The organism is Nocardioides candidus, assembly GCF_041321175.1.
In the GTDB taxonomy this organism is placed as follows: Bacteria; Actinomycetota; Actinomycetes; order Propionibacteriales; family Nocardioidaceae; genus Nocardioides.
This window is the reverse complement of the sequence record NZ_JBGGWC010000003.1, coordinates 526,828-581,936: the sequence shown is the minus strand read 5'-3', so window position 1 is coordinate 581,936 and position 55,109 is coordinate 526,828. Positions and strand designations below refer to the sequence as shown.

58 protein-coding genes, 1 tRNA gene, 1 pseudogene and 2 riboswitches (1 of these 62 running past the window's edge) are annotated in these 55,109 nt (G+C 72.2%); of the genes and pseudogenes, 27 read left to right on the top strand and 33 right to left on the bottom strand.

Features of this window, described 5'->3' with window-relative positions; genetic code table 11:
* The 3 genes from ACAX67_RS17115 to ACAX67_RS17105 all read right to left on the bottom strand — a co-directional run.
* Positions 1–190 carry the start of a beta-ketoacyl-ACP synthase III gene (locus tag ACAX67_RS17115; protein ID WP_370705077.1) on the bottom strand. 812 nt of this gene lie to the left of the window's left edge, so 190 of the gene's 1,002 nt are visible here — the first part of the coding sequence; its start codon is at positions 188–190; the stop codon falls past the left edge of the window.
* Positions 187–1,386, bottom strand: a complete 1,200-nt coding sequence (locus tag ACAX67_RS17110; RefSeq protein ID WP_370705076.1) for an acyltransferase domain-containing protein — start codon at positions 1,384–1,386, stop codon at positions 187–189. Before ACAX67_RS17110 ends, ACAX67_RS17115 begins: the two co-directional genes overlap by 4 nt.
* A gap of 89 nt (positions 1,387–1,475) precedes the next feature.
* Positions 1,476–2,642, bottom strand: a complete 1,167-nt coding sequence (locus ACAX67_RS17105) for a PucR family transcriptional regulator (RefSeq protein WP_370705075.1) — start codon at positions 2,640–2,642, stop codon at positions 1,476–1,478.
* A 122-nt stretch (positions 2,643–2,764) separates the two neighbouring features.
* Between ACAX67_RS17105 and ACAX67_RS17100 the strand changes: the two genes are divergently transcribed.
* Complete coding sequence (locus tag ACAX67_RS17100) at positions 2,765–3,724, top strand: alpha/beta fold hydrolase (RefSeq protein WP_370705074.1); 960 nt, start codon at positions 2,765–2,767, stop codon at positions 3,722–3,724.
* Positions 3,725–3,736: 12 nt separating this feature from the next.
* On the opposite strand, the gene aceE is transcribed toward ACAX67_RS17100, so the two are convergent.
* On the bottom strand, positions 3,737–6,475 hold the full coding sequence (gene aceE, locus ACAX67_RS17095; protein WP_527891041.1) for a pyruvate dehydrogenase (acetyl-transferring), homodimeric type: 2,739 nt from the start codon (positions 6,473–6,475) through the stop codon (positions 3,737–3,739).
* Between the two features lie 236 nt (positions 6,476–6,711).
* Here aceE and ACAX67_RS17090 point away from each other — a divergent pair, with 236 nt between their 5' ends.
* The 7 genes from ACAX67_RS17090 to ACAX67_RS17060 all read left to right on the top strand — a co-directional run bounded on the left by ACAX67_RS17090 (position 6,712) and on the right by ACAX67_RS17060 (position 10,868).
* A complete protein-coding gene (locus ACAX67_RS17090; RefSeq protein WP_370705072.1) occupies positions 6,712–7,140 on the top strand; it encodes a DUF3052 domain-containing protein in 429 nt (142 codons plus the stop codon).
* 34 nt (positions 7,141–7,174) lie between these two features.
* Positions 7,175–8,788 (top strand): AMP-binding protein, encoded by a 1,614-nt coding sequence (locus ACAX67_RS17085; protein ID WP_370705071.1) that lies wholly within the window; start codon positions 7,175–7,177, stop codon positions 8,786–8,788.
* Entirely contained in the window at positions 8,785–9,258 is a 474-nt protein-coding gene (locus ACAX67_RS17080; RefSeq protein ID WP_370705070.1) for a peroxiredoxin, read from the top strand. Before ACAX67_RS17085 ends, ACAX67_RS17080 begins: the two co-directional genes overlap by 4 nt.
* 260 nt (positions 9,259–9,518) lie before the next feature.
* Positions 9,519–9,590: transfer RNA gene (locus ACAX67_RS17075), tRNA-Val, on the top strand.
* Between the two features lie 112 nt (positions 9,591–9,702).
* A complete protein-coding gene (locus tag ACAX67_RS17070) occupies positions 9,703–10,020 on the top strand; it encodes a hypothetical protein (RefSeq protein WP_370705069.1) in 318 nt (105 codons plus the stop codon).
* Positions 10,017–10,379, top strand: a complete 363-nt coding sequence (locus ACAX67_RS17065; protein ID WP_370705068.1) for a hypothetical protein — start codon at positions 10,017–10,019, stop codon at positions 10,377–10,379. Before ACAX67_RS17070 ends, ACAX67_RS17065 begins: the two co-directional genes overlap by 4 nt.
* 30 nt (positions 10,380–10,409) lie before the next feature.
* Positions 10,410–10,868: a DUF6907 domain-containing protein gene (locus tag ACAX67_RS17060; protein WP_370705096.1), complete on the top strand. Its 459-nt coding sequence runs from the start codon at positions 10,410–10,412 to the stop codon at positions 10,866–10,868.
* Here the strand turns inward: ACAX67_RS17060 and ACAX67_RS17055 are convergent.
* Both ACAX67_RS17055 and ACAX67_RS17050 read right to left on the bottom strand, forming a co-directional pair.
* Positions 10,824–11,366, bottom strand: coding sequence for a hypothetical protein (locus tag ACAX67_RS17055; protein ID WP_370705067.1), 543 nt, complete (start codon positions 11,364–11,366; stop codon positions 10,824–10,826). The two genes, ACAX67_RS17060 and ACAX67_RS17055, sit on opposite strands and share 45 nt — an antisense overlap.
* Positions 11,367–11,615: 249 nt before the next feature.
* A complete protein-coding gene (locus tag ACAX67_RS17050) occupies positions 11,616–12,116 on the bottom strand; it encodes a hypothetical protein (RefSeq protein WP_370705066.1) in 501 nt (166 codons plus the stop codon).
* Positions 12,117–12,390: 274 nt separating this feature from the next.
* On the opposite strand from ACAX67_RS17050, the gene ACAX67_RS17045 reads away from it, so the two are divergent.
* The gene (locus tag ACAX67_RS17045) at positions 12,391–12,678 is read left to right on the top strand and encodes a PLDc N-terminal domain-containing protein (protein WP_370705065.1); all 288 of its coding nucleotides are present in this window, start codon (positions 12,391–12,393) and stop codon (positions 12,676–12,678) included.
* Positions 12,679–12,819: 141 nt separating this feature from the next.
* Here the strand turns inward: ACAX67_RS17045 and ACAX67_RS17040 are convergent, their stop codons facing one another.
* Positions 12,820–13,056 carry a hypothetical protein gene (locus ACAX67_RS17040; protein WP_370705064.1) on the bottom strand — a complete coding sequence of 79 codons (237 nt, stop codon included), beginning with the start codon at positions 13,054–13,056 and terminating at the stop codon, positions 12,820–12,822.
* Between the two features lie 381 nt (positions 13,057–13,437).
* Between ACAX67_RS17040 and ACAX67_RS17035 the strand changes: the two genes are divergently transcribed.
* Entirely contained in the window at positions 13,438–13,935 is a 498-nt protein-coding gene (locus ACAX67_RS17035; RefSeq protein WP_370705063.1) for a hypothetical protein, read from the top strand.
* A 159-nt stretch (positions 13,936–14,094) separates the two neighbouring features.
* The gene (locus ACAX67_RS17030; protein WP_370705062.1) at positions 14,095–14,661 is read left to right on the top strand and encodes a hypothetical protein; all 567 of its coding nucleotides are present in this window, start codon (positions 14,095–14,097) and stop codon (positions 14,659–14,661) included.
* A 721-nt stretch (positions 14,662–15,382) separates the two neighbouring features.
* Here ACAX67_RS17030 and ACAX67_RS17025 read toward each other — a convergent pair.
* The gene (locus ACAX67_RS17025; protein WP_370705061.1) at positions 15,383–15,856 is read right to left on the bottom strand and encodes a GNAT family N-acetyltransferase; all 474 of its coding nucleotides are present in this window, start codon (positions 15,854–15,856) and stop codon (positions 15,383–15,385) included.
* A gap of 128 nt (positions 15,857–15,984) precedes the next feature.
* Here ACAX67_RS17025 and ACAX67_RS17020 point away from each other — a divergent pair, with 128 nt between their 5' ends.
* On the top strand, positions 15,985–16,512 hold the full coding sequence (locus tag ACAX67_RS17020; RefSeq protein WP_370705060.1) for a hypothetical protein: 528 nt from the start codon (positions 15,985–15,987) through the stop codon (positions 16,510–16,512).
* A 314-nt stretch (positions 16,513–16,826) separates the two neighbouring features.
* Here ACAX67_RS17020 and ACAX67_RS17015 read toward each other — a convergent pair whose 3' ends face one another.
* The gene (locus tag ACAX67_RS17015; RefSeq protein WP_370705059.1) at positions 16,827–17,102 is read right to left on the bottom strand and encodes a superinfection immunity protein; all 276 of its coding nucleotides are present in this window, start codon (positions 17,100–17,102) and stop codon (positions 16,827–16,829) included.
* A gap of 175 nt (positions 17,103–17,277) precedes the next feature.
* Between ACAX67_RS17015 and ACAX67_RS17010 the strand changes: the two genes are divergently transcribed.
* The gene (locus tag ACAX67_RS17010; RefSeq protein WP_370705058.1) at positions 17,278–18,831 is read left to right on the top strand and encodes an AMP-binding protein; all 1,554 of its coding nucleotides are present in this window, start codon (positions 17,278–17,280) and stop codon (positions 18,829–18,831) included.
* Here ACAX67_RS17010 and ACAX67_RS17005 read toward each other — a convergent pair.
* On the bottom strand, positions 18,824–19,201 hold the full coding sequence (locus ACAX67_RS17005) for a hypothetical protein (protein WP_370705057.1): 378 nt from the start codon (positions 19,199–19,201) through the stop codon (positions 18,824–18,826). The two genes, ACAX67_RS17010 and ACAX67_RS17005, sit on opposite strands and share 8 nt — an antisense overlap.
* 18 nt (positions 19,202–19,219) lie before the next feature.
* Positions 19,220–19,333: riboswitch (cobalamin riboswitch) on the top strand.
* Between the two features lie 32 nt (positions 19,334–19,365).
* Here ACAX67_RS17005 and cobN point away from each other — a divergent pair.
* The 4 genes from cobN to ACAX67_RS16985 are packed head-to-tail and all read left to right on the top strand — an operon-like array spanning position 19,366 to position 25,932.
* Positions 19,366–22,995, top strand: coding sequence for a cobaltochelatase subunit CobN (gene cobN / locus ACAX67_RS17000; protein WP_370705056.1), 3,630 nt, complete (start codon positions 19,366–19,368; stop codon positions 22,993–22,995).
* Positions 22,992–23,762: a precorrin-6A synthase (deacetylating) gene (gene cobF, locus ACAX67_RS16995; protein WP_370705055.1), complete on the top strand. Its 771-nt coding sequence runs from the start codon at positions 22,992–22,994 to the stop codon at positions 23,760–23,762. Before cobN ends, cobF begins: the two co-directional genes overlap by 4 nt.
* A 53-nt stretch (positions 23,763–23,815) precedes the next feature.
* Positions 23,816–25,195, top strand: coding sequence for a cobyric acid synthase (locus tag ACAX67_RS16990; protein ID WP_370705054.1), 1,380 nt, complete (start codon positions 23,816–23,818; stop codon positions 25,193–25,195).
* Positions 25,192–25,932: a cobalt-precorrin-6A reductase gene (locus ACAX67_RS16985; RefSeq protein WP_370705053.1), complete on the top strand. Its 741-nt coding sequence runs from the start codon at positions 25,192–25,194 to the stop codon at positions 25,930–25,932. The genes ACAX67_RS16990 and ACAX67_RS16985 overlap by 4 nt, the downstream gene beginning before the upstream one ends.
* Before the next feature lie 34 nt (positions 25,933–25,966).
* On the opposite strand, the gene ACAX67_RS16980 is transcribed toward ACAX67_RS16985, so the two are convergent.
* Positions 25,967–28,702: an alpha/beta hydrolase gene (locus ACAX67_RS16980; protein WP_370705052.1), complete on the bottom strand. Its 2,736-nt coding sequence runs from the start codon at positions 28,700–28,702 to the stop codon at positions 25,967–25,969.
* Positions 28,703–28,790: 88 nt separating this feature from the next.
* Positions 28,791–28,943, bottom strand: a complete 153-nt coding sequence (locus ACAX67_RS16975) for a hypothetical protein (protein ID WP_370705051.1) — start codon at positions 28,941–28,943, stop codon at positions 28,791–28,793.
* A 113-nt stretch (positions 28,944–29,056) separates the two neighbouring features.
* On the opposite strand from ACAX67_RS16975, the gene ACAX67_RS16970 reads away from it, so the two are divergent.
* A complete protein-coding gene (locus tag ACAX67_RS16970; protein WP_370705050.1) occupies positions 29,057–29,542 on the top strand; it encodes a hypothetical protein in 486 nt (161 codons plus the stop codon).
* A gap of 9 nt (positions 29,543–29,551) precedes the next feature.
* Here the strand turns inward: ACAX67_RS16970 and ACAX67_RS16965 are convergent, their stop codons facing one another.
* Positions 29,552–29,716: a hypothetical protein gene (locus tag ACAX67_RS16965; RefSeq protein ID WP_370705049.1), complete on the bottom strand. Its 165-nt coding sequence runs from the start codon at positions 29,714–29,716 to the stop codon at positions 29,552–29,554.
* A 79-nt stretch (positions 29,717–29,795) separates the two neighbouring features.
* Here ACAX67_RS16965 and ACAX67_RS16960 point away from each other — a divergent pair.
* A pseudogene (locus ACAX67_RS16960) lies at positions 29,796–29,978 on the top strand (DUF3099 domain-containing protein); the annotation flags it as partial.
* A gap of 26 nt (positions 29,979–30,004) precedes the next feature.
* Positions 30,005–30,361, top strand: coding sequence for a hypothetical protein (locus ACAX67_RS16955; protein ID WP_370705048.1), 357 nt, complete (start codon positions 30,005–30,007; stop codon positions 30,359–30,361).
* Here the strand turns inward: ACAX67_RS16955 and ACAX67_RS16950 are convergent.
* The 14 genes from ACAX67_RS16950 to ACAX67_RS16885 all read right to left on the bottom strand — a co-directional run bounded on the left by ACAX67_RS16950 (position 30,316) and on the right by ACAX67_RS16885 (position 43,763).
* Positions 30,316–31,269, bottom strand: coding sequence for a cobalamin biosynthesis protein (locus tag ACAX67_RS16950; protein ID WP_370705047.1), 954 nt, complete (start codon positions 31,267–31,269; stop codon positions 30,316–30,318). The genes ACAX67_RS16955 and ACAX67_RS16950 overlap by 46 nt on opposite strands.
* A gap of 5 nt (positions 31,270–31,274) precedes the next feature.
* The gene (locus ACAX67_RS16945; RefSeq protein WP_370705046.1) at positions 31,275–32,090 is read right to left on the bottom strand and encodes a CbtA family protein; all 816 of its coding nucleotides are present in this window, start codon (positions 32,088–32,090) and stop codon (positions 31,275–31,277) included.
* 11 nt (positions 32,091–32,101) lie between these two features.
* Positions 32,102–32,320 carry a CbtB domain-containing protein gene (locus tag ACAX67_RS16940; protein WP_370705045.1) on the bottom strand — a complete coding sequence of 73 codons (219 nt, stop codon included), beginning with the start codon at positions 32,318–32,320 and terminating at the stop codon, positions 32,102–32,104.
* Between the two features lie 146 nt (positions 32,321–32,466).
* Positions 32,467–33,318 (bottom strand): NAD(P)-dependent oxidoreductase, encoded by an 852-nt coding sequence (locus ACAX67_RS16935; protein WP_370705044.1) that lies wholly within the window; start codon positions 33,316–33,318, stop codon positions 32,467–32,469.
* Entirely contained in the window at positions 33,311–34,318 is a 1,008-nt protein-coding gene (gene cobC, locus ACAX67_RS16930) for an Rv2231c family histidinol phosphate aminotransferase CobC (RefSeq protein WP_370705043.1), read from the bottom strand. The genes ACAX67_RS16935 and cobC overlap by 8 nt, the downstream gene beginning before the upstream one ends.
* The gene (locus ACAX67_RS16925; protein WP_370705042.1) at positions 34,311–35,657 is read right to left on the bottom strand and encodes a cobyrinic acid a,c-diamide synthase CobB; all 1,347 of its coding nucleotides are present in this window, start codon (positions 35,655–35,657) and stop codon (positions 34,311–34,313) included. The genes cobC and ACAX67_RS16925 overlap by 8 nt, the downstream gene beginning before the upstream one ends.
* The gene (cobO, locus tag ACAX67_RS16920; RefSeq protein ID WP_370705041.1) at positions 35,651–36,247 is read right to left on the bottom strand and encodes a cob(I)yrinic acid a,c-diamide adenosyltransferase; all 597 of its coding nucleotides are present in this window, start codon (positions 36,245–36,247) and stop codon (positions 35,651–35,653) included. The genes ACAX67_RS16925 and cobO overlap by 7 nt, the downstream gene beginning before the upstream one ends.
* Complete coding sequence (gene bluB / locus ACAX67_RS16915; RefSeq protein ID WP_370705040.1) at positions 36,247–36,918, bottom strand: 5,6-dimethylbenzimidazole synthase; 672 nt, start codon at positions 36,916–36,918, stop codon at positions 36,247–36,249. The genes cobO and bluB overlap by 1 nt, the downstream gene beginning before the upstream one ends.
* Positions 36,911–38,821: a VWA domain-containing protein gene (locus tag ACAX67_RS16910; protein WP_370705039.1), complete on the bottom strand. Its 1,911-nt coding sequence runs from the start codon at positions 38,819–38,821 to the stop codon at positions 36,911–36,913. Before ACAX67_RS16910 ends, bluB begins: the two co-directional genes overlap by 8 nt.
* Entirely contained in the window at positions 38,818–39,564 is a 747-nt protein-coding gene (locus ACAX67_RS16905; RefSeq protein WP_370705038.1) for a cobalt-precorrin-4/precorrin-4 C(11)-methyltransferase, read from the bottom strand. The genes ACAX67_RS16910 and ACAX67_RS16905 overlap by 4 nt, the downstream gene beginning before the upstream one ends.
* Positions 39,561–40,775, bottom strand: a complete 1,215-nt coding sequence (gene cbiE / locus ACAX67_RS16900) for a precorrin-6y C5,15-methyltransferase (decarboxylating) subunit CbiE (RefSeq protein ID WP_370705037.1) — start codon at positions 40,773–40,775, stop codon at positions 39,561–39,563. The genes ACAX67_RS16905 and cbiE overlap by 4 nt, the downstream gene beginning before the upstream one ends.
* A complete protein-coding gene (gene cobJ, locus ACAX67_RS16895) occupies positions 40,751–42,292 on the bottom strand; it encodes a precorrin-3B C(17)-methyltransferase (protein WP_370705036.1) in 1,542 nt (513 codons plus the stop codon). The genes cbiE and cobJ overlap by 25 nt, the downstream gene beginning before the upstream one ends.
* A complete protein-coding gene (locus ACAX67_RS16890; protein ID WP_370705035.1) occupies positions 42,289–42,945 on the bottom strand; it encodes a precorrin-8X methylmutase in 657 nt (218 codons plus the stop codon). The genes cobJ and ACAX67_RS16890 overlap by 4 nt, the downstream gene beginning before the upstream one ends.
* A 5-nt stretch (positions 42,946–42,950) precedes the next feature.
* On the bottom strand, positions 42,951–43,763 hold the full coding sequence (locus ACAX67_RS16885; protein ID WP_370705034.1) for a ferredoxin-like domain-containing protein: 813 nt from the start codon (positions 43,761–43,763) through the stop codon (positions 42,951–42,953).
* 54 nt (positions 43,764–43,817) lie between these two features.
* Positions 43,818–44,017, bottom strand: a riboswitch (cobalamin riboswitch).
* Between the two features lie 41 nt (positions 44,018–44,058).
* Between ACAX67_RS16885 and ACAX67_RS16880 the strand changes: the two genes are divergently transcribed.
* The 3 genes from ACAX67_RS16880 to ACAX67_RS16870 are packed head-to-tail and all read left to right on the top strand — an operon-like array spanning position 44,059 to position 47,174.
* Positions 44,059–45,177 (top strand): Nif3-like dinuclear metal center hexameric protein, encoded by a 1,119-nt coding sequence (locus ACAX67_RS16880; protein ID WP_370705033.1) that lies wholly within the window; start codon positions 44,059–44,061, stop codon positions 45,175–45,177.
* Between the two features lie 13 nt (positions 45,178–45,190).
* A complete protein-coding gene (locus tag ACAX67_RS16875) occupies positions 45,191–45,934 on the top strand; it encodes a zinc ribbon domain-containing protein (protein WP_370705032.1) in 744 nt (247 codons plus the stop codon).
* Between the two features lies 1 nt (position 45,935).
* Entirely contained in the window at positions 45,936–47,174 is a 1,239-nt protein-coding gene (locus tag ACAX67_RS16870) for a bifunctional RNase H/acid phosphatase (protein WP_370705031.1), read from the top strand.
* A gap of 4 nt (positions 47,175–47,178) precedes the next feature.
* On the opposite strand, the gene yaaA is transcribed toward ACAX67_RS16870, so the two are convergent.
* Positions 47,179–47,958: a peroxide stress protein YaaA gene (yaaA, locus tag ACAX67_RS16865; protein ID WP_370705030.1), complete on the bottom strand. Its 780-nt coding sequence runs from the start codon at positions 47,956–47,958 to the stop codon at positions 47,179–47,181.
* Between the two features lie 92 nt (positions 47,959–48,050).
* On the opposite strand from yaaA, the gene ACAX67_RS16860 reads away from it, so the two are divergent.
* Together ACAX67_RS16860 and cobU are read left to right on the top strand one after the other, a co-directional pair.
* Positions 48,051–49,487: an RNB domain-containing ribonuclease gene (locus ACAX67_RS16860; protein WP_370705029.1), complete on the top strand. Its 1,437-nt coding sequence runs from the start codon at positions 48,051–48,053 to the stop codon at positions 49,485–49,487.
* A complete protein-coding gene (cobU, locus tag ACAX67_RS16855; RefSeq protein ID WP_370705028.1) occupies positions 49,480–50,013 on the top strand; it encodes a bifunctional adenosylcobinamide kinase/adenosylcobinamide-phosphate guanylyltransferase in 534 nt (177 codons plus the stop codon). Before ACAX67_RS16860 ends, cobU begins: the two co-directional genes overlap by 8 nt.
* Positions 50,014–50,044: 31 nt before the next feature.
* On the opposite strand, the gene ACAX67_RS16850 is transcribed toward cobU, so the two are convergent.
* Both ACAX67_RS16850 and cobT read right to left on the bottom strand, forming a co-directional pair.
* Positions 50,045–50,812, bottom strand: coding sequence for an adenosylcobinamide-GDP ribazoletransferase (locus tag ACAX67_RS16850; protein ID WP_370705027.1), 768 nt, complete (start codon positions 50,810–50,812; stop codon positions 50,045–50,047).
* Between the two features lie 7 nt (positions 50,813–50,819).
* The gene (gene cobT, locus ACAX67_RS16845) at positions 50,820–51,869 is read right to left on the bottom strand and encodes a nicotinate-nucleotide--dimethylbenzimidazole phosphoribosyltransferase (RefSeq protein ID WP_370705026.1); all 1,050 of its coding nucleotides are present in this window, start codon (positions 51,867–51,869) and stop codon (positions 50,820–50,822) included.
* Positions 51,870–51,911: 42 nt separating this feature from the next.
* Here cobT and ACAX67_RS16840 point away from each other — a divergent pair, with 42 nt between their 5' ends.
* Positions 51,912–52,445 (top strand): 2'-5' RNA ligase family protein, encoded by a 534-nt coding sequence (locus ACAX67_RS16840; protein WP_370705025.1) that lies wholly within the window; start codon positions 51,912–51,914, stop codon positions 52,443–52,445.
* A gap of 6 nt (positions 52,446–52,451) precedes the next feature.
* Here the strand turns inward: ACAX67_RS16840 and ACAX67_RS16835 are convergent, their stop codons facing one another.
* Together ACAX67_RS16835 and ACAX67_RS16830 are read right to left on the bottom strand one after the other, a co-directional pair.
* A complete protein-coding gene (locus ACAX67_RS16835; protein ID WP_370705024.1) occupies positions 52,452–52,730 on the bottom strand; it encodes a hypothetical protein in 279 nt (92 codons plus the stop codon).
* 104 nt (positions 52,731–52,834) lie between these two features.
* Positions 52,835–54,079 (bottom strand): HNH endonuclease signature motif containing protein, encoded by a 1,245-nt coding sequence (locus tag ACAX67_RS16830; RefSeq protein WP_370705023.1) that lies wholly within the window; start codon positions 54,077–54,079, stop codon positions 52,835–52,837.
* Positions 54,080–54,185: 106 nt separating this feature from the next.
* Here ACAX67_RS16830 and ACAX67_RS16825 point away from each other — a divergent pair, with 106 nt between their 5' ends.
* Complete coding sequence (locus ACAX67_RS16825; protein WP_370705022.1) at positions 54,186–54,704, top strand: GNAT family N-acetyltransferase; 519 nt, start codon at positions 54,186–54,188, stop codon at positions 54,702–54,704.
* Positions 54,705–54,891: 187 nt separating this feature from the next.
* Here ACAX67_RS16825 and ACAX67_RS16820 read toward each other — a convergent pair.
* A partial coding sequence (locus tag ACAX67_RS16820) for a hypothetical protein (protein ID WP_370705021.1) occupies positions 54,892–55,109 on the bottom strand: 218 nt, incomplete at its 5' end.

The following is a 55,109-nucleotide window of genomic DNA, read 5'->3' as shown; positions in this document are numbered from 1 at the left end:
TCTTCACGACCGTCTCGGAGTCGTCGGCGAACCGGCGGGTCTTGATGCCCGAGCGCTGCTGGATCCACTCGTCGCTGGAGTCGATGGCGTCGACGATGTCGGCGTTGGGCACCAGGATCGAGGGTCGGTAGGCGCCGACCCCCAGGATGCCGGCGTACGACGTCCCCGACTCGACGTTCAAGGTGCTCATGCTGCGCCGCCCTGGGGGTGGAGGCGGAGGAGAGGCTGCCCGGGGGCGACGAGGTCGCCGTCCTCGACCAGCCACTCGACGACCTGGCCGCCGTGGGCCGACGTGACGGCGATCCGGTCGCGGAGGCTGGCGACATCGCCGATGGTGACGCCCGGGGCCAGCGAGTCGGCGTCGCCCGCCTGCTCGTCGCGGTGGAAGACGCCCTTGACGGGGGAGACGACCATCCGCCACGTCGGGGACGTCTCGATCGGCGACGCCTCGCCGTGCTTCTCGCAGAACGAGCCGGCGTCGTCGAGCTGGTCGGGGTGGTCGAGCGCGAAGGTCTCCACGCTCATGCCGCGGTCGCGGAAGTAGCGCTTCGCGATGCCGGTCAGGGTGCCGGCCGGCGGCATCTCCAGGATGCCGGTCACGCCGAGGTCGGCCATCGTCTCCAGGCACAGGTCCCAGCGGACGGGGCGGGCGATCTGGCCGACGATCCGACTCAGCACGTCGGCGCCGTCGTGGACGACACTGCCGTCGCGGTTGGAGATGAAGCGGGTGCGTGGGTCGTGCACGGACACCGAGCGCGCGAGGCCGGCGACGTGGTCGACGGCAGGAGCCATGTGGGCGGTGTGGAACGCGCCCGCCACCGACAGGGGCCGCAGCTTGGCCTTGGTGGGCGGGTCAGCAGCGAACGCGGCCAGCTGCTCGAGCGTGCCGGCGGCGACGATCTGGCCGGGGCCGTTGTCGTTGGCGGCGACCAGGCCGTGGCGCTCGATCGTGGCCAGTACGTCGTCGCGGTCGCCGCCGAGCACGGCGGTCATCCCGGTCGGGGTCACCGCGGCGGCGTCGGCCATCGCCCGGCCGCGCTCGCGGACGAGCACCATGGCCTGCTCGGCGCTGATGACGCGAGCGCCCGTGGCCGCAGCGATCTCGCCGACGCTGTGGCCGGCGACCGCGCCCAGCTTCGTGTAGGCGTCGGCCGGGTGCGGGAAGAGCTCGAGGGCCGTCACCAGGGTGGAGGCGACGAGCAGGGGCTGGGCGATCCGGGTGTCGCGGATCTCGTCACCGTCCGCGTCGGTGCCGTAGTGGGCCAGGTCGAGGCCCGCCACGGTCGAGAGCCACTGCAGACGGGCCTCGAAGGTCGGCACCTCCAGCCAGGGGCGGAGGAAGCCGGGGGACTGGGCGCCCTGGCCGGGCGCAACGATGACGAGCACATGTCCAGCGTGCCTCGCGGACGGCCACGATCGCGCCTCCGGCGCTCACGAACTCGCCCGGGCGCCTTTGTGGGGACCCTACAAACGCGTCACAGGCGGCCGAGCGCGAGCGCGAGCTGCAGGGCGAGCGCGTCGCGGGGTTGCGACGGCGTCAGGCCGGTCAGCTCGGCGACCTGGGTCAGGCGGTATCGCACGGTGTTGGGATGCACGAACAGGTCACGGGCGGTCGGTTCGATCGAGCAGCCGCGCGCGAAGTACGCCGAGAGCGTCTCCACGAGCGTGCCGCGCGCCTCGGCGAGCGGTTGGTAGATCCCCTCGATCGCCTCGATGCGCGCCCACTCGTCGCCGGCGAGGATGCGCTCGGGCAACAGGCTCTCGCTCTGCACGGGACGGGGCGCCTCCGGCCAGGCCGGCGCGGCGCGGAGGCCGGCCGCGGCCGCCTGGGCGGAGAGGTAGGCATGGCCGAGGTCGGCTGCCACGGGGCCGACGACCACGGGCCCCTCGCCGAAGTGCTTCGCGACCCGGCTCGCCGCCTTTCCCGGGTCGCTCACGCCGCCGAGGATCACCACCAGCCGGTGCCCCTGCACCGCGCCCAGGGCGTCCATCCCCGCGGCCCGCGCCGCGTCCCGTACGGCGTCGATGACTCCCGCCTCGGTGCGGTCCTCCGGCACCGCGCCCAGCACCACGGCGACGTCGCCGCGCGCGCCCCAGCCGACGGCGCTCGCGCGGGACAGCACGTCGTCGTCGGTCTCGTCGCGGAGGACGGCGTCGACGACGAGCGCCTCCAGGCGCGCGTCCCACGCGCCGCGCACCTCGGCCGCCCGGGCATAGACCTCGGCGGTCGCGAAGGCTGCCTCGCGCCCGTAGCGCAGCACGCCCTCCTGCACGTCGGCCAGGTCGTCGGGATCGACGATCTCGTCGAGGTTCTGCTCGACCACCTCGAAGCTGAGGCGGATCAGGTCCACCGTCTGGTGCAGGGTGATCGTGCCGGCCAAGGCACGCGGGGACGCGTCGAAGAGCGCCGCCTCCCGCACCTGGCCGAAGGACAGGGTCATGTTGTCGAGCTTGTACCAGTCGATGAAGTCGCCGATGCCGGCCTGCACGATGAGCCCGATCCAGGAACGCTCCTCCGCGCTCAGCTCGGCGTACCACGGCAGGTCGGTCTCCATCCGCCGCGCTGCGGCCGTGCTGAGCCTTCCGGCGGCGCTGCGCAGTGCCTTGGCGGCGCGTGCGCGCGGGTTCGGAGGACGGGACACGCCTGAAGCCTAGGGATGTGACGTGGGATTTACACCAGGCCCCTCCCGGGGCCGTCGGGCACCGTGATTGAATCCACGACCAGCGCTGCGAGAGCGTCGTCGAACCGGGGAGGGGCAGGACGATGACCAACGCACCGACCGCGCAGGTCGAGTACGTCACGATCCACGGCAAGCGGCGTGCCTACCTGCGGACCGGCTCGGGTCCCGCGCTCCTGCTGCTGCACGGGCTGGCCTGCGACCGGACGACCTGGGACCGGGTCGTCCCGCTGCTCGCGGAGAAGTACACCGTGATCGTGCCCGACCTCCTCGGTCACGGGCTCTCGGACAAGCCGCGCGCCGACTACACGCTCGGCGGCTACGCCAATGGCATGCGCGACCTGATGACGGTGCTCGGCATCGACAAGGTCACCGTGGTCGGCCACAGCTTCGGCGGTGGGGTGGCGATGCAGTTCGCCTACCAGTTCCCCGAGCGCACCCAGCGGGTGATGCTCGTCGCGACCGGGGGCATGGGTCCCGAGGTCTCGCCCTTCATCAAGCTCGTCCAGGCGCCCGGCTGGGAGCAGGTCATGCGCGTCCTCACCCTGCCCGGCCTGCGGCACGTGGAGACGGCCGGGCTGCGGGCCCTGGCGTCGTACGGCGGCGGGCCCCTGCGCCGCTACACGCGCGACCTCGACGAGGTGGCCGCGATCGTGGAGTCCTGGAAGGACCGCGGCTCCCGTTTCGCCATCCGGCACCTGGTGCGCGCCGTCATCGACTGGCGCGGTCAGATCGTCACGATGTCGGACCGCGCCTACCTCACCGACAGCATGCCGATGGCCGTCGTGTGGGGCCGCGACGACCAGGTCATCCCGGTCCGTCACGCCAGCAACGCGGCGGCGCTCGCTCCCGAGGCGATGGTCACCGTGCTGCCCGACAGCGGGCACTTCCCGCACCGCGACCATCCCGAGGAGTTCGTGCGGCTGCTCGACGAGTTCGTCAGCGGCACCGAGCCCGCTGTCTACAACCGCGCGAAGTTCCGCCGCCTGCTGCGCAACGGGTCCGCCGCACCCACGGCGCCGCTGGTGAGCGTCACCTCGGCCTAGGCCCGCCCGGTCTCAGGCGTCGCCGCCCTCCTGCATCACGCCGGAGACCGCCGTGGGGTCGTCGATGCGGTACTGGTTGAAGGCCTTCTCCACGAGCGCCGGGTCGATCTCGCCGGCGTCGGCGAGCGCCTGGAGGGCCTGCACGACCACGGACTGCGCGTCGATGTGGAAGAACCGCCGCGCTGCCGGGCGGGTGTCGGCGAAGCCGAACCCGTCGGCGCCGAGCACCCGGTAGTCCTCGGGCACCCATCGGGCGATCTGCAACGGCACGGCGCGCATGTAGTCGGACACCGCGATGACGGGTCCGGTCGACCCGGTCAGCTTCTCGGTGACGAACGGGGTGCGGGCGGTCTCGGCGGGGTGGAGCAGGCTCCACTCCTCGGCCGCGACGGCGTCGCGCGCCAGCTCGTTCCACGAGGTGACCGACCAGCGGTCGGCCGCCACGCCCCACTCCTCGCGGAGCAGCCGGGCGGCCTCCTCGATCCACGGCAGGGCGACACCCGAGGCCAGGAGCCGCACGCGGGGCCCGTCGCCCTCGGCGGTGCTGATCTGGTGGATGCCCTTGAGGATGCCCTCGACGTCGACGTCGTCGGGCTCGGCGGGCTGGCTGACCGGCTCGTTGTAGACGGTCAGGTAGAAGATGACGTTCTCGCCGTGGCCCTCGGGTCCGCCGGTGCCGTACATCCGCTCCAGGCCGCTCTGCATGATGTGCGCGATCTCGAAGGCGTAGCCCGGGTCGTAGTGCACGACGGCCGGGTTGGTGGCCGCGATCAGTGGCGAGTGCCCGTCGGCGTGCTGCAGTCCCTCGCCGGTCAGCGTCGTGCGGCCCGCTGTGGCACCGATCAGGAAGCCGCGGGCGAGCTGGTCGGCCATGGCCCAGATCGAGTCACCCGTGCGCTGGAAGCCGAACATCGAGTAGAAGATGTAGAACGGGATCATGTGCTCGCCGTGGGTCGAGTACGCCGACCCGGCGGCGGTCGCCGACGCCATGGCGCCGGCCTCGGAGATGCCCTCGTGCAGCATCTGGCCCTGCGGCGACATCTTGTAGGCGAGCAGCAGCTTGCGGTCGACCGACTCGTAGGTCTGGCCGGCAGGGTCGTAGACCTTGGCCGAGGGGAACATCGAGTCCATGCCGAACGTGCGGTACTCGTCGGGCGCGATCGGCACGAACCGCTTGCCGATGTTGGGGTCCTTCATCCAGTCCTTGAGCTGGCGCACCACCGCCATCGTCGAGGCAATCTTGTGGGTGCCGGAGCCCTGCTTGAGGTCGTCGTAGATCGTGGCGGGCGGCAGCTCCAGCGGCGTGGCCCGGATCTCGCGCTTGGGCAGCGAACCACCCAACGCGCGCCGGCGCTCCATCATGTACTCGATCTCGGGAGACTCCGCGCCGGGGTGGAAGAAGGGCGCGGTGCCGGTGTCCTCGTAGGTCGACTCGAGGTCGCGGTCGGAGATCGGCAGGTAGAGCCGGTCGCGGAACTTCTTCAGGTCCGCCATCGTGAGCTTCTTCATCTGGTGCGTGGCGTTCTTGCCCTCGAGGGCGTCGATCGTCCAGCCCTTGATGGTGTGCGCCAGGATCACCGTCGGCTGACCGGTGTGCTTGGTGGCCGCGTCGAAGGCGGCGTAGACCTTGCGGTAGTCGTGGCCGCCGCGCGGCAGCTTCTCGATCTGCCGGTCGCTCATGTGCTCGACCATCTTGCGCAGCCGCGGGTCGGGCCCGAAGAAGTGCTCGCGGTTGTAGGCGCCGTCCTCGACGGAGAACGTCTGGAACGCGCCGTCGGGGGTGGTGTTCATCTGGTTGACCAGCACGCCGTCGACGTCGCGGGCGAGCAGCTCGTCCCACTCGCGGCCCCAGATGACCTTGATGACGTTCCAGCCGGCGCCGCGGAAGTTGGCCTCCAGCTCCTGGATGACCTTGCCGTTGCCGGTCACCGGACCGTCGAGCTGCTGCAGGTTGCAGTTGATGACCCACACCAGGTTGTCGAGCTCCTCGCGCGCCGCGATCCTGATGGCGCCCAGCGACTCGGGCTCACCCATCTCACCGTCGCCGAGGAAGGCCCACACGTTCTGCTGGGACGTGTCCTTGATGCCGCGGTTGCCGAGGTAGCGGTTGAACCGCGCCTGGTAGATCGAGTTGATGGCCGTCAGCCCCATCGACACCGTCGGGAACTCCCAGAAGTCCGGCATCAGCCGGGGGTGGGGGTACGACGGGAGGCCGGCCCGCACGCCGTGCTGGACCTCCTGGCGGAACCGCGACAGCTGCTGCTCGGTGAGCCGGCCCTCGAGGTAGGCGCGGGCGTAGATGCCGGGGGAGCCGTGCCCCTGGATGAAGATCTGGTCGCCGCCGCCGGGGTGGTCCTTGCCGCGGAAGAAGTGGTTGAAGCCGACCTCGTAGAGGCTGGCCGACGACTGGTAGGTGGCGATGTGACCGCCGACCTCGAGACCCTTGCGGTTGGCGCTGGACACCATGACGGCGGCGTTCCAGCGGATGAAGGCCCGGATCCGGCGCTCGATCTCCTCGTCGCCGGGGAACCACGGCTCGCGCTCGGGCGGGATCGTGTTGATGTAGTCGGTGCTGCGCAGGGCGGGCACGCCGACCTGGGCCTCGCGGGCCCGTTCGAGCAGCCGGAGCATCACGTAGCGCGCGCGCTCGCGACCACGCTCGTCGAGCAGGGCGTCGAACGAGTCGATCCAGTCCTGGGTCTCGTCGGGATCGATGTCGGGGAGCTGCGTGGGCAGGCCTTCGTGGATCACGACGGGGGCCGGTGCGGTGCGGGCGCTCGGGTCGGCGCCGTTGCTGTCGGGGGTCGCTTCGGGGTCTCCGGTCACCCCGCCATCGTGGCACCGATCCGGTCACGGGAAAATCTACCGAGCGGTAGCCTGAGCGACCCGCGCATGGACAGCGCTTGCGTCCCTGCCTGAACTCCGCTGGACTACTCCCCACACGTCGGGGCCTCGAGCCCCGGACCCCCTACGGACTGGAGGAACCCGTGAGCGCGACCGCGGATGGCGGTACGGCCGAGACCGGACCTGCCCACCGCCTCGGTTTCAAGGCAGGCATGGTCGTCCAAGAGCTCGGGTGGGACCAGGACACCGACGACGACCTGAGGGTCGCGGTGGAGGACGCTATCGACGGCGACCTCGTCGACGGCGACTACGGCAACGTGGTCGAGGCGGTCCTCCTCTGGTGGCGCGACGACGACGGCGACCTCGTCGACGGGCTCTTCGACTCGATCACCGACCTCGTGGGCGGCGGTGTCATCTGGCTGCTCACGCCCAAGGTCGGGCGGCCCAACGCCGTCGACCCTGCCGACATCGCCGAGGCGGCCCCGATCGCGGGCCTGGCGCTGACCACCACCGCTGCGGTGAGCAGCGACTGGGTCGCGACCAAGCTGATCGCCCCGAAGACGGTCGGCTGAAGCGCCGGCGACTACCAGGCGGTAACGTCGCCCCATGGGTTCGATGTCCTTGCGGGCGCGCGACGCCGTCTTCAGCCTGACCACCCTCACGAGGTCCGGGATCGTGCGACCTTACGGTCCGCGCACGCTCGTCGGGATCGCGACCGCGCTCCGCAAGTGGGGCACCACCCCCGCCGGCGGGTTCAAGGCGCTCGCCGTGCGCAACCCCGACGGTGTCGCGATCATCGACGAACGCGGCGAGGTGACCTTCGGTGAGCTGCACCGCCGTACCAACGCGTTGGCGCACGCGCTGAAGGAGCGCGGGGTCAAGGAGGGTGACGGCGTCGCCGTCATGTGCCGCAACCACCGCGGCTTCGTCGAGGCATCGATCGCCATCAACAAGCTCGGCGCGGACGTGCTCTACCTCAACACCGCCTTCGCGGGCCCGCAGCTGAAGGACGTCGTGGCTCGCGAGGAGCCGCGGGTGGTCGTCTACGACGAGGAGTTCGCCGAGCTCCTCGACGACGTCGACATCGAGGACCGGGTCATCGGCTGGACCGACGGCGACCCCGGTCCCGACACGCTGGAGGAGCTGATCCGGTCGGCGGGTACGACGGCCGAGCTCACCCCGCCGACCCGCACCCCGCGCACGATCATCCTCACCTCCGGCACGACGGGCACCCCGAAGGGCGCCCCGCGTCCCCAGGCCGGCATCCCCGCCGCGGTCTCCCTCCTCTCGCGGATGCCGCTGAAGTCCGGCTGGACCTGCCACATCGCCGCACCGCTCTTCCACACGTGGGGCTTCGCGCACTACCAGGCCGCGATGCTGCTCGGCACGACCATGGTGCTGACCCGGAAGTTCGAGCCGGAGAACGCGCTGAAGCTGCTCGCCGACCACGACTGCGAGTCCTTCGTGGTGATCCCGGTGATGTTGCAGCGGATCATGGCGCTGGACGAGGAGACCCTGGACAAGTACCGCCTGTCGAACCTCAAGGCCGTCGCGTCGTCGGGCTCGGCGCTGCCGGGGGACCTGCCGACCCAGTGGATGGATCGCTTCGGCGACAACCTCTACTCGATCTACGGATCCACCGAGGTGGCCTGGGCGACCATCGCCACGCCGCAGGACCTCCGCGAGGCTCCCGGCACTGCCGGCGGCATCCCGCACGCCACGATCGTGAAGATCCTCGACCCCGACGGCAAGGAGCTGCCCGCGGGGGAGTCCGGCCGGATCTTCGTCGGCAACGACCTGCAGTTCGAGGGCTACACCGGGGGCGGCCACAAGGAGATCGTCGACGGGCTGATGTCCACCGGCGACGTCGGGCGCTTCGGCGACGACGGGCGGCTCTACGTCGAGGGCCGCGACGACGAGATGATCGTCTCCGGCGGCGAGAACGTCTTCCCCAAGGAGGTCGAGGACTGCATCTCCACCCTCGACGGGGTGGCCGAGGTGGCCGCGCTGGGCGTCGACGACGACGACTACGGCAAGCGGCTGCGTGCGTTCGTGGTCCGCGCCGACGGCAAGGACCTCTCCGAGGACGACGTCAAGGCGCACGTGAAGTCCAACCTGGCGCGCTACAAGGTGCCGCGCGAGGTGGTCTTCCTCGACGAGCTGCCGCGCAACGCCACCGGCAAGGTGCTCAAGCGCGAGCTCGCGGAGCACGACTCGTGACCGGAGCCGGCCTGGCGCTGGGCGGTCCCGCCCCCGACTTCACCCTGCGGGACCAGTTCGGTCAGGACACCAGCCTGTCGTCGTACCGGGGGACGAAGGCGGTGCTGCTGCTCTTCTACCCCTACGCGTTCAGCAACGTGTGCACCGGCGAGATGAACGAGGTGCGTTCGCGGCTGGCGGAGTTCCTCACCTTCGACACCGAGGTGCTCGCCCTCTCCTGCGACCCGGTCTACACGCTTCGGGCGTGGGCCGACGCCGACGGGCTCAACTTCCCGCTGCTCAGCGACTTCTGGCCGCACGGGGCGGTGGCGACGTCGTACGGCGTCTTCGACGAGTCGACCGGCACGCCGATGCGGTCGTCCTACGTCATCGACCGCGAGGGCAACATCGCATGGGCCGTGCACAACGCGCGGAGCGAGAGCCGGGACCTCGACGAGCACCTCAAGCAGCTGCGCGCGGCCGTCGCCTGAGACCGACGGCGTACGGCGGGAAAAAAGGCTGAACCGCTGGCGTCTCGGGTCACCAGCGGTTCAACGTCACGAACTTTAGCGAGTCGGTGGCGCTCATCCAAGAAGAAGTTGCAAAACGGGCCGAAATTCACCCGAACGGACTAGACCATCCACCTGATCGACCCACGGATGTGCTAGCGGCGCGGCCCGCAGGCGGGCTGGTTCGGCCCTGGGACCGCGGCTGAAGTAGCCTGACGCCGCCGTTCGACTCGAGTGGCCCGGGGCGCATAGCTCAGCGGTAGAGCGCCTGCCTTACAAGCAGGTGGTCACAGGTTCGATCCCTGTTGCGCCCACAACGTCGAAACCGCCTCCCACGTGCTGCGACAGCAGAGGGGAGGCGGTTCCAGTTCCAGTGCATCGGCTACGCATCGGATCGCCTCTCGAAATCTCCACCGAGCAACGCGCATGACCACCACCGTCCACACCACCGCCGTGCTTGACTGCCCGATCTGGTGCACGTCCCGCGACAACGGCATCCACCGAGCCGGCGAGGACGACCTGACCATCCGTCGCGACGGCCGCGTGATCTTCCGCCACCACAGCCCCACGTTCGGCGAGTACTTCGCGACCGGCGCCGACGTCGACATCCTCACCGGCGAGATGAGCGCGTGGGTCTTCCCGCGGGACGATCTCGGTGACCGCGAGGTCGACGACGACGAGAAGCTCCGCCAGCTCGCGATGGACGCGACCACGGCGCACAAGTGGCTCGAGGCCCACCAGTGAGCACCGCCACCGAGCTGCGGAGCGACATCTGCCGCCGTGGTGCGGAGGCGACCACAAGGCCTTCCGTGACGGCCCGGAGGCCGAGTATCCGACCCACCCCGAGGACGCTGGAGTGTGGCACCACGGGCCGGGCGTCGACCGCTGGCAAGCCCGAGGGAGGCAACGAGATCGTCGTCCGTGTCGAGGGTTGTCGCCACGACAACAACAACGACGACTGGTCGAACACGATCTGCGCGACCAACACGTCGCCCGGAAGCCTCGGCGAGGTCGAGCTCAAGGTTGCGGACGCCCGACGGCTTGCTCATGCGTTGCTTCTGGCCTGCGACCTGACAGAGGCCCGGTCGTGGGCGGCGTGCTGATCGGCCGCGGCGACAAGTTTCCCCGTCGAGATTCCGATTCGCGGCTGTACGCCGTGGTGCACTGAGAGCCCCGAGGCGCACGCCAAGCAGCATCCCGAGGACCGCTCCCGCTGGCCGACGTTCCGCATCGTCCCGCAGTCGGAACACCGGCCGTCGCAGTACGCCGATGGCACTTGGCGCATGGCTTACCTGAACGTGTACCTGCGCCGGCTGCCCGACCGCGATGACGCGCTCGTATACATCCACTCCGAGGAGACCGATGCGGAGCTGCGCCTCACGCTCGGCGAGGCGCGCGACCTGATCGACTACCTCGTGACGCTGGTCGACACCGCAGAGGGCCGACCCGGACAGGCTTGCAACCATGAACTGCACGACCTCCGCCCGCTCCTAGGGTCGGGGTCGTGGGGTCCTGCGCCGAAGCAACCAAACCCAGGGCGCAACGGATCAGCGCGTCACCTTCTCAATCTCCGCCCGAGTCTCGGACAATAGCTGTTTCGTCTCCTTCTTTGCGGCTCCACTTACGAACGTCACCATGTGCATCGCTAGATGCTCAATATTGTTAAGCGGTCGGCGCTGCGGAGACCAGTGATAGGACCATTGGAATAGGTTGATGAGCTGCAGGTAGGACGCACGCCGATCGAAGATCCGGTTCGGAGTCTGGGCCATACACTGCTCGCCTGCCGCATTGAGTTCAGCGCCACACCGTTCGCGAAGGGCCGGCCGCTGATCTTCGCTGGTCAAGTCAATGGCCGAACTGAAACAGTGGATCATTTCGCCTGCTAGCGGATCGATAATGCTCGAGAGGCCGCGCACCGCCCGAGCACGACATAACCATGCGTCGACATTTTTGTGCTCGATCTCAAGTGCTCGCTTTGCGTAGTCGACAGCCTCGCGACAGTTTCCGCTCGCAAGTGCCCGCTCGGCGAGGGCGATGTAGTTCGCGACGTCGCTGCTTCGGTCGATGCTGACCGTTCCCTCGACCAGCATCTTTCGAGCCTGCTCCGCCGTGTACTTCGTCCGACAGTAATCGCAGACGAACAGACCGTCGTCGTCCTTCGAGAACGCGTTGCTGCTACACAGTTCGCACGTAAGCCTGTTCACCGGCGCACCCGACGGACGTCCTCGCTTGACTTGCTTGCCATGGCCGCACCGTAGCTCTGCCCGACGCGAGTGCGCAGCAACTCTGCAGAGACGCCCTAGCGGCTTGCTAGCGCCGTGAGAGCTCGCGTGCGCTTCTCAGCAGCGGGTGTGCCGCGGCAGGTCCAAGCGGACCCGAATGTTTGCCGCAAGGTGACCCCACGGGAGATCGTTGATCCGTCCGTTGAGGTTGAGCCACCGCCTCGCCGAGCCGGCGTCTTCCTGGGCGTACAGGAGGTCGGACAATCGAAGGTTCACGTTGGCGAGCCGGTGCACCAACCGCGCGACATTGGACGGCCAGTCAGCAGGCGGGTTGTAGAGGGCTCGGGACCAGTTGTAAGCCGCGTCGGCGTAGACACCAGAAAGCCGTCGCAGCTCAGGCAGGCGCCGCGCCACCTCGCGCTTCCCGATCCGATCACGGCCGCGCCAGATTTCCCGATAGAACCTGTCCTGCGCCCTGCTGATCGGACAGGCGTGATGCGTGTAGTAAGCCCCGGCGCGGTACTGCGTCATCTCCACATCGCCTCGAGCAGCGGCCGGGCCAGCCACCAAGACCGCTCCAACCAGCGCGAGGACAACAGAAAGAGCCAGGGATCGCATAGCCACGAGTTTGCGACGATGTCTCTCGCGCGTCTTCGACTTGGCAAAACGCGCGCAGATACTTCGCCCGCCGTTGCTGCGCGCGCCGCGTACCTCAAGTGCTGTCGCCTCAGCAACTTCGTCGCGTCGGACTCACTCGAGCCCGTCGCTGCCACCAGGCTGGCAGCGACATCGAGGCGGACGACGATCGGCGACGGTGCGCTAGGTCGTAGCACTTTGACGGACGTATTCGAAAGCTAGAACCCGTGAGTGGCCGCCGGACTAACCTCCGACCGTGACACTCCAACTCATCTCTGCGTCTCGCGACACTGCCGACTCGTCTGCGAGCGCGATTGGCTTCCTGATCCTTCTCGCCGTCGTGCTCGTGATCCTTGCCGCTGCGGGCTTTTGGCTCTGGTCCTTGATCGACGTTCTCCGTCGATCCGATGCGGAATGGACCGCCGCTGGTCAGTCGAAGGTCACCTGGGTCGTAGTCGTTGTGATCTTGGGCTGGCTGGGCGCGGTGCTGTACTTCTTTATCGCCAGGCCAGCGCTTAGGACCAGTCGCGCCCCTGCTCTATAGCGGGCGCGGGTCCGCGCTCTGAAGTTCCGAGGTGACTCTCGGCTGAGCCTTCAGTTCGACGCGCCTGACAGAGACGCCACCGACCGCGCCATTGAAGCGAAATCACGTCGGCTCAGCGGTATCGCGCGAACTGGTGCCGCATCAGTCCTGCTCCCTATAGCCACCGAGCGACGAAGCGAAGTGCAGGACGGTGCTGTGCTCCGGGTCTTCGAGAGAGGCTGCCTCGACCATCATCGCCAGATCGACATGGAGGTGGTTTTCTGGGTTAACAGGCCGAGCGGACGTAGGAACGGACTGGAGATCGTCAGCCTCGACCACGACCACCGGTTCATGACCTTCAGACTGCGGGGAGGAAGCGGTCAGCGTGAACGTTGCCATACCCGACGAGTCTATCGTCGGTTCACGATGATGATCGATTAGAACGCACGAGCGTCTCGCGCTGCGTCGCCATGCAGGCGTCCATACCAACGAGCTGCGGTCGAGCACACACCGAGGGACGCGCGTGCTCGCTCGTTAGTTGCTCCGGTTCGCCGATCTCTTGAGGACCTGGACTTAGCCAGAACCGTGCGCATTTCACAATGACAAGCACGACCCCGGTCCTCGGAGCGAGTTGGTGTCGTGCTGACTGGCTGCCCGGGTCTCTCCGTGAGCGCACGTTTGAAACTGCTCGAACCGCTGCGCGCTTCGGACTGACGCGGCTACGTTCTTCATGGCGACAGTGGCGCCGCCGTCGCGCCGATCTCAGCGAGGGATAACGACGTGTTGTTGGAACAAGCCTTGCAGCGCCTCGCCGATGGCCTGAATCGCTCGCTCGACTACAGCGACGACGAAATCGTGACGCGCGGCTCGGCTTTCGCGCTACGGCATGTCGGACCGCAGATAGCGCCCCTGCTTGATCCTGACGAGGACGTCGAGTGGGTGATCGCCGGCAAAGTGCGGTCGTCTGGCCGAGAGTTTGACACTGGTTTGATTGTAATAACGACCGGCAAAGTGCTCGTGTCAGGGTTCACTGCCAAACTCTTTGGTAAGAATCCAACCATCACCTTCAAATTCAGTCGTCAGGGCGCGGCAGCAAGAGCTCAGGATGCGGTCGTGCTCACTCGCCCGTCGAAGCTCGTATCGATCGGCCACGGGAACGACCACGTGGATTTTGCACTTATCCCGCCGATGGATAGCAACACCGCAGAAGTAGTTGCAACGCTGACTGAGGGCTTCATCAACGGCTCGGTCAGATACGGAGAACCTGGGGCGCAGTAGGGGTGCGCTCGCGAGTGGTCGGGGCGGTGCGTCAAGGGCGCGCGCCAACGCCCTGCGCGGATCTGACGATCCACCCTCCACGGTCCCGCTCGATCCCTACTCTGCGTTCATGCACCCCCGGATCCCCGACGTCGCCATCGCGAACACGGACGCAGCGCCGTGGACTCAGTAGAGGTCGACTTCGCCGAGCGAGAGCTGGCCCTGCGCGAGCGAGAGCTCGAACAGCGCAGGATCGAAGCAAGAGATACGCGGGCCTCGAGTTGGCGCAGCATCATCTGGGCTGGGGCCGCACTGGTTGTCACCCAGGTCGTTGTGCTGGTCGGGATCTTCGTACAGTCCAACCGCGACGATGAGAGCTACCTCCTCACCCAGCGCCGGGTCGCCTACTCAAAACTTCACGATGCCGCGACGGCGGAATTCAGGCGTGCGATCGGTGCCAGGAGGGCGCTCGATCGTGGTGCCGCAGAGGTCATCACGCCGCAGGACTTCGAGGCGTACTTCGAGGTGTGCTCGCAGGCAGCGACCGACGTCCGATTGCTCGGCCCTTCCGAGATCGCCGACCTCGCAGAGACGTTGGGCGGCAGCTGCAGGGCCGTTCAGCACACCACGAAGCATTCGCTTCGCAAGGGCTCCGTGGTTAACCGCAAAGACATGCTTGCCGCTCGGCGCGTCCTGAGGGCTGACATCAACGTGTTCATCTCGCAGGCGGAGTCCACCCTCAACTAATGGCCCCGCTCGTCACGCCGACCGGCTCTCGCGCTGGCCGGACCACGCCTCCTCCTCCGTCGACCAGTTAGACGTGGAGGGGATGTTGCGACCCGTGCCCAATGCGCGCACTTGGGACCGTAGCCGGTAGTCAGACGCACGCTGTCCGCGACAGCATGGCTGCCATGTCTCGGACCGTGCTCCCGGATGCAATCGCTTACAACCTCGCCGACGCAGCCGACGGTGGCGGACTCTCGAAGGACTCCCCCTATCTGGCGGTCAAGTCCAGCGAGCTACCCGCCAAGAGATCGTCACGGCAAGGATGGCGCACCGCCTGCGGGGAAGATCCTCTCCTGAAGTGTTAGAAGCGCGGGCCCTCGAGAACCTTCGTGCATCGTGCGCACCGGTACTGAGTCATGGTCCCGCCTCGAGCCATGCCGACGAACTTCGAGTTCGTCGTGATCGCCACTATGTCCTTGCACCTCGGGCACCACTTGAACAGACCGGCGCGCTGCGGGCAGCGGTGTGACCCCTGAGCAAACATCGATCGGCAACTCGGTCACCCAGTCCGCAATCGCCTCGTCGATCTCTCGGCGAGAGTCTTGTTGTGTTCATCTGCGCGACGCGCCACAGTCCCGTTAAACAGCATATGAAGGACCGAATCGGCAGGTGAAAGCTTGTTGCGTAGATGGACGGTCGGACAGGTTCAATCATTGTTGCGCCCACCGGTGGTCCCCGGCGATCACAACCGGCGCTTGAAGCCTTCGTGGCTGGCCTCGTAGCCCGCCTTCTCGTAGAAGCGATGTGCATCCGTCCGGCTCTTGTCCGACGTCAGCTGGGCGAGGGTGGCGCCGTGGGTCCGGCCGTAGTCGTGAGCCCACTCGAGGAGCGCCTGGCCGAGCCCGGCCCCTCTGGTGCCGGCTGCGAGTCGGACCGCCTCGATCTGGAGCCGCTTCGCGCCGGCGCGGGCGAGCCCGGGGATCAGGGAGAGCTGCAGGGTGCCGACCACGTCGTCGTCTTCGTCCCGGACCGCGATCAGCAGCTGGTTCGGATCCTCGTCCAGCTCGCGGAAGGCCTGGAGGTAGGGCTGCAGGTCGCGCGACTCGCGAGCGGTGCCGAGCGGGTCGTCGGACAGGAGGGCGACCAGCGCTGGCAGGTCGTCCTCCACCGCCCGGCCTACGGCGAATCGGTGGCCGTCCAGGAGAAGTGCGTCCATGGCCCCGAGGATCGCACCCGGAGGCAAGCGGGATGCGCACGGGTTGACGCACCCCCACGAGCATTGCAACCTCTACGCCACGAACCGCGTCTGTTGTTCCAACAGCCCCCGAACGACGAGGACATCGCATGAGACGAGTCGCCCTGGCCCTGGTGGCCGCACTGATGGTGATCGCGGCACCGACGGCGGCGTCGGCCGACACCGGCCACGCCTCCGACCCGAGCGGCGACGCGGCCGCGCGATTCGACATCACCCACTTCAAGGTGACCAACGGCGACCGCCGGGTGCGCTTCGAGGTCGAGGTCCGCGACCTGCGCAAGCACGGTGAGTTCAGCTTCCACTACTGGGGTGGCACCCACGGCACCCCGCCGGCGCGCAGCGCCATCGTGGTCGTCCGCTACAACGGCGGCGACGTCAAGGCCCGGCTCTTCACCTGTGACACCGAGGAGTGCCCGAAGGCGCCGTGCCAGGGCTTGCGCGCGGAGTGGAAGCGGGTGGCGGACAAGGTCATCGCCTCGCTCCCGCAGCGCTGCTACCCGCGGCCCGCCGGCCACCCCCACGCCGCGGCGCCCTCGGTCGCGCGGTTCTTCGCCTACGGCTCGCTCAACGATGCCTACGACGAGCTCGACGGCGTGGTGACTGTCCACCGAGGCTGACGGCCGGGCGTCTCGATAGGCGCTGCGGTCCCCACGGCGGTGGGGACGGTGGGTGGGCACGTCACCGGGTCTCGTGACGGTCGCTGCGCGACCTCCTCGACCAGCGGGAGTGCGCGACCTCCTCGACCGGCGGTGGGGACGGTGGGTGGGCACGTCACCGGGTCTCGTGACGGTCGCTGCGCGACCTCCTCGACCAGCGGAGTGCGCGACCTCCTCGACCGGCGGCGGGCACGTCACCGGGTCTCGTGACGGTCGCTGCGCGACCTCCTCGACCAGCGGAGTGTGCGACCTCCTCGACGAGCGTTTGGCCGGGGTCAGGGGGCGAGGAGGTCCCGCGGGTCGGGGGAGGACCACACCCTCAGGCCGGCGACGCGGTGGCGGCCGACGGCCATGGTGAGGGCCACGAACCACCCGATCACGGTCCAGCCGGCGAAGAAGTTGATCGCGCCGACGACCTCGGCGTTGGACTTGCCGCGGGTGGTCGCGATCGCCCACGGGAGCAGGTAGCCGCAGGTCATGAAGGTGGCGGCCCAGGACATCAGGGCGACACGCGCGTAGTCCTTCTTGTCCGTCACGATCTCCAGGTACATGCGCGCACCCTAGCCGCAAGCGCACCGGCGCGGAGCCCTCTCGCGCCTCACCCGCATCGACGGGCGCCGGCGGCCGCTCCGCGATCGAGGGCTGCGACCACGAGGGCCCGCCCGCGCACTTCGAAGGGCGCAATACAGTGGCTGTCGTCACATCTCTTTCGCCCCCGGAGGACCGATGTTCGTACCTTTCAGCGTCCGTGACTTCCTCGACCGGGCCGTCGCGGTGTACGGCGACCGGGTCGGTGTCGTCGACGAGCCGATGCAGCCCGCGCCCGGCCAGGGCGAGCTGACCTACCGCGAGATCGGCGACCTCGCCCGGCGCCAGGCCGCCCGGCTGGACGACCTGGGCATCGCCGCGGGGGAGCGGGTCGCGATCGTCAGCCACAACAGCAGCCGGCTGCTGACGTCGTTCTTCGGCGTGTCCGGTTGGGGCCGGATCCTGGTGCCGGTGAACTTCCGCCTGCGCCCCGACGAGGTGCAGTACATCGTCGAGCAGTCCGGGTCGCGGGTGCTCTACGTGGACCCCGAGCTCGAGGAGTCGCTCAAGGACGTCGACGCGGAGCACAAGTTCGTGCTCGGCACCGACTCCGACCTCTACGCCGAGGCGGGTGCGGAGCCGCGTCCGTGGGAGGCCGACGAGGCGGCCACGGCCACGATCAACTACACCTCCGGCACGACCGCGCGGCCCAAGGGCGTGCAGATCACGCACCGCAACATCTGGACCAACGCGGTCACCTTCGGCCTCCACACGACGATCAGCGACCGCGACGTCTACCTGCACACGCTGCCGCAGTTCCACGCCAACGGCTGGGGGATGCCCTTCGCGATGACCGGCGTCGGCGCCCAGCACATCATCCTGCGCAAGGTCGACGGGGCCGAGATCCTGCGCCGGGTCCGCGACCACGGCGTCACGATGATGTGCGCGGCCCCGGCGGTCGCGGCCGCCGTACTCGACGCCCTGCCGGACTGGGAGGGCGAGGTCCCCGGCCGCGACAAGGTGCGGATCGTGATGGCCGGAGCGCCGCCGCCCACCAAGACGGTCGCGCGGGTGGAGGAGGAGCTCGGCTGGGAGTTCATCCAGATCTACGGCCTCACGGAGACCTCGCCGGTGCTGACCGTCAACCGCCGGCGCGCCGAGTGGGACGACCTCGAGCCCGAGGAGCGCGCGCAGAAGCTGACCCGCGCCGGCTCGCCCGCCCTGGGCGTGACGCTGAAGATCGACGAGTCCGAGGAGGGCTCGGGCGAGGTCCTCGCCCGGTCCAACGTGGTGCTCGAGGGCTACTGGGAGAAGCCGGAGGAGACCGACGCCGCGCTGCGCGACGGCTGGTTCCACACCGGCGACGGTGGCTACCTCGGCGACGACGGCTACCTGACCATCGCCGACCGCAAGAAGGACGTCATCATCACCGGCGGCGAGAACGTCTCCTCGATCGAGGTCGAGGACGCTCTGTTCTCCCACCCGGCGGTCGCCGAGGTCGCCGTGATCGGTGTGCCGAGCGAGAAGTGGGGCGAGACGATCAAGGCGCTGGTCGTGCTGACGCCCGGGACGGACGCGGGCGACGGCATGGAGGCCGACCTGATCGCTTGGTGCAAGGAGCGGCTCGCGGGCTACAAGGCGCCGACGTCCGTGGAGTTCCGCGACGAGCTGGCCCGCACCGCGACCGGAAAGCTGCAGAAGTTCAAGCTGCGCGCGCCCTACTGGGAAGGCCGTGACCGCCAGGTCAACTGACGGGCCAGCCGGCTGCCCGCAGCGCGGCGGAGGTGTGCGCGGTCCAGGCGAGTGACGCCTCGTCGTGGCCGGGCACGAGGGTGATCTCCGTCGTGACGGCCTCCGGCCGTGGGAGTACGACGACAGGCCGGCCGCTCACCGGGTCGACCCCGTCCCGGGCGTCGAGGCAGGCGACGTGGGCGATGGCGAGGCCGAGGCGTCGCTGGTGCATCGCGAGGCTGAGCACGGCGATGCCCGACGTGCCGTGGCCCTCCAGGTCGAGGGGCTCGCCGGACTCGCGGGCGTCGCCGACGGCGGCGAGCAGCTGCTCGCGGGTCAGCCCGTCGACGAGCACGAGCGGTCGGGTGCCGGGCTGCGCGTCGTGCTCCACGGGCACCACCGTAGGGTCATCCTCAACACGTCTCGTGGTGCAGGAACCCGGTGCGACTCCGGGGCGGTTCCGCCACTGTGATCCCGGCCGGCGGCCGGGCAGCCAGACACTGGCCGCGCGACGACCGATCCGATGAGGGGCGAGAACCCCGAGGAGGCCGCGTCATGGTGCGCATCGCGCTCTTGTCCACGTCCGACACCGACCTGCTGTCGGCCCGCGCGAGCGGCGCCGACTACGCGTGGGCCAACCCCTCGCGTGCGGACCTGCCGGCGCTCGTCGAAGCGGCCGAGGGGGCCCGCCTCGTCGTCGTACGGCTGCTCGGTTCGCCGCAGCAGTACGCCGCCGAGCTGACGGCGCTCCGCGCCGCCGGCCGTCCTCTGGTCGTCCTCGGGGGCGAGCTCACGCCCAGCGCCGAGCTGATGGAGGCCTCCACCGTGCCGGTGGGACTCGCCGCGGAGGCGCACCGCTACCTGGCCGAGGGCGGCCCGGCGAACCTCGCCCAGCTGCACGCCTTCCTCTCCGACACGGTGCTGCTCACCGGCGAGGGTTTCGAGCCGCCGGAGGTGGTCCCGGCGTGGGGGCTGCTGGAGCGCTCACCGGCCGAAATCGGGGTAGTCCCCCACGAAGGGCACCTGAATTCGGCGAATTCAGGTGCCCTTCGGGGGGGACTACCCCGGGTGGGGGTGCTCTTCTACCGAGCCCACCACGCGAGCGGCAACACCGACTTCGTGCACGCGCTGTGCGACGCGATCGACGCGACCGGGGAGGCGGTCGGCGTACCGATCTTCGCGGGTTCGCTGCGGTCGGCGCCCGACGAGCTGTTCGAGGCGCTCGGCGACCTCGACGCCCTCGTGGTGACCGTGCTCGCAGCGGGCGGCAGCACGCCGGCGGCGGTGAGCGCCGGCGGCGACGACGAGACCTGGGACGTGGCGCGGATCGCGGCGCTCGACATCCCCGTCCTGCAGGGGCTGTGCCTGACCAGCAGCCGCGAGGAGTGGCTGGCCTCCGACGACGGCGTGACGCCGCTCGACTACGCCAACCAGGTCGCGATCCCGGAGTTCGACGGGCGGATCAGCACCGCGCCGTTCTCGTTCAAGGAGATCGACCCGGCCGGCCTGCCGTCGTACGTCGCCGATCCCGAGCGCTGCGCCCGCGTCGCCGGTCTTGCGGTCGGCTACGCCCGGCTGCGTCGCGTCCCGAACGCCGACAAGCGCGTCGCGCTGATGCTCAGCGCCTACCCGACGAAGCACGCGCGCATCGGCAACGCGGTCGGCCTCGACACCCCGGTCTCCGCGGTCCGGCTGCTGCGCCGCCTGCGCGACGCGGGCTACGACGTCGGCGACGGGTTCGGCGTGCTCGACCTCGCCGACGACACGGTCGCGGGCGACCGGCTCATCCACGCACTCATCGAGGCCGGCGGACAGGACGAGGAGTGGCTGACCACGGTCCAGCTCACCGACGCCCACGTCCGCGTGACCAAGGCCGAGTACGACGCCTGGACCGCCGACGTGCCCGACGACCTGCGCGACGCGATGGTCGAGGCGTGGGGCGCCTCGCCCGGCTCGCTCTTCGTCAACGACGCGGGTGAGATCGTGCTCGCGACGCTGCGGGCGGGCAACGTGGTGCTGATGATCCAGCCGCCGCGGGGGTTCGGTGAGAACCCGGTGGCGATCTACCACGATCCCGATCTCGCGCCGAGCCACCACTACCTGGCGGCGTACCGCTGGGTGGAGCACTCCTTCGGCGCGCACGCCGTCGTGCACCTGGGCAAGCACGGCTCGATGGAGTGGCTGCCGGGCAAGAACGCCGCCCTGTCGGCCTCCTGCGGCACCGACGCGGCGATCGGCAACCTGCCGCTGATCTACCCCTTCCTCGTCAACGACCCCGGCGAGGGCGCGCAGGCCAAGCGGCGGGCGCACGCGACGATCGTGGACCACCTGGTGCCGCCGATGGCGCGCGCGGAGTCGTACGGCGACATCGCGCGCCTCGAGGGGCTGCTGGAGGACTACGACAAGATCTCCGCGATGGACCCGGGCAAGCTCGCGGCCATCCGGGGCGAGATCTGGCAGCTCATGCACGCCGCCGAGCTGCACCGCGACCTCGGCCTCGACGAGAAGCCCGAGGACGACGACTTCGACGACTTCCTGCTGCACGTCGACGGCTGGCTGTGCGAGATCAAGGACGTCCAGATCCGCGACGGCCTGCACGTGCTCGGCCAGGCGCCCGAGGCCGAGGCCCGGGTCAACCTGGTGCTCGCGATCCTGCGCGCCGCCCAGGTCTGGGGCGGCCAGTCGCACGCCGTGCCGGGGCTCCGGGCCGCGCTCGGGCTCGCCCCCGACGCCCCCACCACCGAGGTGGACCGCGTCGAGGCGGAGGCCCGCGAGCTGGTCGAGGCGATGGAGAAGTCCGGCTGGGACCCCGCCCGGGTCGAGGACCTCCACGACGACCCGCAGGTGCGGCAGGTGCTCACCTTCGCGGCGACCGAGGTGGTGCCGCGGCTCGCCCGGACGACCGACGAGCTCGACCACACGCTGCACGCACTGGCCGGCGGGTTCGTGCCGTCCGGCCCGTCGGGCTCGCCGTTGCGCGGGCTGGTCAACGTGCTGCCCACGGGTCGCAACTTCTACACGGTCGACCCGCGGGCGGTCCCGTCGCGGCTGGCCTGGGAGACCGGGCAGGCGATGGCGGCGTCGCTGGTGCAGCGCTACCTGGACGAGGAGGGCTCCTACCCGGAGTCGGTCGGCCTGTCGGTGTGGGGCACGTCGGCCATGCGCACCTCCGGCGACGACATCGCGGAGGTGCTGGCCCTCCTCGGCGTGCGGCCGGAGTGGGACGAGGCGTCCAAGCGCGTGCGCGAGCTGACCGTCGTGCCGCTCGAGGAGCTGGGGCGGCCGAGGATCGACGTCACGGTGCGGATCTCCGGCTTCTTCCGCGATGCCTTCCCGCACGTCGTGGCGATGCTCGACGACGCCGTGCGGATGGTGGCCGACCTCGACGAGCCGCTCGACCGCAACTTCGTGCGCGCCCACACCCGCGCCGACCTCGCCACCCACGGCGACGAGCGGCGCGCGACGACCAGGATCTTCGGCTCGAAGCCGGGGTCCTACGGCGCCGGCATCCTCCAGGTCGTGGAGTCCGGCACCTGGCGCGACGACGCCGACCTGGCCGAGGTCTACACGACATGGGGAGGGTTCGCCTACGGGCGCGACCTCGACGGGATGCCGGCCGCCGACGACATGCGCACCAACTACCGGCGGATCAAGGTCGCGGCCAAGAACATCGACACCCGCGAGCACGACATCGCCGACAGCGACGACTACTTCCAGTACCACGGTGGCATGGTCGCCACCATCCGCGCGCTGACGGGGTCCGACCCCAAGGCGTACGTCGGCGACTCGACGAGCCCGGACGCCGTACGCACCCGGACGCTGCAGGAGGAGACCAACCGGGTGTTCCGCGCGCGGGTGGTCAACCCGCGCTGGATCGGCGCGATGCAGCGGCACGGCTACAAGGGGGCCTTCGAGCAGGCCGCGACCATCGACTACCTCTTCGGCTTCGACGCCACCGCGGGCGTGGTGCACGACTGGATGTACGCGGCGCTGGCACGGGAGTACGTGCTCGACGAGACCAACCAGGAGTTCCTCCGCCGCTCGAACCCGTGGGCGCTGCGTGGGATGGTGGAGCGCCTCCACGAGGCCGCCTCGCGCGGGATGTGGGCCGAGCCGGACGCGGAGGTGATGGCCGCGTTGCAGGCGGTCTATCTCGAGGTCGAGGGCGAGCTGGAGGACAAGTGACGCGGAGGATCCGGATCATCGGGGTCGGACCGGGCGACCCCGAGATGGTCACGCTCGAGGCCGTCGCCGCCATGCGCTCGGTCGACTTCTTCCTCGTCACCGACAAGTCCGGCACCGTCAAGCAGGGCATGCCCGACCCGCTCGTCCACGCCCGCGAGCGGCTCCTCGACCGGCACCTCGACCGCCCCGCCGTGGTCGTGAGGATCGAGGACGCGCCGCGCGAGCGCAGGGCGGAGTTCACCGGCAGCGACGAGGACTACCGGGCCGCCGTACGGGCCTGGCACGACGCGCGCGTGGAGAAGTACGTCGACGCGCTGGCCCAGCACGAGGGCGACGCGGGCTTCCTGGTCTGGGGCGACCCCGGCTTCTACGACTCCACCATCCGGGTCGTCGACTCGCTCGCGGAGCGGCTGGACCTCGAGGTCGACGTGGTGCCGGGCATCTCGTCGGTGCAGCTGCTCGCGGCCCGCCACCGCGTGGTCCTCCACGACGTCGCGCGGCCGCTGCACGTCACCACCGCCCGCGCCGTGATGGAGGCGGTCGAGTCGGGCCAGGACAACCTGGTCGTGATGCTCAACCGCGTCGTCGACCTCCCCGGGCTCGACGACTGGCGGATCTGGTGGGGCGGCAACCTCGGGACCGCCCACGAGGAGCTCGTCGCCGGCCGCGTCGGGGACGTGCTCGGCGAGATCGACGCCGCGCGCGACCGACTGCGCGCGGCCGCGGGTTGGGTCATGGACATCTACCTGCTGCGCCGGGTCTCGTGACGGTCGCTGCGCGACCGCCTCGACCCACGGGGGAGGCACTGCTGGTCGCCGGCATGACCTCGGACGCCGGGAAGAGCGTCCTCGTGACCGGGCTGTGCCGGGCTGCCGCCCGCCGGGGGATCAAGGTCGCGCCCTTCAAGGCACAGAACATGTCGAACAACTCGATGGTCGTGAGGTCTCGTGACGGTCGCTGCGCGACCTCCTCGACCAGCGATTACGGCGAGATCGGGCGCGCCCAGTGGGTGCAGGCGCTCGCCGCCGGCGCGACGCCGGAGGTCGCGATGAACCCGGTGCTGCTCAAGCCCGGCAGCGACCGGCGCAGCCACGTGGTGCTGATGGGCCGGCCCGACGGGGAGGTGTCGGCGCGCGACTGGCACGACGGCCGCGCCCGGCTGGCCTCGGCCGCGTTCGCAGCCTTCGACGACCTGCGCTCGCGCTACGAGCTGGTGATCGCCGAGGGCGCGGGCAGCCCGGCCGAGATCAACCTCCGCGCGACCGACTACGTCAACATGGGACTGGCCCGGCACGGGGACGTGTCGACGATCGTCGTCGGCGACATCGACCGCGGCGGTTGGTTCGCTGCTGCCTACGGCACGCTGATGCTGCTCGACGAGGCCGACCGCGCGCTGGTCAAGGGGTACGTCGTCAACAAGTTCCGCGGCGACGTCGACCTGCTGCGGCCGGGCCTCGCGGACCTCGAGGCGCGGACGGGCCGATCGACCTTCGGCGTGCTGCCGTGGCACCCCGACCTCTGGCTCGACTCCGAGGACGCCCTCGACCTCGACGGCCGGCGCTCGACCGACGGCGCCCGCAAGGTGGCGGTGGTGCGCTTCCCGAGGATCAGCAATTTCACCGACGTCGACGCGCTCGGGCTCGAGCCCGGTCTCGACGTCGTCTTCGTCTCCGACCCCGCGCGCCTCGCCGAGGCCGACCTCGTCGTGCTCCCGGGCACCCGCGCGACGATCGCCGACCTGGAGTGGCTGCGCTCCCGAGGGCTGGACCGCGCGGTGCTGGCGCACGCCGCCGCCGGTCGTCCGGTGCTCGGCATCTGTGGCGGGTGCCAGGTGCTGGGCCGCACCATCGCGGACCCCCACGGCGTCGAGGGCCCCGCCGGCAGCGAGGTCGCCGGGCTCGGCCTCCTCGACGCGGTCACCACCTTCGCGCCCGAGAAGACGCTGCGCGTGCACGAGCCGGCCGGCTACGAGATCCACCACGGCCGGGTGACCGGGGAGACCCGCGCCGGCGCCGTGACCGGCACGATGGTGCACGGCTCCCTCGAGGACGACGGGATCCGGTCGTCGTACCTCCGTGAGGCGCTCGGCGTGGCGTCGGCCGTCTCCTTCCCGGCGGCCCGCGAGCGACGGCTCGACCTGCTCGGCGACCTCGTCGAGGAGCACCTCGACGTCGACGCGCTGCTGGAGCTGGCGGGATGAGGCTGCTCGTGCTCGGCGGCACGTCGGAGGCGCGCGAGCTCGCCGCCCTGCTGGTCGGCGGCGGTCTCGACGTCACGACGTCCTTGGCCGGGCGGGTGGCGCGGCCCCGGCTGCCCGTCGGCGAGGTGCGGGTCGGCGGGTTCGGGGGCGTGGCGGGCCTGCGCTCCGCGCTCCGTGCGTACGACGCCGTGGTCGATGCCACGCACCCGTTCGCCCACGGCATCAGCGCCAACGCGGCGGCGGCCTGTGCGGCCGAGGGCACGCCCCTGCTCCGCCTCGAACGACCCGGCTGGGGTGATCGGTCGTTGCCGTCGTGGACCTGGGTCGGCTCCCACGAGGAGGCGGCCGCTGCGGCGGCCGGCCTGGGGGAGCGCCCGTTCCTGACCGTCGGGCGCCAGGAGCTCGCGCGCTTCGTGCCCGTCCTCGGTGACCGTGCCGCGCTCGCCCGCGTGGTCGACCCGCCCGAGCTCGACCTCCCTCCGTCCTGGACCGTGCTGCTGTCGCGCGGCCCCTACCTCCTCGACGGTGAGCTGGCCCTGATGCGCGAGCACCGCGCCGACGTGCTCGTCACCAAGGACTCCGGCGGCGACCACACCTGGCCCAAGCTGCAGGCCGCCGCCGAGCTGGACGTCCCTGTGGTGGTCGTCCGCCGCCGCCCGGCGTCGCCCGGCGTCGTGACGGTCGCCAGTCCCGGGGAAGCCGTCGCCTGGGTGCACGAGCTGGTGGGGTGGGAGTGACCCGTCGGTCACTCCCACCCCACCGACTCCGGCGTCAGTCGTTGTCGACGACCTTGATCCGGTAGCGGTGGCGCACCCCGTCGCCGAGGTCGATCCTCAGGGCGAGGTACTCGGTGCCCTCGACCGCCTTGTCGTCGAGTGTCGGGAACTCGATCGTGGCCGTGGTGCGGCCCGCGCGGATCTGGTCGCTGACCCCGGCGTAGAGACGCCAGAGCGGCCAGCCCGGGTGCGACGGATCGCCGTGCCGGTCGAGCCACTTCGCGGGCACGTCGGCGCCGCGCAGGTTCTCGCCGCGCGTGCGGACGGTGCGCGCGTAGAGGTCGGTGTCGACCGAGCTCTTGCCGCTCATCGTCACGTCGATCCGGACGGTGCCGCCCTCGCGCACGCTGCGGGGCACCTCCACGGCGACCGTCGGGCGGGGGTCGTCATCGGTGACGAAGAGCTGGCCGAGGTAGTCGTCGGTGGCGACGCCCTGCATGGGCCAGAGCGACACCTGGGTCTGCTGGTCGTAGCCCCAGAGGCGGTCGGCGTCGTACTCGACCGGGATCCAGCCGGACTTCTGACCCGGGGCCACGTCGACCACCAGGCGCTGGGTCTGACGGCGCTGCTGACCAGCGGTGAACACCGAGAACTGGGCCGGTCGGGTCACCTTGCCGACGATCTTGAAGGGGATCCGGGCGATCTTCGTCCCACCGCTGCCCTCGGAGACGCGGATGGTCCGGACCCGCACCTGCGGCAGCCGCTGCGACTGCTGCGCCGGCAGGGTGGCAGGGGCGGCGGCGACGTCGGCGACCCACACGTGCCCCTCCGCCGAGTCCGCGACCAGGTCGACGGCGGTGATGTCGGTCAGGTCGACGCCGGTCGCGCCCGTCGCGTCGACGGCCACCGTGGTCGCCCACAGCTTCGTCGCGCCTGGTACCTCCGGCAGCGCGCGCGGCTGGGTGCCCGGCGCCGGGTCGAGCAGCGCGGAGCTGCCGGAGGAGTCGGTGATCCGCACCCGGACCTGCGGCGAGGCGAGCGACGGGTCGGCGATGGTGCGCAGCTCCAACCGGTCGGTCGACAGGTCCAGCGGTTCGTCGAGGGCGAGCCCGCCGGTCGCGCCCGCGGCGTGCCACGAGAGCTCGAGGAACTTGCGGGTCGGCACCTTCTCGCCCTCCATGGGCCAGTGCGGCGTGACGTCCTCGTTGCGGCGGCCGCAGATCGCGAACGAGCTGCTCGACCACGAGGCGATGCCGTTGCACAGCCGGGACTCGGCGTCGCCCGTCGTCAGCGTCGGCCGCGCGTCGACACCCGGCTTCCGCTCGTCGCGGCCGCCGTTCACCGCGGCGCTGAGCACCTGCGCGTCGCCGATCGATCCGACGGTGACGGGCGAGCCGTCGTACATCGGGAGGTAGTCGTTGCCCGCGGCACCGCCGGTGAAGAGGTGCACCGCGCCGGCGACGTACGCCGTCCCGACCGATCGCTGCTCCTTGGGCGAGAGCCGGTCGGGGTGCTTGCGCCCACAGGTCGCGTCCTTGTCGCCGCCCCAGTCGTCCCACGACGGCGCGGCGGCGGTGCTCGGGGTCCACTCGGAGTTGAAGAAGTTGTGGTTGGCGCCCATCACCAGCACCGAGCTCTTCAGCGATGTGTCGTCGGCGGCGATGTCGCGGCCGACGTCGGTGAAGCGCTGGCCCTGGAGGTCGTAGACGTCGCCGTCGCAGTAGGGCAGGACGGTCACGGTCGGCACGTAGGGCGCCGTGTGCCAGGCGAAGTCGGTCGGCGCGAGCAGGACCTGGCCGGCGATCCGGTACGGCGCGTCGGCCGGGATCTGGATCGAGGCCCGGTCGACGCCCTCGCCGCCGCGGCTGTGCCCGACGAGGACGACCTGGTCCATGTCGACCTGGTGGTCCGCGGCGATGGCGGCCCAGCGGTCGAGGTGGGCCTGCACGATCGTGGCGCGCGCGTCGGCGCCGCCGTCGGGCAGCCGCCAGTCCTGTGCGTTGATGCCGTTGACCCGGATCGAGACGGTGGCGTAGCCCTGCGAGGCGAGCACCTGCTGGATGTAGTCGTAGCCGAGGTGGCTCGGGATCTCGGCGAACGGCGCCTGGCACGGCCAGGAGTCGTCCCCGAAGTCGTTCGGGTCGTCGGGGTTGTAGCAGACGCTGTGACGTCCGTGGAGGAAGAGCACCAACGGCCGCGGGCCGGTGGCGGCGTCGCTGGCCGGCTCGACGACGTGGCCGACCATCTCGATCGGCTCCTTCATGCCGGCGACCTTCACCGGGTCCCACGTGTAGTCGCTCGTGACGGTGGCGAAGTCGCCGGGCTTGCCGGGGTCCTCCGAGAGCTCGGAGGTGACCCGGTGGCCCAGGGAGTCGTCGGGCGCGCCGACGGTCGCGTCGTCGCCCGCCTCGTCGAGCCGGTCACCGGAGAGCACCACGTCGAGGTCGCTCGGCGACGGTGCGCGGTCGGCGCTCACCACCGCCGTGACCGTGCGTCCGTCCTCGCCGAGCGTCGGCGCGCCGAAGGCGAGACCGTCGCCCACGATCGTGGGCCGGTCGGAGGTGAGCGGAAGGGCCCGGGGCGAGGTCCAGGACACGGCGAAGCTGCCGTTGCCGAGGCTCTGGACCCGCCAGCCCGCATCGCTGTGGTCGGTCCGTGCCGCGACCGTGACCGGCGCGGCCTGCGCGGCCTGCGCGGTCGGTGGGGCGCCGGCGAGGGTCAGCGCCGTGGCGGCGGTGGCGGTGACTGCGAGCAGGGGCCGGACGAACCGTCGAGGGTGCACACCGTTCATGACGCGAGTCTGGTGGGTTTGGTTGCCGAGCGAGGTGAACTTTCGCGGAAACCTCTCCTCCGTGGCGACCGGAGGACCCCGGTGCCGCTCAGGCGGCGAGGGGGAGACCGCCGGGCAGCGCGGTCACCGCGCACGAGCAGGTCTCGCTGCACGGCAGGTAGGTGTGCACCGCGTGACCGCACCCGGAGCAGGGCAGGTCGTGGGTGAGGTGCTGCTCGCTGGTCGGGACGATGTTCCCCATGGTCGGCCTCCTTGCTCGTGGTGGGTGGTGCCTCACTCTCACCACGAAGCAGGACGCGCGACTTCGACACCGTGCCCCGGATTTCCCTCCGATCGATCTGGGATGCTCGGAGCATGAGCGAGCCGAGCGCCGACCCGCACGTCCTCGAGCCGGGCCATGCGCCCACACCCTTCACCGCCGACGAGATCCGCGACGCCACCGTCGCGGGCAAGGAGATGTGGCGGCACGTGGACGAGGACGAGGAGGAGCCCTACCTGCGCGTCAGCCGCTACCTCGACTGCGACCCCGAGGGCGCCACGATGGAGCGCGCGATGCACGCACTGGACGGGACGATGATCGGGGAGACCGAGTCGGCACGGGTCGGCTGGCTCGACCTGCAGCGGCACGCCTCGTTCCCGGCCGACGACACCACGATCGACGACGACATCGTCACGACCGCGCTCGGTGAGCACGAGTGCCTGCGCTACACCGTCGTCGTCGGCGAGGCGATCTACGTGTTCTGGTTCGCCAAGGACCTGCCGGGCATGCCGGTGCGCCAGGAGGTCCGCCAGGGCGGCAAGGTCGTCGCGACCGTGACCGCGGTGGACGGACCGGCCTGAGCAGGCCGCTCAGTCCTGCTCGGCCTCGTCGGGCTCGTCCGCACCGACGACCTCGTCGCGGTCCGGCACGCCCCGCTCCTCCTCGACCTGCTGGGAGTCCTGCACCGGACCGTCGGTGACGAGACTCCTCGCGTCCTGCTCGTCGCGGTCGGGATGGGTGAAGGACGTGCTCATGGGGCCTCCTCGGCGGCGGGACTGGTCGCAGGTCCGGTACCCGCTCGCGCGCCGCTGACCCGGCCACAGGTCGCGCTACGGTCGGAGGATGGACCGGAGGACGGCGTACTTCTGGATGATGGGCACCTGCGTGGTGCTCATCGTGCTGGCCTGGTTCGTGGTGCGGTTCTTCTCCACGCCGATCGCCGTCGGCATGAGCGTCGTCGCCGCCCTCATCCCGCCGGTCGCGGCGATCACGGCCAACTGGCGCGAGGACCACTAGGCGGTCGTCGGGGCTACGGTGGCGAGATGGCGCGCTACGAGGTCAACGAGGCGGCGGTGACGAGGGCGAGGGAGCTGATCGCCGGACGGCAGTACGTCCTCGACAGCGACTGGGGCGACGTCCAGCCCGACGCGGAGGCCGGCAACGCCTACCTCGAGCGGCACTCGTGGGAGGAGTACGCCGCGTGGCACCTCGGGCTGACCGTCGGCGCCAACGACGGGACCAAGGCCCGCTACGCGTTCGTGTACGGCGACCTCCGCCGGGTCCACCGCAGCGGACTGATCGCCTGCGTCTACCGGGCGGCGGAGTGGCGGCACAAGGCGGTGGAGCTGGCGGCTCACGACCTGTTGCAGGAGCTGGACCGCGCCGCGGGGATCGAGTAGCCGAGCCCCGCGGCGACGGCGACGGCGACGACCCCGACCCTGCGCGCGAGACGACGGGCCCGGACCAGGTCCGCCCGCACCGGGGCGCGACCGTCGCCCAGGACCGCGCGGTGCTCGACCCAGCGGTCGGCGCCGTCGCCGTAGGTGTTGGTCCCGCCGAGGCGGATGCCGAGCGCACCCGCGAACGCCGCCTCGACCGGGCCGGCGTTGGGGCTGGGGTGGCCGGCCGCGTCGCGCCGCCAGGCCCGTACGGCGCCGCGGCGATCGTCGCCGAGCACGACGGCGAGGACGGCCGTGAGCCGCGCACCCGGCAGGTTGAGGGCGTCGTCGAGGCGCGCGGCCGCCCACCCGAACCGCTCGAAGCGCGGGGAGTGGTGCCCCACCATCGCGTCGAGGGTGTTGGCCGCCCGGTAGCCGAGCAGCCCCGGTACCCCCGCAACGGCGCCCCAGAGGAGCGGCGCGACGACCGCGTCGGAGGCGTTCTCGGCGAGCGACTCGACCGTCGCTCGGACCACCTCGGACTCCGACAAGCGCGACGTGTCGCGGCCCACCAGGTGGGTCAGCTGCACCCGCGCCTCGGCGAGCAGGCCGGCGTCGAGCTGGCCCTGGATGGTCCGGCCCTCGCGGTCGAGGGACGTGGCGCCGAGGACCGCCCAGGTCGCGACCGCTGTCGCCAGGGTGCGGGGGAGTCGTCGCTCGGCGACGACCCCGACCACGATCGCGCCGCCGACGAGCACAGCGGTGTGGCGCACCCCCGCGGACCGCGAGTCGCGCCACCACCGTGCCTCGAGCCCGCCGGCCAGCCGACCGAAGCCCGCGACCGGGTGGCCGCGTCGCGGGTCGGCGAGCACCCGGTCCGCGAGGTAGCCGAGCAGCAGGCCCGCCGCCCGGCCGCGCGCCGCGCGCACCGTCGTCAGAGGCTCGCGGCCAGGGCGCGCCGCTCGGCCTCGGCGGTGGCGTCGTCGTACAGCCTGCCGACCAGGACCGTCAGCAGCACCGCGATCGTGGCCCAGATCGAGGCGAGGGTGAGGATCGAGGCGCGGCGGAAGTACCAGAGGGTGTCGGCCGGGAAGGCGCCGAGCTCGTCGACCGTCGGCAGCAGCAGGCCGGCGACCGTGACGACGGCGACGTAGCCGCCGGCGACCACCAGCGCGGCCGTCACCCCGTCGAGCCGGCCCAGCAGCCGACGCGCGACCACCACCGCCGCGATCGCGGCGAGCACCGAGACGAGCAGCAGGGCGAAGTACTCGCTCGTGCGGTGCCCGATCGTGTCGGGATCGCCTACGGCGGGCGGGGTCGCGGGGTACTTCAGGAACGGCACCAGCGCAACGGCCACGAAGCCGACGCCCGTCACGAGCAGCGTGGCGCCGCGCGCCGAGAGCCGGCCGAGCCGGCCGACCACGGAGGCGGTGGCGAGGGCGACCAGGCCACCCAGCGCCGTGCCGACGGCGGCGGTGCCGGTCAGCAGCCCCCAGCTCCTCTGGTCGTCGCGGGAGATCTCGATCATGCCCGGCTTCGCCGCCTCGGTCGCCTCGGCCTGGTGCTCGGCGTGGGTCTGGTGCGCGGCGGCGGCATCCTCGAGCCCGATCGCCTCGTCCACCTGCGGCTCACCGAACGCGAAGGCGACGGCGAAGCCGACGAGGCCGGCGACCAGGCCGGCGATGAGACCGCGGACCAGGAAGGCACCCGGTGTGAGGGCAGGCTCGCGCCCCGGGTCGTGCTTCGTCACGTCGGCCCGGCTCAGTGGCAGGGGTAGCCGAGCAGGTGGCGCGCGTCGTGCACCCACTCGTGGACGGCGTTGCCCGCCGGGAGCGACAGCGCGCCCTGGTCGGCGCTCACGAAGAAGATCGCGAGCATCGCGAGCAGGCCGTAGAAGACGACCCAGGTGCCGATCTGGAGCAGCGGCACGGCCGGGAGCTCGACGGTGGGCGAGAGGGGAGCAGCAGACGACTGCGACATGTTTCCTCCTCAGGGATTCTGCGTCCCTGTCGTTGGGGTGGAGTTGTGCGGACGCTCGGGTCTGACTCGTCCACTCCCAGGAGTGGCATCTCAGTAGCGCGACTGTGCCGGGTTCGCACCGGCTTCCTCGTGCCCGCAGGAGAACCCTAGTGGGTCAGGTAGGTGGCCGCCATGTCGAGGTCACCGTGACCGGCCTCGACCCCGCGGGCGAGGTGCGTGCTGATCACGGCGAGCAGGTCGGCGTCGAAGCCGGCGCTCCGCGCGGCCTCGAGGATGAGCTCGCTGTCCTTGTGCGCGCCGCCCAGCGCGAAGGCCGGGTCGAGCGCGCCGTCGAGCATGGCGCGGCCCTTGAGCTGGACGTACGGCGCGTCGAGGGCGCCGCCCTTCACCGCCTCGAGGAAGAGCGACGGGTCGAGGTCGAGGTGACGGGCGAGCGCGAGGGACTCGGCAACGCCCTCGAGGACCGTGAACACCCAGTGGTTGGCCACGAGCTTGAGGCGGGTGCCCGCGCCGGCAGGCCCCACCCACATCGTCCGGCTGCCGATGGCGTCGAGGACGGGAGCGACCTTCGGCCGCACCTCGTCGGGCCCCGATGCCAGGACGACGAGGGCACCGTCCATCGCCGGTTGCTTGGTGCCGAGGACCGGCGCGTCGACCAGCACCACGCCGAGCTCGTCGGCCAGCCGCGCGGCCTGCGCCGTGCCGTCCACGCCGATGGTGCTCTGCTGCAGCCAGACGGCACCGGGCCGCAGCGCGTCGCGGACCTCGCCCATCACGTCGAGCACGCTGGCCGCGTCGTAGAGCATCGTGATGACGACGTCGGCGCCGTCGACCGCCGCGGCTGCGGAGCCCGCGACGGTCGCGACGTCGGCGAGGGGCTCGGCGCGGTCGCGGTGGCGGTTCCAGACCCGGAGGTCGAGCCCGGCTGCGGCGATGTTGCGCGCCATGCCGATGCCCATAGTCCCGGTCCCGAGCAGAGCGACGATCGGTTCAGTCATGCCGTCCATCGTTGCGCAGCGCCGCAAGGAGCCGGGCGGTCGTCTCCGGAGGACGTACGGCGACGCGCACCCACGAGCCGTCGAGCCCCGGGAACGTGTCCGCGCGCCGTACGGCGACGCCCCGCTCCCGCAGCCGGGAGTGGACGCCGTGGCCGACCTGCGCCAGGACGAAGGACGCCTGCGACTCCAGGTGGTGGACGCCGAGCTCGTCGAGCCCCGCCTCGAGCACCTTGCGCCAGCCGGCGATCTCCTCGGCCCGCCTCCGCGCCTCCTCGGCCGCCTGGGGCGACGTGCAGGCCACGACCGCGGCTGCGGCGGGCGCGGAGACCGACCACGGCACCTGTCCGCGCGCGAGCCCTGCGGTGGTCGCGGGGGAGCCGAGCAGGTAGCCGGCGCGGATCCCCGGGATGCTCCAGTGCTTGGTCAGCGAGCGGACGACGACCAGCCCCTCGTGGCGTAGACCGGCCAGCGACTCGGGCTCGCCGGGCACGCAGTCCATGAACGCCTCGTCGACGAGCACCAGCCGCCCCGGTCGCAGCAGTGCGCGGATCGTGCCGGCGGGGTGCAGCACCCCCGTCGGGTTGGTGGGGTTGCCGACGACGACGAGGTCGGCGTCGTCGGGCACGGCCGCGGGATCGAGGACGAAGGGCGCCTGGAGCACGACCTCGCTCACCCGGTGTCCGACCTGCTCGAGCGCCGCGTGCGGCTCGGTGAACTGCGGGTGCACGACCACCGGCCGGCGCCAGGGCCGCAGCCGCGCGACCAGGGTGAACGCCTCCGCCGCGCCCGCGGTGACGAGCACGTCCTCGACCGGGCGGGCGTGGTGGTGCGCGACGGCCGCCGCCGCCTGCTCGGTCGACGGGTAGTCCCCGACCCCTGCCAGGGACGCGTGGAGGGCGTCGTCGAGCCACGGTGGTCGAGGGCCGTCGTACACGTTGACGGCGAGGTCCAGCAGGTCGCCGACCTCGACGTCGCCGTGGTGGCGCAGCGGGTCATCCATGGCGGTGGACCGCGTCGGCGAAGCGCCCGGCGAGCTGCGGGTGGCCGGCCCAGTGGGTGTGGAGGTAGGAGGCGTGCAGGCTCGCCGTCGCGAAGCCGAAGTCCTCCCCGTCGATCGTCCAGGCCGGCGTGCGGCCGGCGTGCGGGGTGACGTGGGTGCGGTGGAACTCGTGCCCGGTGACGACCTCCCCGGCCCGGGTGAGCAGCGAGTCGACGGCGGCCGTGGCCTCCGGGTAGCGCAGCGTGAGCCGCTCCGTCATCGCGGCGTCGGCGTCGACGACGCCCGCCATCGGGGCGCCGTCGAGCGTGCGGCAGAGGTAGAGCAGGCCCGCGCACTCGGCGACCGTCGGCAGCCCGTCGAGGACCGCTTCGCGGATCTGGGCGCGGAGGGCGGCGTTGTCCGAGAGCGCCGTCGCGTGCACCTCGGGGAACCCGCCGCCGAGGTAGAGCCCGCGCGTCCCTGGTGGGAGCCCGGTGTCGGTGGCCGGGTCGAAGGACACGACGGCGCAGCCCGCGGCCTCCAGGAGCTCGGCCGTCTCCGCGTAGCGGAAGGTGAAGGCACGCCCCCCGGCGACGGCGACGGTCGGTGGGGTCTCAGGACGGCCGCCAGGACGACCTCGACCAGCGATGGGCACCCAGGGGTCGGCGTCGAGGTCGGGGGCGCTCCGCGCCAGCGTGAGTACGGCGGCGAGGTCGACCGTGTCCGCGATCCGCTCGGCCAGGCGCTCCACCACAGCGGCGGCCTCGGCGCGCTCGGCGGCGGGGACGAGCCCGAGGTGGCGCGAGGGCGTGGCGAGATCGGGGTCGCGCGGCACGACGCCGAGCACGGGGAGGCCGATCGACTCCCGGACCTCGGCCGCGTGACGAGGAGAACCGGCCTGGTTGAGGATCACGCCCGCGACCTCGATCGTCGGGTCCCAGGTCGCCATGCCGTGCACGACGGCGCCGATCGACCGGGACGACCGCGAGATGTCGACGACCAGGACGACCGGGGTGCGGGTCAGCGCGGCGACGTGGGCCGTCGAGGAGAACCCCTGGGAGCCGACGCGGCCGTCGTACAGGCCCATCACGCCCTCGACGACGGCGACGTCGGCGCCGCGCGCGCCGTGGAGCAGCAGCGGCGCCACGAGCCCCTCGCCGACGAGGTGCGGGTCGAGGTTGCGGCCGGGGCGGCCGCAGGCGAGCGCGTGGTAGCCGGGGTCGATGTAGTCGGGCCCCACCTTGTGCCCGCTGACCTCGTGGCCCGCCCGGCGCAGCGCGGCCATCAGGCCGGTGGCGACGGTCGTCTTGCCCTGGCCGGTGGCGGGGGCGGCGACCACGACGCGGGGGAGGGCTACCACTCGATGCCCTTCTGGCCCTTCTGACCGGCGTCCATCGGGTGCTTCACCTTCGTCATCTCGGTGACCAGGTCGGCGGCCTCGACCAACCGTGGGTCCGCGCGCCGCCCGGTGATGACGACGTGCTGGTGCCCGGGTCGGTGCGCGAGCGTCTCGACGACGTCGTCGACGTCGATCCAGCCCCAGCTGACCGGGTAGGTGAACTCGTCGAGCAGGTAGAGGTCGTGCTGCTCCGCGGCGATCCGGCGCTTGATCTCGGCCCAGCCCTCCGCTGCGGCCTGCGCGTGGTCGTCCTCCGACCCGGCCTTGCGCGACCAGGACCACCCCGAGCCCATCTTGTGCCACTCGATCGACCCGCGGCCGGGCGGGAGCTCCTCGAACGCCGTCTGCTCCCCGAGCCGCCACTTCGCCGACTTCACGAACTGGAAGACCCCGATGCTCCAGCCCTGGTTCCAGCCGCGCAGCGCCAGGCCGAACGCCGCGGTCGACTTCCCCTTGCCGTCGCCGGTGTGCACCATCACCAACGGCCGGTTGCGCCGCTGTCGCGTGGTGAGCCCGTCCGCGGGCACGGTCGTCGGCTGTCCCTGCGGCATCAGGCCCTCCAGGTGTCGTGGTGGATCGCGTCGGCGAGCGGCCGGCGCGAGCGCCAGCCGTGCCGCTCGAGGTCGGGCACGGCCTCGAGGTGGGAGACGGTGCCGAGGCAGAGCCACGCGATCGGCCGCACGCCGTCGGGGATGCCGAGCAGGTCGGCCAGGAAGTCCTCGCGGTAGAACGACACCCATCCCAGGCCGAGCCCCTCGGCGGTGGCGGCGAGCCAGAGGTTCTGGATCGCGAGCACGGTGGAGAACAGGCCCGCGTCGGCGATCGCGTGGCGGCCGAGCACGTGCGGACCGCCGCGCGCCTGGTCGTGGGTCACCACGATCCCCATCGACGCCTCGCAGATGCCCTCGACCTTGATCCTGGCGAAGGTGCCGCGCCGCTCCTCGGGAAGCGTGGCCGCGAACGTGTCGCGCTCGGCGGCGACGTGGTCGCGGAAGGTACGACGGACGCCCGGGTCGCGGACGACGACGAAGTCCCACGGCTGGCTCATGCCCACGCTCGGCGCCCGGTGGGCGGCGTCGAGGACGCGCAGCAGCTGGTCGTCGGGCACCGGCTCCCCGGTGAACTCCGCCCGCACGTCGCGGCGCCGGGCGATGACGTCGTAGAGCGCCTGCGTCTCGGGGGTCGTGTGCCTCAGCACGGTCTCCAGGGCGGTCTCAGGCACACAACCCTCCTCGGGCGACGGAGGTGAGCGCCTCGGCGCTGACCTCGGCGACCGGCACGTGCTCGGCGCCGAGGTGGTCGGCGAGCACCCGGGCCAGCCCCATCCGCATCGGTCCGCTCTCGCAGTCGACGACGATCGCGGCGACCCCGGACGCGCCGAGATGCGCCGCGACCGTCCGGGACCGTCCGAGGGCGTCCTGCCCCGCGGTGGCCCGCCCGTCGGTCACGACCACGAGCAGCGCGCGCCGCCGCGGGTCGCGGACCCGCTCCCGCTCGAGCGCCCTGGTCGCCTCGAGGAGCCCCTCGGCCAGCGGGGTGCGTCCGCCCGCGGGCAGGTCCTCGAGCCGGGCGGCGGCGATGTCGACCGAGCTCGTCGGCGGGAGCGCCAGGTCGGCGCGATCGCCGCGGAACGTCACCAGCCCGACCTTGTCGCGCCGCTGGTAGGCGTCGAGCAGCAGGCTCAGCACCGCGGTCTTGACCTGCTCCATCCGCTTCCTGGCCGCCATCGAGCCGGAGGCGTCGACGCAGAAGAGGACCAGGTTGGCCTCGCGCCCCTCGCGGACCGCCACCCGCAGGTCCTCCGGGCGGAGCACCAGCGGGCCTTCGCTGCGACCTCGCGCGACCTGGTGCGGCACAGCCGCGCGGATCGTCTCGACGAGGTGCAGCGCGCCCGTGCCGGCCTCGGGACGCCGGGCACCGACCCGCCGCCCGGTCTCCGTGATCGCGCGGCTGCGACGGCCCGCCGTACCGCTGCCGACGCCGCGGACCGCGAACCGCTTCGTGCGGTAGGTGGACGCGGAGCCCGCGGTGGTCGTGCCCGCGGCGTTGCCGTCGCCGGGCGGGGGTGCGTCGCTCGGCGCGTCCTGCGCCGGGGGCGGGGGGCTGTCGCCGGCGGCGCGATCGTCGGGGGAGCCGCCCGGCGACGGTGGGTCGGGGTCGGGTTCCGGCTCCGGCTCCGGGTCCAGGTCGTCGCCCAGCGCCTCGTCCAGGGTGTCCTCGTCGAGGCCGGGGCTGTCGAACGGGTTGCGCCGGCGCCGGTGGGGGAGCGCGAGCCGCGCGGCGACCTCGATGTCCTCGAGCGCGACGGCCTCGCGTCCCTGCCACGCGGCGTGGGCCGCCGCGGTCCGGGCCATCACGATGTCCGCGCGCAGCCCGTCGACCTCGAACGCCGCGCACACCTCCGCGATCCGCAGCAGCGCACTGTCGGACAGCGTGACCTCGGGCAGCCGCTTGCGGGCCGCTGCGATCCGGGCCTCGAGCGCGGCCTCGGCGTCGGCATAGGTCGCGGCGAAGCGGGCGGGGTCGGCGTCGTGGGCCATCCGGCGGCGTACGACCTCCGCGCGGAGCGCCGGGTCACGTGGCGCCGCGACCTCGACGGTCAGCCCGAACCGGTCGAGCAGCTGCGGCCGCAGCTCGCCCTCCTCGGGGTTCATCGTCCCGACCAGCACGAAGCGTGCGTCGCGCTCCACCGAGATCCCGTCGCGCTCGACCGTCACCCGGCCCATCGCCGCGGCGTCGAGCAGCACGTCGACGAGGTGGTCGTGCAGCAGGTTGACCTCGTCGACGTAGAGGATCCCGCGGTGCGCCTTGACGAGCAGGCCGGGCTGGTAGTCCGCCCGCCCCTCCGCCAGCGCGCCCTCGAGGTCGATCGAGCCGAGGACCCGGTCCTCGGTGGCGCCGATCGGCAGCTCGACGAGCCGCGGGCGCTCGCCGTCGACGGCGGGCAGCACCGCGGCGAGCGCACGGACGATCGTCGACTTCGCGGTGCCCTTCTCGCCGCGCACCAGCACGCCGCCCACCTCGGGCGAGACGGTGGTGAGGATGAGGGCGAGCGCCATCGGGTCCGGGCCGCCGGGTGCGTCGACGTCGGCGCCGACGACGGCAGAGAACGGGTAGTGGGTCACGTGCGCGTCCTTCCATCTGAGTAGAGCCAGGACTCACCGTCGAGGGCGGCGCCGGCGAGAGCCGGGCCGACGAGGATGACGGCCGCCTGGCGCAGGCCCGCCTCCTCGACCCGGTCGGCGATCGTGGCGACGGTGCCGTGCAGCACCACCTCGCCCGGTTGGGTGGCCCGGTGGACGACGACGACCGGGCACCCGGCGCCGTAGTGCGGTGCGACCTCGGCCATCAGGTCGCGGGTGCGGGTGATCGCCAGGTGCAGCACCAGGGTCGCCCCGGTGGCGGCGAACGCGGCGAGCGACTCGCCCTCCGGCATGGCCGTCGAGCGCGCCCGGGTGCGGGTCAGCACGACCGACTGCGCGACCAGCGGCACGGTGAGCTCGCGCCCGACGAGGGCAGCGGCCGCGGCGTACGCCGGCACGCCCGGCGTCACGTCCCACGGCACGCCGGCGGCGTCCAGCCGGCGGCCCTGCTCGTGCAGCGCAGAGTAGAGCGAGGGGTCCCCCGAGGTCAGGCGTACGACGTCCTGGCCGGCCTCGTGCGCCTCGACCATGACCGACGTGATCGCCTCGAGGTCGAGGCGCTGGGTGTCGACAAGGCGGGCGTCGGCGCGACAGTGGCCGAGCACCTCGGTGTCGAGGTAGGTGCCCGGGTAGAGCACCACGTCGGCCTCCGCGAGCAGTCGCGCGGTGCGCAGCGTGAGGAGGTCCGCCGCACCCGGGCCGGCCCCGGCGAAGTGGACGGTCATCGCGCCTCCTTCCCGCAGGTCCACTGGGTGACGGTCCGCAACGGGGTCCACCCCGTCATGCCGCCCAGCGCGGTCGCGTGCTCGACCGCGATCCGGGTGAGCTCGCCCCCCTGCCGCTGGTAGGCGGCCGCGAGGAGCTGTTCGGTCTCGAGCGTCACGCCGTGCGCGACCAGCCGTCCGTGCGGCGCCAGGGCTGCCAGGCAGTGGGCGAGCAGCGCCTCGCTCATGCCTCCCCCGACGAAGACCGCGTCGGGTGCCGAGAGGTCCGCGAGTGCGTCGGGGGCCCGCCCCTCGACGACCCGCAGGCGCGGCACGCCGAGCCGTGCGGCGTTGCGGCGGACCCGCGCGGCCCGCTCGGGGTCGGCCTCGATGGCGACCGCCTCGGTGAGCGGGTGCGCGCGCAGCCACTCGATGCCGATGGAGCCCGCCCCGGCGCCCACGTCCCAGAGGAGCGCTCCGGGACGCGGGGCCAGCCGGGAGAGGGCGCTGGCGCGGAGGTCGCGCTTGGTCAGCTGGCCGTCGTGCTCGAAGGCCTCGTCGGGCAGTCCGGCCGCCCAGGTCGTCACCGTGGCCGGTGCGCCGACCACCTCGATCGCCAGCACGTGCAGGCGCGGCAGGTCGCCGCGCCAGAGCTCGGCAGCCGTGCCGTCGACGCGCCGCTCGTCGGTGGAGCCCAGGTCGCCGAGGACCGCCATCCGACTGGCCGCGAACCCCTCCTCGCGGAGCAGTCCCGCCACGACGGCCGGCGTCGTCTCGTCGGACGACAGCACGAGCAGCCGGCGCCCGGGGGCGAGCTCGCGGCGGACGGCGTCGGGGTCACGCCCGACCAGGGTCAGCACCGCGCACGACTCCGCCGGCCAGCGCATCCGGGCGCGGGCGAGGGCGACCGACGAGACGCCGGGCACGACCTCGACCTCGACACCCTGCGCGCGCAGCGTGGTGGCGATCCCCGAGAGCAGGGGGTCGCCGGAGGCGAGCGCGACGACCGCCAGGCCGTCGTACTCCTGGAGGAGGGGGGTGAGGTCGCCCATCGGGCGCGGCCAGGCACGGCGGACCTGGCCGTCGACAGGTGGCACGAGCGCGAGGTGGCGCTCGCAGCCGAGCAGCACCGCGGCCCCGAGCACGCGTGCCCGTGCGGCGTCGCCGAGCCCGCGCCAGCCGTCGGCCCCGATGCCGACGACGGTCATCACCGCACCCACCTCGGCGTCCACACGGCACCTCCTGCGGTGACCCGGGTGGCCGAGGCGCCCACCAGCAGCAGGCACTTCATGTCGATCGTGTCGGCGTCGAGCGCCCCGAGCGTGGTCACCTCCAGCGACTCCTCGGCCCGGCCGACGTCGCGACCGACGACCACGACGGTGTCGGGGGAGCGGTGCTCGAGCAGCAGCTTCTGCGCCGCCACCACCTGCTCGCGACGCGATCGCGACGCGGGGTTGTAGATGCCGAGCACCAGGTCGGCCTCGGCGATCGCGCGCAGCCGCCGCTCGACGACCGACCACGGCTTCAGCCGGTCCGACAGGCTGACGACGGCGAAGTCCGCCCCGATCGGCGCGCCGGCCCGCGCCGCGACCGCCTGGATCGCGCTGACGCCGGGAAGCACGCGGACCGGCACGCCGGCGTAGCGCTCGTCCTCGGCCGCCTCGTAGACCGCCGCGGCCATGCCGAAGACCCCGGCGTCGCCGCCCGAGACCACCGCCACCCGCTCGCCCCCCAACGCCAGGTCGAGCGCGAACCGCGCCCGGTCGACCTCCACCGTGTTGCCCGACGCGTGGCGCTGCAGGCCGGCGCGCTGCGGGACGCGGTGGACGTACGGCGCGTAGCCGACCACGTGATCGACCTCCGCCAGCGCGGCCGAGGCCTCGGGCGTGAGCCAGGCGTCGGGGCCGGGCCCGAGCCCCACCACGAGGAGCTCGGCGGTCGGGGCGGCCGCCTCGGTCTCGAGGCTCGGCGCCGGCGCGCCGTGCACCTCGACGAGCGGCGCTCGGAGGCGCTGGGCGCTCGACTCCCGCGCGGAGTCGCCGGGGACGACGATCAGCGAGAAGTACGGCACCGTGGCAGGGTCGACGTCGGCGACGGGGAGCCAGCGCTCCTCCGGCATCGCCGCGCGCTCGACGTAACGGGCGTCCTCGAGCCGGCCCGCCTGCGCGAGGGCGTTGCGGACGGCGGGGAAGGTCCGGCCGAGCTTCATGATGATCGCGCCGTCGGTGTCCGCGAGCCGGCGGGCCAGCTCGGCCTCCGGCAGCGTGCCGGGCAGCACGGTGAGCACGTCGGTCTGGCGCACGAGCGGCAGCGCGAGCGCGGCGGTGGCGGCGGCGTACGCCGGCACGCCCGGCACCACCTCGGTCGCGAACCGGCCGCGGAGCCGGTCGACGAGGTACATCGAGGAGCCGTAGAAGAGCGGGTCTCCCTCAGCCAGGAGCACGACGTCGCGACCCGCCTCGAGGTGCGCGGTGACGCGACCGTCGCAGTCGTCGTAGAAGTCGGCCAGGGCCCCGACGTAGCCGCCGGGGTGGTCGGTGCTGCCCGTCGTGACGGGGTAGCGCAGCTCCTCCTCGATGGTCCCGTCGGGGATGAGGTCCGCGGCGATCCGGCGCGCGTGGGACTCCTTGCGGACGCCCGCGTGGTAGGCCACGACGTCGGCTGCGGCGATGAGGCGGGCGGCCTTGCGGGTGATCAGCTCGGGGTCGCCGGGGCCGATGCCGACGGCGGAGAAGGTGCCGGTGCTCACTCCGCCTCCTGCGCGAGCGCGTTGATCGCGGACGACGCCATCGCGGAGCCGCCGCGTCGGCCGCGGACGGTCACGTAGGGGACGTCGATGTCGTGCTCGTCCGCGAGCGCGACCAGTGCCTCCTTGGACTCACGCGCGCCGATGAACCCGACCGGGCAGCCGACGATCGCGGCCGGACGCGGGGCGCCCGCGACGAGCATCTCGAGGAGGTGGAAGAGCGCCGTCGGGGCGTTGCCGATCGCGACCACCGCGCCCTCGAGGTGCGGTTCCCACAGCGACACCGCGGCGGCGGTGCGGGTCGTCCGCCAGGCCGCTGCCATGTCGGGCACGGACGGGTCGTTGAGGAAGCAGAGCACCTCGTTGCCGGCCGGCAGCCGCCCCGCGGTGACGCCCATCGCGACCATCCGCGCGTCGCAGAGCACGGGCGCACCCGCCGCGAGCGCGGCACGACCCGCCGGGGCCAGGTCGGGGTGGACGAGGAGGTCGTCGACCAGGTCGGTCTGGCCGCTGCCGTGGATCATCCGGACGGCCACCTTCTCGGCGGCCGCCGGGACGCGCGAGAGGTCCGACTCGCGCCGGATCGTCGCGAACGAGTCGACGTAGATCGCCGGCCCGTCGGCGACGTAGTCGTAGCGCCGCGGAGGCGGGGCCAAGGGGCTCAGATCAGCACGCCGTGCCACGGGGTGATCACCACCTCGGAGGTCAGGGCGGCCCACCGGGCCGCGGTCGCGGGATCGATGCCGTCGGGGACGGCGACGTGCTCGCCGCCCGCGACGGGGCCGTAGGGGAGAGGTACGACGGAGCGCGGCCGGGCCGCGAACTCCTCGTCGAGGTGCCAGGGCGCGTCCGGCCGATCGCCGCGCGCCCGCACGAAGTCCTCCGCCAGCGCCACGAGCACGTCCGCCGCGCGGTCGAGCCCCACCACGTCGCCGGTCGCGGGCCCCGTGCGCACCCGCCCGGCGCGGGCGTCCACCGCGTCGAGCCCGAGGTCGACGTGACGGTCGCGGACGTCGCCGCGGCCGTCGTCGAGGGTGAAGAGGAAGCGGCCCGGCAGTCCCGCGAGGACGGGCGATGCGCAGACTGCGCGGTCCAGCGCTGCGACGAGCGGCCGGAGGTCGGCGCGGCCGCCGGCGCGGCCGGTCTGCGGCGAGCAGAGGATGTTGCGCGCGAGGTCGTGGCTGCGCGACGGCAGCAGCCCGGTCGCCTCGATCGCCTCGACGACCGCGGCCGGGAGGTGGCCGTCGACCGCGGGGAGCGCGCGCAGCTGCAGGTTGGCGCGGCCGGTGACGCGGACCAGCCCGTCGCCGTACTCCCGCGCGACCGCGCTCAACGCCACCAGGGACGCCGTGGGCAGCTGTCCGCCGGGCACGCGCACCCGCACCAGGGCCCCGTCGGCGGCGGGCCACGGACGCAGCACGCCGGGGCACCGGTCGGGGCGCGTCCTGGCCGAGGCCGGGGACGTGGCGCTCATCGCGATCCTCGCAAGGTCTCGGGCTTCTGCGCGTCGCCCGCGGTGACCTCGCGGCGGTCACCGCAAGGGCCAGCAGGTCTTCGGACTCGGGATCACTCGGCACGGAGCGCCTTCCCAGGTCCTCACCCTCAGGCTCGGACCCAGTGACATCTTGCTCCGCCCGTCACCCACACCGCTGCGCGTCAGTCCCGGACTCTCACCGGGTTCCCTGACCACCACGTGCATGGAGGTCGACTGGCTCCAGGACTGTACCAACCGTCCGGGGCCGCGCCGATCGCCCAGTAGGTTGACGGACATGCCCACGCTCGCGGACCTCGTCTCCCTGATCCATGAGTGGTACCCGCCCGCCACGGCCGAGGACTGGGACGCCGTCGGCCTCGTGCTCGGCGACCCGGAGCAGTCGGTGAAGAAGGTGATGTTCGCCGTCGATCCGACGCCGGAGGTGGCCGAGGAGGCGGCGGACTGGAAGGCCGACCTGCTCGTCGTGCACCACCCGCTCTTCCTCAAGCCGGTGCACGGCTTCGCCGCGACGACGCCGAAGGGCCGCACCCTCGCCACGCTCGCCAGGGCCGGCTGCGCGCTCCTCACCGCGCACACCAACGCCGACCAGGCCGTCGACGGCGTCTCGGAGGCGATGGCCGTGGCGCTCGGCCTCACCGACCTCGAGCCCCTGGTCCCCGCGGCGGGCGAGCCGATCGACAAGCTCACCGTCTACGTGCCGAGCGACGCCGCCGCCCCGGTGCGGGCCGCGCTGGCCGAGGCCGGCGCCGGCGAGATCGGCGACTACGACTTCGCGTCGTTCTCCAGCACGGGGGAGGGCCGCTTCCGGCCCTTGGCGGGCGCCTCGCCGATGATCGGCACCGTCGGGGAGATCGAGACCGTCGCCGAGGTGCGCATCGAGGTCGTCCTCGCCCGGCACCACCGCCGGTCGGTGGTGCAGGCGATGCTCTCCGCGCATCCCTACGAGGAGCCGGCGTACGACGTCGTCGAGCTCGCCGATCCCGGCATCGTGCCGACCGGGACCGGTCGCGTGGGCTCCCTCCCGGAGGCGACGCTGGCGGAGTTCGCCCGGTCGGTGGCCGCTGCGCTGCCGGCGACCGAGCACGGCGTGCGGGTCGCCGGCGACCCGGAGCGGCCGGTGCGGCGCGTGGCGGTCTGCGGCGGTGCGGGCGACTTCCTGCTCGACCGCGTCGCGGGGTCGGGCGTCGACGTCTACGTCACCAGCGACCTGCGGCACCACCCGGCCGCGGAGTTCGTCGAGAAGGGCGGGCCGGCCCTGGTCGACGTGGCGCACTGGGCCGCGGAGTGGACCTGGCTACCGGTCGTCGCCCGGCGCCTCGGCGAGGCGCTCGGCAACGACGTGGAGACCCGGGTGAGCACGCTGTGCACCGATCCCTGGACAATGCGGATATGAAGACGGTGGCACAGTGAAGGCCGATCCCTCCGCGCAGCTGAGGCTGCTCGACCTGCAGAGGCTCGACGCCGCCGCCGACCAGCTGCGGCACCAGCGCGCCCACCTGCCCGAGGACGCGCAGATCGCCGAGCTGACCGTGCGCCGAGGCGACGTGCTGGGGCGTAGCCGCGACCAGCAGATCGTCGTCGACGACCTGACCGCCGCCCAGGAGAAGGCCGATGCCGACGTCGAGCAGGTCAAGGTGCGCCGCAAGCGCGACCAGGACCGCATCGACCAGGGGCTGATCTCCAACCCCAAGGACCTCGAGCGGATGCAGCACGAGATGGAGACGCTCGAGCGCCGGATCGCGACCCTGGAGGACGAGGAGCTCGAGGTCATGGAGGACCTCGAAGCCGCCCAGTCCGACCTCACGGCGATGCGCACCGACCTCGCGGAGACCGAGCAGCGCCTCGAGGAGGCCACGGCGGCACGCGACGCGAAGCGGGCGGAGATCGATGCCGAGCTCGAACGTCTCGGCGCCGAGCGGGCGCCGGTGGTCGCCGACGTGCCCGCGGAGCTGCTGAGCCTCTACGACAAGCTGCGCGTCTCCAAGAACGGCGTCGGCGCGGCCGAGCTGCGCGCGCGCCAGTGCAGCGGCTGCATGCTGAGCCTGGACCCCGCCGAGCTCGCCGAGATCCGGACCCGGGCCGAGGACGACGTGGTCCGCTGCGAGCAGTGCCAGCGGATCCTGGTGCGCACCGGCGAGAGCGGGCTCTGAGGTGCCGGACCGGCCTGATGGACAGGACGGACGGGACGGACGGGAGGGGCCGCGGTCGGTCGTCATCGAGGCGGACGGCGGCTCCCGCGGCAATCCCGGTCCGGCGTCCTACGGCGCGGTCCTGAAGGACGCCGAGACCGGCGAGGTGATCGCCGAGGACGGCACCACGATCGGCGTCGCGACCAACAACGTCGCCGAGTACTCCGGCCTCATCGCGGGCCTCCGGCTCGCCGAGACCTACGCGCCGGGCGCCGACATCGAGGTCCGGATGGACTCCAAGCTCGTCGTCGAGCAGATGAGCGGGCGCTGGAAGATCAAGCACCCCGCCATGCGCCCCCTCGCGATGGAGGCGGGCCGGCTCGCCCCGTTCGGCACGACGTACACCTGGGTGCCGCGGGAGCTGAACAAGCACGCCGACCGGCTGGCCAACGAGGCACTCGACGGCAAGCGCAGCGGCGTCACCGTGGCGGCCTCGCCGGAGGAGCCCGACGAGTCGCTCATCGAGGAGATCGAGAGCCCGGCCGCGACGGTCGGCGTCGACCAGGCCGGCACGCCGCCGATGCCGTCCCCGACCACCGTGGTGCTGGTGCGCCACGGCGTCACCCCGCACACCTCGGGCAAGCGCTTCTCCGGAGGGCTGGGCGGCGACAACCCCGGCCTGAGTGACGAGGGCCGCGCCCAGGTGCGCGAGACGGCGCACTGGCTCAGCGGGATGAAGGACCGGATCGAGGCCGTGGTCACCTCCCCGGTGCGCCGCACGCGTGAGTCGGCGGAGATCCTCGCGGCCCAGCTCGGCCTGCCGCTCGAGGAGGAGGCCGGCTTCGCCGAGATGGAGTTCGGGGCCTGGGACGGGCTCGGCTTCGCCGAGGTCGCCGAGCAGCACAAGGAGTCCTTCGAGGCCTGGCTGGGCGACCTCGACGCGCCGCCGCCGGGTGGTGAGTCGTTCCGCACGGTTGAGGCCCGGGTCGTCGCCGGCCTGGAGCGGTTGCTCGACCGCCACGCGGGACGCACGGTCGTCGTGGTCAGCCACGTGACGCCGATCAAGACGCTCGTCGCGCGGGCGCTGCAGGCGCCGCTGGACGCGGTCTTCCGGATGGAGCTGACCCCGGCATCGGTGACGGTGCTGTCGTTCTACCCCGACCCGTCGGCACCCGACGGCTCCGGGCACCGCGCGTCGATGCGCCTCTACAACGCGCTGCCGCCGGGCGACCGGTCCCCGCTCGAGGGTGGTCGCTGGTAGGTCCTCAGACCTCGGTGACCACTACGTCGAGCTGGGTGCCCTTCTTGGTGGCCTCGCCGGTCTCGACGTGCCAGCCGAGCTCGGCGAGGAGTGCCGCGAGGCCGGCGGGCGTGCGCGGGTCGCCGCCGTGCTCCAGCAGCGCGCGGACCAGCCGGCCCTTGGTCGCCTTGTTGAAGTGGCTGACGACCTGGCGCCGTCCGTTGACCTCGTGCAGCACCCGCACGGTCGCCACCCGCGGCGCCAGTTCGGCGGGCGGGCGCCAGAAGCCGGCGTACATGCTCGACCGGAGGTCGACGAGCAGCCCGCGGCCGACCGCCTCGGTCACGGCGGGCCCGAGGCTGTCCCGCCACCAGCCGGCGACCGGGCCGAGGCCCGGCATCGTGGCGTCGCCGGAGAGGCGGTAGGCCGGGATCCGGTCGCCGAGACGGACGATCCCGAAGAGGCTGGAGGTGATCGCGAGCCGGGCGCCGGCTCGTCGCTTGGCGCTGGAGGAGAGGGTCGGCAGGTCGAGGGCGTCGTAGAGGACGCCGTCGTAGATCCGGTCGGCCCGGGCGGTCGGCGCGTCGAGCAACGACGCGTTGCGCTCGACCAGGTCGAGCTGGCTGCGGGACAGTCCGAGGACCGTGGCTGCGTGGTCGGGATCGTCGCGGCACAGTGTCACCAGGGCGTCGAGCACGCGCTCCCGCGCGGGCGTCAGCGACGGCTGCGAGAGCTCCTTCAGCTCGAGCGGGCGACCCCGGCCCGGGGCCGACTTGCCCTCACTCGGCGGCAGCAGGATCAACATGGTCTCCGAGCCTAGTGCGCGCCCCTTGCGGTGGTCAGGGCCGGTGAGCGGGGTGAGAAGGATGCCAGGTCCGGTGGCCTAGGGTCTGTCTCATGCCGAGCAATCTCGTGGTGCGGGTCAAGGAGGGCTCCGACGCGCTCCGCGCGGCCCTGGCCGAGGTGGAGACCGAGCTGGAGCTGCCGGGCGACTTCCCCGCCGAGGTGACCGCGGCCGCCGAGCGGGACGCCGCGTCGCCGACGCTGCCGGGGCTCGACCGCACCGACATCCCGTTCCTGACCATCGACCCCGAGGGCTCGATGGACCTCGACCAGGCGCTCCACCTCGAGCGCGCCGGCGACGGCTACGTCGTGCACTACGCGATCGCGGACGTGGCCGCGTTCGTCGACCCGGGCGACCCGGTCGACCTCGAGGCGCACCGCCGCGGCGAGACGCTCTACGGCGCCGGCACGCGCATCCCGCTCCACCCGCCCGCCCTCTCCGAGGCGGCCGCGTCGCTGCTGCCGGACCAGGTGCGCCCCGCGTTGCTGTGGTCGATCTCCTTGGACGCCGTCGGTTCCCTGACCGACGTCACGGTGGAGCGCGCGCTGGTCCGCTCCCGCGAGCGATGGGCGTACGACGCCGCGCAGCGCGCGCTCGACGACGGCTCCGCGGGCGAGGTGCTCCAGCTGCTCCGTGAGGTGGGCATGCTGCGCGAGAAGCAGGAGCAGGACCGCGGCGGCATCTCGCTGCCGCTGCCGGAGCAGGAGGTCGAGGTCGCCGCCGACGGCGACTTCCGGCTCGAGTTCCGGCAGCAGTTGCCCGCCGAGCTGTGGAACGCCCAGATCTCGCTGCTCACCGGGATGGCCGCGGCGAGGCTGATGATCGACGGCAAGGTCGGGCTGCTCCGCACCCTGCCGAAGGCCGACCCGCGCGACGTGCGGCGGCTGCACCACGTGGCCCGGGGGCTCGGCATCTCCTGGCCGGAGCAGGAGGGCTACCCGGAGTTCATCCGTTCCCTCGACACCAGCAAGCCGGCCCACCAGGCGATGGTGGTCGCGTGCACCCGGCTGCTCCGCGGGAGCGGCTACGCCGCGTTCGACGGTGAGGTGCCCGAGCCCCACGTGCACGCGGCGATCGCGGCGCCGTACGCCCACGTCACCGCGCCCCTGCGACGCCTCGGCGACCGCTACGCCGGCGAGGTCTGCGTGGCGCTGTGCGCCGGGCGACCCGTGCCCGACTGGGTGCGCTCGGCCCTGCCCGACCTGCCGGGGACGATGCAGGAGGCCGGCCGCCGCGCGGGCTCCTACGAGCGCGCGGTGCTCGACGTCATCGAGGCGGGGCTGCTGTCGGCGCGGGTGGGGGAGGACTTCGAGGGCGTGGTCACCAGCGTGCGCGAGGACGACCCGCACAAGGGCGTGGTGATGCTGTCCTCGATCGGCGTCGAGGCGCCGGTCACCAGCGACGGCGACCTCCCGCTCGGCACCGAGGTGAAGGTGCGGCTCGTCACCGCCGACCTGGCGACCCGGAAGGTGGAGTTCCACCTTGGCTGAGCGGCGCGTCGTGCTGGTCACCGGCGGCGTCCGCTCCGGCAAGTCCGCGCACGCCGAGGCGCTCCTCGCGGAGGAGCCGACGACGACGTACGTCGCTGCCGGACCGACCTACGACGACGCCGACTGGCAGGCGCGCATCGACCGGCACCGCGAGCGCCGGCCGGCGTCCTGGTCGACGGTCGAGAGCAGCGACCTCGCCGCGGTCCTCGCCGACACGACCGGCCCGGTGCTCGTGGACTGCCTCGGCACCTGGCTCGACGCCGTCCTCTCGGAGGCGGGGCTCTGGGAGGGCTCGGCGGAGGAGATCGACGCTCTCGTCGCGGGCCGCACCCGCGGAGTGGTCGCGGCCCTGCGCGCGGCGACCTCGACCGTGGTCGTCGTGACCAACGAGGTCGGGCTGGGCGTGGTGCCCGAGCACCGCTCCGGCCGCCTCTTCCGCGACCACCTCGGCACGATCAACCAGCGCGTCGCCGCCGTCGCCGACGAGGTGCACCTGGTCGTCGCCGGGCGGGTCCTGCGGCTCTAGGTCGCACGCCGAGCACGCAGACCAGCCGCAATCAGGCGCCCGACAGCGCGATCAGCAAGGTGGCGAGGGCGAGCTCGATCGCGGCGCCGAACACGTCGCCCGTCACCCCGCCGAACCTCTTGACCGCGCGCGCCACGAGGAGGAGCACGACGAGTGCCGCGAGGGCGACGGCCAGCGGTCCGCGCCAGCTGTCGACCAGCGCGGCGGCAGCCGCCAGGCCCACCCAGCCGACCAGGGTCCACCATCCCGGCACCCGACCGGTGAACGTCGAGCCGAGCCCGTCCGGGCGGGCGGCCGGCACACCGGTGGCGCAGGTGATCCAGAGCGCCGCGCGGGAGACGCACACCGCGAGGCCGGCGACGACCGCGCCGCGCACGTCGTCGACGTACGACGCCAGCGCGGCGGCCTGCGCCCCGAGCACGACGACGATCGCGACGACGCCGGCCGGCCCCGCCGTACCGCTCTTCATCACCGCCAGCGACCGCTCACGGTCGTAGGAGGCCGTGAGTCCGTCGGCGACGTCGGAGAGGCCGTCGAGGTGCAGCGCGCGGCTGCCGAGCGCGAGGACACCGAGAGCGACGACCGCCGTCGCCAGCGGCGGGACGGTCGCCCGGCCCCCCGCCCAGACGATCGCGCCGACGAGCGCGCCGAGCGGAAGGACGGCGAGCGGGGCGAGCACCATCGCGCCCGTCGCCGTGCGGGGCGTCACCCGCACCACGGCCGGCACCGGGATGGCAGTCAGCGTGCCGACGGCCAGTCGCAGGCTGCGGCCCACGACGGCAGGTCCGCGCTCGGTCAACGGGGGCTCACTCGGGCGGCAACAGGTCAGCGAGCAGCGCCACGTCGCGCAGCACGGCGACCGCCGAGCGCAGCACCGGCACCGCCGCGACCGCGCCGGACCCCTCGCCGAGGCGGAGGCCGAGGTCGAGCACCGGCTCGAGGCCGAGCTTGGCGAGCGCGAGCGACTGCGCGGGCTCGGTGGAGCGGTGGCCGGCGGCGAACCAGGCCGCAGCACCCGGCGCCAGTCGGTCGGCCGTCAGCGCGCACGCCACCGACATCAGGCCGTCGAGCAGCACGGGCACGCCGCGCTCGGCCGCGCGGACGAGGTAGCCGACGGTGGCGGCGAGGTCGGCGCTGCTGAGGGCGGTGAGGGTCTCCAGCGGGTCGTCGGTCCGGTCGCCCGCGCGGTCGAGCGCCTGCTGGACCACCTCGACCTTGTGCGACCAGGTCGGGTCGTCCACGCCGGTGCCGCGTCCGGTGACCTCGGCGGCCGGCAGGCCGAGGGCGGCTGCGACCAGCGCCGCCGCGGGGGTGGTGTTGCCGATACCCATGTCGCCGCTGAGCAGCAGCTGCGCCCCGCCGTCGATCTCCTCGTCCGCGACCGCCCGGCCGGCGGCGAGCGCCTGCTGGGTCTCCGCGGCGGTGAGGGCATCCTCGAGGTGGATCGCGCCGCTGCCACGGCGCACCTTGTGGGCGCGGACGTCGTCGGGCACGCCGTCGAGGTCGTCGTCGACGCCGAGGTCCAGCACCCGCACCCGCACACCGTGTGCGGCAGCGAGCGCGGAGACGCCGGCCTTGCCGGCCACGAAGGTGCGGACCATCGCGCCGGTGATCTCCGGCGGGTAGGCGGACACGCCGTGGCGGGCCACGCCATGGTCCCCGGCGAAGATGACCAGCCGTACGTCGTCCAAGGGCCGCGGCGGCACCGCACCCTGCGTCGCCGACAGCCAGACCGCGAGGTCGCCGAGCCGGCCCAGGGCACCCGCAGGGGTCGCCAGGCCGGCGAGGCGCTCGGCCGCGGCGGCGTGGGCCGTCGGGTCCGGGGGAGGGACGGAGATTCCGGTCGGTTCGGCCATGCCGGGAACCTATCGCCCGCATCGCCGTGCCACGATCTCGCCGTGACGGGATGGACGGGCCACGCGGTGCTGGTGGTTCCCGTGCCCGAGCTGGAGCCCTACGTCCGCGCCCGGTGGGAGCACTACGAGCCGACCTGGGTGTCGACGGACCCCGACTTCACGCACGCGCACCTCACCGTGCTCGCACCCTTCCTTCCTGCGCCGACGTCCGCCGACCTCGCGCAGGTGGGGACGATCGCGGCCGCGGCCGCCCCTGTCGACTTCCGGCTCACGGAGGTGCGGGAGTTCGCCAACGGCTGCATCCACGTGCCGCCCTCGCCCGCCGCGCCGTTCGCCGCGCTGACGCACGCACTGTGGGAGGCCTTCCCGCAGTGCCCGCCCTACGAGGGGTTGTACGGCGTCGAGCCCCACGTGACCCTCGACCAGCGCTCACCGCAGGTGACGGTCGACAGCACCCGCGCGGCCCTTGCCGGCGTACTGCCCGCGACGTGTCGCGCCGACCGCCTCGAGCTGCACTGGTACGGCGCCGGCGAGTGCCACGTGATGGCCGACTGGAAGCTCGGCCCGTCGGGGTGACGGTGGTCAGGGGCGCATCCAGTGCGGGTGCGTGCGGTCGCCCTTGCAGACGTAACGGCGGCCGCGGGCGTCCCAACCGGAGTGGCCGTACGACGCCTGCGGGCAGAACTCGCCGCCTCGGATGCAGGAGCCCGATGACGTCCGGGTGCAGTGGTGGTGGTGGTGCGTGCGCTGGGCGGAGCTCTCGTGGTGGGCGGCGGGGGCGGCGATCGCCGCCGACGGAGCGGCTGTGAGTCCGGCGAGGACGATGGCCGACGCGGCCAGGAGCTTGGGGAGGATCTTCATGTCCGCGAACGTAGGTTCCGCGCGCTCGCGCGTCCGGGAAACCGGGTGAAGATGATCAGTTCGGGCCAGCGGTCTGGCCCGATGAGAGGAGCGCTGGACGCTCCTCAGCGCTTGCGGTGGAAGCGGATCCTGCCGTCGGGACGGACCTCGTAGGTGTAGCGGGGGTTGTGGAGGAGGTGGTGGTGGTGGCTGCAGGCGAGGATGCCGTCGTCGAGGTCGGTGTTGCCGCCTTGGGACCAGGGTCTGAGGTGGTGGGCTTCGGTCCAGGTCGCGGGGATGGTGCAGCCCTCGGCCCGGCAGGTCTTGTCGCGAAGTGCCATGGCTCTGCGCTGGGCGGGGGAGAAGAGGCGTCGGGTGCGGCCGAGGTCGAGGATCTCGCTGCGGGCGCCGAGGACGGCGGGGATGATCTTGGCGGTGCAGGCCAGGCGCCGGATCTGGCTGGCGGACAGGTCGGTCGCGCCGGACAGGCCGTGACCGACGCCGAGGTCGGTCTGCAGTGATGCCAGGGGGATGGTGACCAGCAGGGTGGTGGCGTCGCCGCCGTGGGCGGGGAGCCGGGCGGGGTCGAGGTGCTCCAGCAGCGCGCCGAACGCCAGGCCCATCCGTCGGGGGTAGGGGATGCGGTCCTCTTCGCCACCGAGAGCGTCGTCGCGTTTGCGGGGGCTGGTGAAGGCTTCGCAGTAGGTCTGGAGCCGGTCGGCTGATGCGTCGGGGTGGATGATCGTGGTGCGGGTCCAGCCGTGGCCCAGGCGCTTGGTGCGCAGGGTGGTCTTGTCGTGGGCCTGCTGCTCCTCTTCCTCGAGGCGTTTGGCTTCTTCTGCCTCGGCGATCTCGGGGGCGACGTAGAACAGGATCCGGTCGGCGAGGAGCGCGAGCTCGGTGGGGTTGCAGGTCCGGGCGTAGTCCACCAGGCGCGCTTCGGCGTCGGCGATGACCTCCAGGCCGAGGTGGTCGGGCAGCGCCTCGAGGCCGCGGACGATGACGAGGGCCTGCTCGAGAGACACGGTGCCGTCGGTCATGGCGGCTCCGACCCGGGCCCAGTGGTCGTCGATCGCGCGGGCGAGCTTCTGCTGTTGCCGCAGCGGGCGGACCTCGGCGCGGGTGTGGGCGGCGGTCCAGGCGGCGACGTCGCGGGCGCCGGAGTCCTCGGCGACATCGCCGGCCGCGGCCATGGTCTTCAGCTTCAGCCCGGCCAGGCGGCGTTCGGCCTCGGCGATGCCGAGCAGCACGGTCTTCTTCGCGTCGGTGTCGAGGTAGAGCGGCTCGTAGTCGCAGACCTCGCTCAACACCGCGCTCACCTGCTCGACGCATGCCACCAGGGGGTGGTGGGTGAGCTGTGCTGCGACCATGACGATGACCTTTCCGAGATGCTCCAATCGTACGTATGTTCGAACCGCAACGCAAGACCTGGATCGAACTTTGTTCGGTTTCGATCGCGGTGGCAGGGTGTCCGTCATGGCCGACCTCGTGCTTCGGAGCGATCGGCTGCTGCTGCGGCCGTGGCGCGTGTCCGAGGCCGCGATCCAGCGCGAGCTGTGGACCGAGCGCGACCCGCGCGTGCCGGCGCGGCGCCGGATCGACGCCGAGGGGCGGCCGACTGTCGCGGACTTCGAGGAGGGCATCCGTGCCGCCGCGCCGCCGACCTCACTCGGTCTGTTGGCCGTTGAGCTCGCGGAGTCGGGCGAGGTGATCGGCTACTGCGGCCTGGTCGAGGGCGGTCCCGAGACCGACGGCGCTCCCGAGCTGGCCTACGAGCTGCTCCGGCGGCACTGGGGCCACGGCTACGCCACGGAGGCCGCCGAAGCCGTCCTCTCGTGGGCGCGGTCCGTCGGCCACGACCGCCTCGGCGCGACCGTCTGGGACTGGAACACCGCCTCGCTCCGCGTCCTCGCCAAGCTGGGCTTCGCCGAGACGAGCAGGAGTGAGCCCGACCCGGAGCACGGCACCAACATCACCACCATGCGGTCCCTGTGAGCGCCGTCGCCTCGACGGAGAGCGAGAGTGCGAAGGCGCCGACGACAGGGGACGGGCCGACCTGTAAGCCGGGTTCGGAACCCGCGCGATTGCTTGCGGTGGCTACGTGTGTCTGACCAGCGCAAACGCGAGATCGACCGTTGGTGGCCGCTCAGCGTTCTTGGACATTCTGGGAACTCTGTGGGGACTAACCAGTGATCGTGAACTGCGAGCTCATTTGTTCCATGTGATTGGAGGCCGCGTCGGAGGCCCCGTAGACCTGGATGTTCCACGTGCCGCGGGTCGCGTTGGTGGGCATGTTGAAGATGGCGCGGTAGAAGCCGTCCTGGGGGGTTCCGGAGGCGAGCGTCATCGTGGCGTACTGGTACTGACTTGAGGTAGCGGCGCTGATGGTGGCGTAGGGAC

Coding starts and splice junctions, on each gene's coding strand:
- ACAX67_RS17100 (WP_370705074.1), top strand. CDS start 2,765: ATGACCAACGCACCGACCGCGCAGGTCGAGTACGTCACGATCCACGGC.
- ACAX67_RS17085 (WP_370705071.1), top strand. CDS start 7,175: ATGGGTTCGATGTCCTTGCGGGCGCGCGACGCCGTCTTCAGCCTGACC.
- ACAX67_RS17070 (WP_370705069.1), top strand. CDS start 9,703: ATGACCACCACCGTCCACACCACCGCCGTGCTTGACTGCCCGATCTGG.
- ACAX67_RS17055 (WP_370705067.1), bottom strand. CDS start 11,366: ATGCTGGTCGAGGGAACGGTCAGCATCGACCGAAGCAGCGACGTCGCG.
- ACAX67_RS17050 (WP_370705066.1), bottom strand. CDS start 12,116: ATGCGATCCCTGGCTCTTTCTGTTGTCCTCGCGCTGGTTGGAGCGGTC.
- ACAX67_RS17040 (WP_370705064.1), bottom strand. CDS start 13,056: ATGGCAACGTTCACGCTGACCGCTTCCTCCCCGCAGTCTGAAGGTCAT.
- ACAX67_RS17025 (WP_370705061.1), bottom strand. CDS start 15,856: ATGGACGCACTTCTCCTGGACGGCCACCGATTCGCCGTAGGCCGGGCG.
- ACAX67_RS17020 (WP_370705060.1), top strand. CDS start 15,985: ATGAGACGAGTCGCCCTGGCCCTGGTGGCCGCACTGATGGTGATCGCG.
- ACAX67_RS17015 (WP_370705059.1), bottom strand. CDS start 17,102: ATGTACCTGGAGATCGTGACGGACAAGAAGGACTACGCGCGTGTCGCC.
- ACAX67_RS17010 (WP_370705058.1), top strand. CDS start 17,278: ATGTTCGTACCTTTCAGCGTCCGTGACTTCCTCGACCGGGCCGTCGCG.
- cobN (WP_370705056.1), top strand. CDS start 19,366: ATGGTGCGCATCGCGCTCTTGTCCACGTCCGACACCGACCTGCTGTCG.
- ACAX67_RS16990 (WP_370705054.1), top strand. CDS start 23,816: ATGACCTCGGACGCCGGGAAGAGCGTCCTCGTGACCGGGCTGTGCCGG.
- ACAX67_RS16985 (WP_370705053.1), top strand. CDS start 25,192: ATGAGGCTGCTCGTGCTCGGCGGCACGTCGGAGGCGCGCGAGCTCGCC.
- ACAX67_RS16980 (WP_370705052.1), bottom strand. CDS start 28,702: ATGAACGGTGTGCACCCTCGACGGTTCGTCCGGCCCCTGCTCGCAGTC.
- ACAX67_RS16975 (WP_370705051.1), bottom strand. CDS start 28,943: ATGGGGAACATCGTCCCGACCAGCGAGCAGCACCTCACCCACGACCTG.
- ACAX67_RS16970 (WP_370705050.1), top strand. CDS start 29,057: ATGAGCGAGCCGAGCGCCGACCCGCACGTCCTCGAGCCGGGCCATGCG.
- ACAX67_RS16965 (WP_370705049.1), bottom strand. CDS start 29,716: ATGAGCACGTCCTTCACCCATCCCGACCGCGACGAGCAGGACGCGAGG.
- ACAX67_RS16955 (WP_370705048.1), top strand. CDS start 30,005: ATGGCGCGCTACGAGGTCAACGAGGCGGCGGTGACGAGGGCGAGGGAG.
- ACAX67_RS16940 (WP_370705045.1), bottom strand. CDS start 32,320: ATGTCGCAGTCGTCTGCTGCTCCCCTCTCGCCCACCGTCGAGCTCCCG.
- ACAX67_RS16935 (WP_370705044.1), bottom strand. CDS start 33,318: ATGACTGAACCGATCGTCGCTCTGCTCGGGACCGGGACTATGGGCATC.
- cobC (WP_370705043.1), bottom strand. CDS start 34,318: ATGGATGACCCGCTGCGCCACCACGGCGACGTCGAGGTCGGCGACCTG.
- cobO (WP_370705041.1), bottom strand. CDS start 36,247: ATGCCGCAGGGACAGCCGACGACCGTGCCCGCGGACGGGCTCACCACG.
- ACAX67_RS16905 (WP_370705038.1), bottom strand. CDS start 39,564: ATGACCGTCCACTTCGCCGGGGCCGGCCCGGGTGCGGCGGACCTCCTC.
- ACAX67_RS16885 (WP_370705034.1), bottom strand. CDS start 43,763: ATGAGCGCCACGTCCCCGGCCTCGGCCAGGACGCGCCCCGACCGGTGC.
- ACAX67_RS16880 (WP_370705033.1), top strand. CDS start 44,059: ATGCCCACGCTCGCGGACCTCGTCTCCCTGATCCATGAGTGGTACCCG.
- yaaA (WP_370705030.1), bottom strand. CDS start 47,958: ATGTTGATCCTGCTGCCGCCGAGTGAGGGCAAGTCGGCCCCGGGCCGG.
- ACAX67_RS16860 (WP_370705029.1), top strand. CDS start 48,051: ATGCCGAGCAATCTCGTGGTGCGGGTCAAGGAGGGCTCCGACGCGCTC.
- cobT (WP_370705026.1), bottom strand. CDS start 51,869: ATGGCCGAACCGACCGGAATCTCCGTCCCTCCCCCGGACCCGACGGCC.
- ACAX67_RS16835 (WP_370705024.1), bottom strand. CDS start 52,730: ATGAAGATCCTCCCCAAGCTCCTGGCCGCGTCGGCCATCGTCCTCGCC.
- ACAX67_RS16830 (WP_370705023.1), bottom strand. CDS start 54,079: ATGGTCGCAGCACAGCTCACCCACCACCCCCTGGTGGCATGCGTCGAG.
- ACAX67_RS16825 (WP_370705022.1), top strand. CDS start 54,186: ATGGCCGACCTCGTGCTTCGGAGCGATCGGCTGCTGCTGCGGCCGTGG.